54 protein-coding genes and 6 tRNA genes (2 of these 60 running past the window's edge) are annotated in these 57,671 nt (G+C 63.3%); 29 read left to right on the top strand and 31 right to left on the bottom strand.

All coding sequences use genetic code 11. The annotated features are described in order from the left end of the window. The 7 genes from ABX74_RS05475 to ABX74_RS05505 all read right to left on the bottom strand — a co-directional run. A protein-coding gene (locus ABX74_RS05475) for a glycosyltransferase family 4 protein (RefSeq protein ID WP_003943332.1) crosses the window boundary here: on the bottom strand, positions 1–867 show its 5' portion. The gene continues 261 nt to the left of window position 1, outside the view; the window shows 867 of its 1,128 coding nt (coding positions 1–867); its start codon is at positions 865–867; its stop codon lies beyond the left edge, outside the window. Further along, positions 864–1,766 (bottom strand): phosphatidylinositol mannoside acyltransferase, encoded by a 903-nt coding sequence (locus tag ABX74_RS05480; protein ID WP_019748286.1) that lies wholly within the window; start codon positions 1,764–1,766, stop codon positions 864–866. Before ABX74_RS05480 ends, ABX74_RS05475 begins: the two co-directional genes overlap by 4 nt. After that, the gene (pgsA, locus tag ABX74_RS05485; RefSeq protein ID WP_020907628.1) at positions 1,763–2,458 is read right to left on the bottom strand and encodes a phosphatidylinositol phosphate synthase; all 696 of its coding nucleotides are present in this window, start codon (positions 2,456–2,458) and stop codon (positions 1,763–1,765) included. The genes ABX74_RS05480 and pgsA overlap by 4 nt, the downstream gene beginning before the upstream one ends. Before the next feature lie 81 nt (positions 2,459–2,539). Beyond that, complete coding sequence (locus ABX74_RS05490; protein ID WP_019748284.1) at positions 2,540–3,094, bottom strand: HIT family protein; 555 nt, start codon at positions 3,092–3,094, stop codon at positions 2,540–2,542. After that, positions 3,091–5,148, bottom strand: a complete 2,058-nt coding sequence (gene thrS, locus ABX74_RS05495; RefSeq protein WP_047888389.1) for a threonine--tRNA ligase — start codon at positions 5,146–5,148, stop codon at positions 3,091–3,093. Before thrS ends, ABX74_RS05490 begins: the two co-directional genes overlap by 4 nt. 133 nt (positions 5,149–5,281) lie before the next feature. Next, positions 5,282–5,734 carry a TIGR02611 family protein gene (locus ABX74_RS05500; protein WP_029255280.1) on the bottom strand — a complete coding sequence of 151 codons (453 nt, stop codon included), beginning with the start codon at positions 5,732–5,734 and terminating at the stop codon, positions 5,282–5,284. A 203-nt stretch (positions 5,735–5,937) separates the two neighbouring features. Next, positions 5,938–6,009, bottom strand: a tRNA-Val gene (locus ABX74_RS05505). Positions 6,010–6,302: 293 nt separating this feature from the next. Here ABX74_RS05505 and ABX74_RS05510 point away from each other — a divergent pair. The 5 genes from ABX74_RS05510 to ABX74_RS05530 all read left to right on the top strand — a co-directional run bounded on the left by ABX74_RS05510 (position 6,303) and on the right by ABX74_RS05530 (position 6,806). Then, positions 6,303–6,375: transfer RNA gene (locus ABX74_RS05510), tRNA-Gly, on the top strand. 25 nt (positions 6,376–6,400) lie between these two features. After that, a tRNA-Cys gene (locus tag ABX74_RS05515) sits at positions 6,401–6,471 on the top strand. A 1-nt stretch (position 6,472) separates the two neighbouring features. Continuing rightward, positions 6,473–6,547, top strand: a tRNA-Val gene (locus ABX74_RS05520). Positions 6,548–6,639: 92 nt separating this feature from the next. Next, positions 6,640–6,715 (top strand) — tRNA-Gly (locus ABX74_RS05525). A gap of 16 nt (positions 6,716–6,731) precedes the next feature. Next, positions 6,732–6,806: transfer RNA gene (locus ABX74_RS05530), tRNA-Val, on the top strand. Between the two features lie 146 nt (positions 6,807–6,952). Here the strand turns inward: ABX74_RS05530 and ABX74_RS05535 are convergent. Both ABX74_RS05535 and ABX74_RS05540 read right to left on the bottom strand, forming a co-directional pair. Beyond that, complete coding sequence (locus ABX74_RS05535; RefSeq protein WP_020907588.1) at positions 6,953–7,450, bottom strand: alpha-isopropylmalate synthase regulatory domain-containing protein; 498 nt, start codon at positions 7,448–7,450, stop codon at positions 6,953–6,955. Positions 7,451–7,624: 174 nt separating this feature from the next. Continuing rightward, positions 7,625–9,010 (bottom strand): GH1 family beta-glucosidase, encoded by a 1,386-nt coding sequence (locus ABX74_RS05540; protein WP_047888390.1) that lies wholly within the window; start codon positions 9,008–9,010, stop codon positions 7,625–7,627. Positions 9,011–9,126: 116 nt separating this feature from the next. On the opposite strand from ABX74_RS05540, the gene ABX74_RS05545 reads away from it, so the two are divergent. After that, on the top strand, positions 9,127–10,323 hold the full coding sequence (locus tag ABX74_RS05545) for an MFS transporter (RefSeq protein ID WP_047888391.1): 1,197 nt from the start codon (positions 9,127–9,129) through the stop codon (positions 10,321–10,323). A 67-nt stretch (positions 10,324–10,390) separates the two neighbouring features. Then, positions 10,391–10,924 carry a GNAT family N-acetyltransferase gene (locus ABX74_RS05550; protein WP_003942603.1) on the top strand — a complete coding sequence of 178 codons (534 nt, stop codon included), beginning with the start codon at positions 10,391–10,393 and terminating at the stop codon, positions 10,922–10,924. 12 nt (positions 10,925–10,936) lie between these two features. Here the strand turns inward: ABX74_RS05550 and zapE are convergent, their stop codons facing one another. Next, positions 10,937–11,953: a cell division protein ZapE gene (gene zapE, locus ABX74_RS05555; RefSeq protein ID WP_019748277.1), complete on the bottom strand. Its 1,017-nt coding sequence runs from the start codon at positions 11,951–11,953 to the stop codon at positions 10,937–10,939. A 43-nt stretch (positions 11,954–11,996) separates the two neighbouring features. Here zapE and ABX74_RS05560 point away from each other — a divergent pair, with 43 nt between their 5' ends. Genes ABX74_RS05560 through msrB form a run of 4 tightly spaced genes read left to right on the top strand, consistent with a single transcriptional unit; the run spans position 11,997 to position 16,104 of the window. Then, a complete protein-coding gene (locus tag ABX74_RS05560) occupies positions 11,997–12,746 on the top strand; it encodes a pyrimidine reductase family protein (RefSeq protein WP_047888392.1) in 750 nt (249 codons plus the stop codon). Between the two features lie 19 nt (positions 12,747–12,765). After that, positions 12,766–14,319 carry an alpha/beta fold hydrolase gene (locus ABX74_RS05565; RefSeq protein WP_047888393.1) on the top strand — a complete coding sequence of 518 codons (1,554 nt, stop codon included), beginning with the start codon at positions 12,766–12,768 and terminating at the stop codon, positions 14,317–14,319. Between the two features lie 60 nt (positions 14,320–14,379). After that, entirely contained in the window at positions 14,380–15,663 is a 1,284-nt protein-coding gene (locus ABX74_RS05570; RefSeq protein ID WP_019748274.1) for a glycosyltransferase family 87 protein, read from the top strand. Between the two features lie 9 nt (positions 15,664–15,672). Beyond that, a complete protein-coding gene (gene msrB, locus ABX74_RS05575) occupies positions 15,673–16,104 on the top strand; it encodes a peptide-methionine (R)-S-oxide reductase MsrB (protein ID WP_003942631.1) in 432 nt (143 codons plus the stop codon). A gap of 152 nt (positions 16,105–16,256) precedes the next feature. Here the strand turns inward: msrB and ABX74_RS05580 are convergent, their stop codons facing one another. The 7 genes from ABX74_RS05580 to hemE all read right to left on the bottom strand — a co-directional run bounded on the left by ABX74_RS05580 (position 16,257) and on the right by hemE (position 23,523). Then, positions 16,257–17,177: a hypothetical protein gene (locus tag ABX74_RS05580; protein ID WP_019748273.1), complete on the bottom strand. Its 921-nt coding sequence runs from the start codon at positions 17,175–17,177 to the stop codon at positions 16,257–16,259. Then, positions 17,177–17,488 (bottom strand): hypothetical protein, encoded by a 312-nt coding sequence (locus ABX74_RS05585; protein ID WP_029255275.1) that lies wholly within the window; start codon positions 17,486–17,488, stop codon positions 17,177–17,179. The genes ABX74_RS05580 and ABX74_RS05585 overlap by 1 nt, the downstream gene beginning before the upstream one ends. Further along, entirely contained in the window at positions 17,481–17,954 is a 474-nt protein-coding gene (locus ABX74_RS05590; protein ID WP_223257840.1) for a YbaB/EbfC family nucleoid-associated protein, read from the bottom strand. The genes ABX74_RS05585 and ABX74_RS05590 overlap by 8 nt, the downstream gene beginning before the upstream one ends. 82 nt (positions 17,955–18,036) lie before the next feature. Beyond that, a complete protein-coding gene (locus ABX74_RS05595; RefSeq protein ID WP_047888394.1) occupies positions 18,037–20,313 on the bottom strand; it encodes a molybdopterin guanine dinucleotide-containing S/N-oxide reductase in 2,277 nt (758 codons plus the stop codon). Between the two features lie 54 nt (positions 20,314–20,367). Beyond that, positions 20,368–21,063 (bottom strand): hydrogen peroxide-dependent heme synthase, encoded by a 696-nt coding sequence (gene hemQ, locus ABX74_RS05600; protein ID WP_019748269.1) that lies wholly within the window; start codon positions 21,061–21,063, stop codon positions 20,368–20,370. 4 nt (positions 21,064–21,067) lie between these two features. Continuing rightward, positions 21,068–22,429 (bottom strand): protoporphyrinogen oxidase, encoded by a 1,362-nt coding sequence (locus ABX74_RS05605; protein WP_047888395.1) that lies wholly within the window; start codon positions 22,427–22,429, stop codon positions 21,068–21,070. Then, a complete protein-coding gene (gene hemE / locus ABX74_RS05610; RefSeq protein ID WP_021334677.1) occupies positions 22,426–23,523 on the bottom strand; it encodes a uroporphyrinogen decarboxylase in 1,098 nt (365 codons plus the stop codon). Before hemE ends, ABX74_RS05605 begins: the two co-directional genes overlap by 4 nt. Positions 23,524–23,691: 168 nt before the next feature. Here hemE and ABX74_RS05615 point away from each other — a divergent pair, with 168 nt between their 5' ends. From ABX74_RS05615 to ABX74_RS05635, 5 genes are all read left to right on the top strand, one after another. Beyond that, entirely contained in the window at positions 23,692–24,282 is a 591-nt protein-coding gene (locus tag ABX74_RS05615; protein WP_019748266.1) for a DUF3000 domain-containing protein, read from the top strand. Positions 24,283–24,342: 60 nt separating this feature from the next. Then, positions 24,343–25,749 carry a WS/DGAT/MGAT family O-acyltransferase gene (locus tag ABX74_RS05620; protein WP_019748265.1) on the top strand — a complete coding sequence of 469 codons (1,407 nt, stop codon included), beginning with the start codon at positions 24,343–24,345 and terminating at the stop codon, positions 25,747–25,749. Between the two features lie 11 nt (positions 25,750–25,760). Continuing rightward, the gene (locus ABX74_RS05625; RefSeq protein WP_019748264.1) at positions 25,761–27,050 is read left to right on the top strand and encodes a ribonuclease D; all 1,290 of its coding nucleotides are present in this window, start codon (positions 25,761–25,763) and stop codon (positions 27,048–27,050) included. A 161-nt stretch (positions 27,051–27,211) separates the two neighbouring features. Then, complete coding sequence (locus ABX74_RS05630) at positions 27,212–28,432, top strand: thiolase family protein (RefSeq protein ID WP_003942598.1); 1,221 nt, start codon at positions 27,212–27,214, stop codon at positions 28,430–28,432. Beyond that, the gene (locus ABX74_RS05635) at positions 28,433–30,538 is read left to right on the top strand and encodes a 3-hydroxyacyl-CoA dehydrogenase NAD-binding domain-containing protein (RefSeq protein WP_047888396.1); all 2,106 of its coding nucleotides are present in this window, start codon (positions 28,433–28,435) and stop codon (positions 30,536–30,538) included. A 66-nt stretch (positions 30,539–30,604) separates the two neighbouring features. Here the strand turns inward: ABX74_RS05635 and ABX74_RS05640 are convergent, their stop codons facing one another. Beyond that, the gene (locus tag ABX74_RS05640; protein WP_082148458.1) at positions 30,605–32,176 is read right to left on the bottom strand and encodes a GMC oxidoreductase; all 1,572 of its coding nucleotides are present in this window, start codon (positions 32,174–32,176) and stop codon (positions 30,605–30,607) included. A gap of 102 nt (positions 32,177–32,278) precedes the next feature. Beyond that, positions 32,279–32,830 carry a TetR/AcrR family transcriptional regulator gene (locus tag ABX74_RS05645; RefSeq protein WP_029255269.1) on the bottom strand — a complete coding sequence of 184 codons (552 nt, stop codon included), beginning with the start codon at positions 32,828–32,830 and terminating at the stop codon, positions 32,279–32,281. Between the two features lie 124 nt (positions 32,831–32,954). Here ABX74_RS05645 and ABX74_RS05650 point away from each other — a divergent pair, with 124 nt between their 5' ends. From ABX74_RS05650 to ABX74_RS05660, 3 genes are all read left to right on the top strand, one after another. Next, a complete protein-coding gene (locus tag ABX74_RS05650) occupies positions 32,955–33,971 on the top strand; it encodes an iron-siderophore ABC transporter substrate-binding protein (protein ID WP_020969505.1) in 1,017 nt (338 codons plus the stop codon). 42 nt (positions 33,972–34,013) lie between these two features. Beyond that, positions 34,014–34,223, top strand: coding sequence for a hypothetical protein (locus tag ABX74_RS05655; protein ID WP_189637309.1), 210 nt, complete (start codon positions 34,014–34,016; stop codon positions 34,221–34,223). A 213-nt stretch (positions 34,224–34,436) separates the two neighbouring features. Then, on the top strand, positions 34,437–35,879 hold the full coding sequence (locus ABX74_RS05660) for a sugar porter family MFS transporter (protein WP_020907569.1): 1,443 nt from the start codon (positions 34,437–34,439) through the stop codon (positions 35,877–35,879). Positions 35,880–35,967: 88 nt separating this feature from the next. Here the strand turns inward: ABX74_RS05660 and dxs are convergent, their stop codons facing one another. After that, on the bottom strand, positions 35,968–37,914 hold the full coding sequence (gene dxs, locus ABX74_RS05665; RefSeq protein ID WP_019748259.1) for a 1-deoxy-D-xylulose-5-phosphate synthase: 1,947 nt from the start codon (positions 37,912–37,914) through the stop codon (positions 35,968–35,970). 252 nt (positions 37,915–38,166) lie between these two features. Here dxs and glsA point away from each other — a divergent pair, with 252 nt between their 5' ends. Both glsA and ABX74_RS05675 read left to right on the top strand, forming a co-directional pair. Continuing rightward, positions 38,167–39,993, top strand: a complete 1,827-nt coding sequence (gene glsA, locus ABX74_RS05670; protein ID WP_047888397.1) for a glutaminase A — start codon at positions 38,167–38,169, stop codon at positions 39,991–39,993. A 9-nt stretch (positions 39,994–40,002) separates the two neighbouring features. Then, positions 40,003–40,668, top strand: coding sequence for an SIMPL domain-containing protein (locus ABX74_RS05675; RefSeq protein ID WP_019748257.1), 666 nt, complete (start codon positions 40,003–40,005; stop codon positions 40,666–40,668). A 50-nt stretch (positions 40,669–40,718) separates the two neighbouring features. Here ABX74_RS05675 and ABX74_RS05680 read toward each other — a convergent pair whose 3' ends face one another. The 4 genes from ABX74_RS05680 to ABX74_RS05695 form a co-directional block, all read right to left on the bottom strand. Then, positions 40,719–42,365, bottom strand: a complete 1,647-nt coding sequence (locus tag ABX74_RS05680; RefSeq protein ID WP_019748256.1) for an MDR family MFS transporter — start codon at positions 42,363–42,365, stop codon at positions 40,719–40,721. 5 nt (positions 42,366–42,370) lie between these two features. Next, positions 42,371–42,859: a MarR family winged helix-turn-helix transcriptional regulator gene (locus ABX74_RS05685; RefSeq protein WP_003942624.1), complete on the bottom strand. Its 489-nt coding sequence runs from the start codon at positions 42,857–42,859 to the stop codon at positions 42,371–42,373. A gap of 154 nt (positions 42,860–43,013) precedes the next feature. Further along, entirely contained in the window at positions 43,014–44,282 is a 1,269-nt protein-coding gene (locus tag ABX74_RS05690; RefSeq protein ID WP_047888398.1) for a class I SAM-dependent RNA methyltransferase, read from the bottom strand. A 48-nt stretch (positions 44,283–44,330) separates the two neighbouring features. After that, on the bottom strand, positions 44,331–46,325 hold the full coding sequence (locus ABX74_RS05695; RefSeq protein WP_007732857.1) for an APC family permease: 1,995 nt from the start codon (positions 46,323–46,325) through the stop codon (positions 44,331–44,333). Between the two features lie 171 nt (positions 46,326–46,496). On the opposite strand from ABX74_RS05695, the gene ABX74_RS05700 reads away from it, so the two are divergent. The 3 genes from ABX74_RS05700 (at position 46,497) to ABX74_RS05710 (ending at position 48,238) form a co-directional block, all read left to right on the top strand. Further along, the gene (locus ABX74_RS05700; protein ID WP_019748254.1) at positions 46,497–47,162 is read left to right on the top strand and encodes a potassium channel family protein; all 666 of its coding nucleotides are present in this window, start codon (positions 46,497–46,499) and stop codon (positions 47,160–47,162) included. A gap of 86 nt (positions 47,163–47,248) precedes the next feature. Next, entirely contained in the window at positions 47,249–47,911 is a 663-nt protein-coding gene (locus ABX74_RS05705; RefSeq protein ID WP_003942632.1) for a potassium channel family protein, read from the top strand. A 33-nt stretch (positions 47,912–47,944) separates the two neighbouring features. Then, the gene (locus ABX74_RS05710) at positions 47,945–48,238 is read left to right on the top strand and encodes a GNAT family N-acetyltransferase (protein WP_047888399.1); all 294 of its coding nucleotides are present in this window, start codon (positions 47,945–47,947) and stop codon (positions 48,236–48,238) included. Here ABX74_RS05710 and ABX74_RS05715 read toward each other — a convergent pair. Both ABX74_RS05715 and ABX74_RS05720 read right to left on the bottom strand, forming a co-directional pair. After that, on the bottom strand, positions 48,231–48,944 hold the full coding sequence (locus ABX74_RS05715) for a DUF3159 domain-containing protein (RefSeq protein WP_019748252.1): 714 nt from the start codon (positions 48,942–48,944) through the stop codon (positions 48,231–48,233). The two genes, ABX74_RS05710 and ABX74_RS05715, sit on opposite strands and share 8 nt — an antisense overlap. A gap of 52 nt (positions 48,945–48,996) precedes the next feature. Further along, positions 48,997–49,371: an OB-fold nucleic acid binding domain-containing protein gene (locus ABX74_RS05720; RefSeq protein WP_003942613.1), complete on the bottom strand. Its 375-nt coding sequence runs from the start codon at positions 49,369–49,371 to the stop codon at positions 48,997–48,999. Between the two features lie 138 nt (positions 49,372–49,509). On the opposite strand from ABX74_RS05720, the gene ABX74_RS05725 reads away from it, so the two are divergent. Continuing rightward, positions 49,510–50,235: an alpha/beta fold hydrolase gene (locus ABX74_RS05725; RefSeq protein ID WP_047888400.1), complete on the top strand. Its 726-nt coding sequence runs from the start codon at positions 49,510–49,512 to the stop codon at positions 50,233–50,235. A gap of 11 nt (positions 50,236–50,246) precedes the next feature. Here the strand turns inward: ABX74_RS05725 and ABX74_RS05730 are convergent, their stop codons facing one another. Together ABX74_RS05730 and dut are read right to left on the bottom strand one after the other, a co-directional pair. Beyond that, on the bottom strand, positions 50,247–51,089 hold the full coding sequence (locus ABX74_RS05730; protein ID WP_047888401.1) for a DUF3710 domain-containing protein: 843 nt from the start codon (positions 51,087–51,089) through the stop codon (positions 50,247–50,249). A gap of 3 nt (positions 51,090–51,092) precedes the next feature. After that, a complete protein-coding gene (dut, locus tag ABX74_RS05735; protein WP_003942635.1) occupies positions 51,093–51,587 on the bottom strand; it encodes a dUTP diphosphatase in 495 nt (164 codons plus the stop codon). Positions 51,588–51,628: 41 nt separating this feature from the next. On the opposite strand from dut, the gene ABX74_RS05740 reads away from it, so the two are divergent. Then, on the top strand, positions 51,629–52,126 hold the full coding sequence (locus ABX74_RS05740; protein WP_019748248.1) for a DUF3093 domain-containing protein: 498 nt from the start codon (positions 51,629–51,631) through the stop codon (positions 52,124–52,126). Positions 52,127–52,206: 80 nt separating this feature from the next. Here ABX74_RS05740 and ABX74_RS05745 read toward each other — a convergent pair whose 3' ends face one another. Continuing rightward, the gene (locus ABX74_RS05745; RefSeq protein WP_003942593.1) at positions 52,207–52,509 is read right to left on the bottom strand and encodes a DUF4193 domain-containing protein; all 303 of its coding nucleotides are present in this window, start codon (positions 52,507–52,509) and stop codon (positions 52,207–52,209) included. A 533-nt stretch (positions 52,510–53,042) separates the two neighbouring features. Here ABX74_RS05745 and cei point away from each other — a divergent pair. Next, complete coding sequence (gene cei, locus ABX74_RS05750) at positions 53,043–53,726, top strand: envelope integrity protein Cei (protein ID WP_003942618.1); 684 nt, start codon at positions 53,043–53,045, stop codon at positions 53,724–53,726. Positions 53,727–53,742: 16 nt separating this feature from the next. Here the strand turns inward: cei and ABX74_RS05755 are convergent, their stop codons facing one another. Next, positions 53,743–54,621 (bottom strand): inositol monophosphatase family protein, encoded by an 879-nt coding sequence (locus ABX74_RS05755; protein WP_021344118.1) that lies wholly within the window; start codon positions 54,619–54,621, stop codon positions 53,743–53,745. Between the two features lie 156 nt (positions 54,622–54,777). On the opposite strand from ABX74_RS05755, the gene ppgK reads away from it, so the two are divergent. After that, positions 54,778–55,545, top strand: coding sequence for a polyphosphate--glucose phosphotransferase (gene ppgK, locus ABX74_RS05760; RefSeq protein WP_037120333.1), 768 nt, complete (start codon positions 54,778–54,780; stop codon positions 55,543–55,545). A 112-nt stretch (positions 55,546–55,657) separates the two neighbouring features. Continuing rightward, the gene (locus tag ABX74_RS05765; protein WP_370333980.1) at positions 55,658–57,082 is read left to right on the top strand and encodes an RNA polymerase sigma factor; all 1,425 of its coding nucleotides are present in this window, start codon (positions 55,658–55,660) and stop codon (positions 57,080–57,082) included. Between the two features lie 69 nt (positions 57,083–57,151). Here the strand turns inward: ABX74_RS05765 and ABX74_RS05770 are convergent, their stop codons facing one another. Then, positions 57,152–57,671, bottom strand: partial view of a tyrosine-protein phosphatase gene (locus ABX74_RS05770; RefSeq protein WP_047888402.1) — the 3' portion only. 290 nt of this gene lie beyond the right edge of the window; 520 of the gene's 810 nt are visible here — the last part of the coding sequence; its start codon lies beyond the right edge, outside the window; its stop codon occupies positions 57,152–57,154.

A 57,671-nucleotide genomic window follows, 5' to 3' on the forward strand; every position in this document is an offset into this window, starting at 1 on the left:
GGCAGTGCCAGCCGCCATCGCCTCGACCAGCACGATCCCGAAGCTCTCACCGCCGAGATTGGGCGCGCAGTAGACGTCCGCACTGCGAAGCGCCGACGCTTTCTCCTCGTCACTGACCTGCCCGAGCAGGCGGAGATGCTTGAAGTACTTGCCCGCCTCTTTGCGGAGTTTCTCCTCGTCGCCGCGTCCGACCACGATCACTTCGAGATCCGGGTGACGCTCGACCAACTCCGGCAACGCACCGAGTAGTACGGCCATCCCCTTGCGCGGTTCGTCGTAGCGACCGAGGAACAGAATGGTTCCACCTTCGCGCGGGTAGCCGGGCAACAGATCGGCCTCGGCAAACGCTGCGACATCGACGCCGTTGGGAATTTCGACCGCATCGGATCCGAGGGACTCGACCTGCCAACGACGCGCCAACTCCGAGACTGCGATCCGGCCACTGATCTTCTCGAGATACGGAGCCAAGACACCCTGAAAAGTGCTCAGCACCAACGACTTCGTGGTTGACGTGTGGAAGGTGGCGACGATCGGGCCTTCCGCGATACGCAACGCGAGCATGGACAGACTCGGCGCATTGGGTTCGTGGATATGTAGAACGTCGAAGTCACCTTCCGCGATGAACTTGCGGAGGCGGTTGTTCGCCGTCGGGCCGAAAGACAACCGCGCAACAGAACCGTTGTAGGGAATCGCGACGGCTTTACCTGCGGAAACCACAAAATCCGGCAACTCGTCGTCATCGGACGACGGCGCAAGCACACTCACTTTGTGACCACGTTCGATCAGCACCTCGGCCAGATCCACCACGTGCGCCTGCACACCACCGGGGACGTCGAAGGAGTACGGGCAGATCATGCCGATCTTCATTCACCCTCCATGCGGGCGAGCCTCGATTCGGAGAGGTCGGAGCGCCACAGCGGCTGAAGCATGTGCCAGTCAGCGGGGTGCGCTGCGATGTTGACCGCGAAACGGTCGGCAAGTGCCTGCGTGGCCGGGCCGACTCCGCCGGATACGTCGATCGGCGGGTCGATCTTGAAACCCCAACCGTCGGGAGTGAACCAGCAGTGGACCGGAAGTAGCGGCGCGCCGGTATCGATCGCGAGCTTCGCCGGGCCGGCGGGCATGCGAGTGGGTTCTCCGAAGAATGTGACGGGCACACCCTTCTTCGCCAGATCGCGCTCCCCCAGCAGGCACACGATCTTGTTCTCGCGCAGATGCTTGGAGAGTTCGACGAACGGTGGATGCTCCCCGCCGCTGAGCGGAAAGATCTCGAAACCGAGACTCTCGCGGTATTCGACAAACCGTTCGTACAGGGATTCGGGCTTGAGCCGCTCGGCAACGGAGGTCAACCCACCCCATTGCTGAACACACCACACGCCGGCCATGTCCCAATTACCGCTGTGGGGCAGCGCCAATACCGCGCCATGACCTGCTGCCATTGCCTTTTCCAGATGTTCCTGGCCCTCGACCAGCGCATGCAGCGCTTTACCGGTCGCGACCAGATCCATCGACGGAAGACGGAACGCCTCACGCCAATACCGGGCGTACGAGCGCATCGAATCCTTGATCAACTGATCCGGAACTTCCGCCGGCGTCGTGCCCAGAACTCTCGCGAGGTTCTTCCTGAGTTGTTCGGGTCCGCCCTTGCGTACCGCGAAATCCGCTCCGGCGTCGAACAGCTTGACCGCCACCGATTCCGGCAGGCTTCTCACCAACCGCCAACCCGCGGCATATCCCAGATCGGTTGCGCGCTCGGAAAAACTCACTGCTCTGCCTCACCTTCAGGCTTGGGATCGCCCTCGGTGCCCGCCGCGCCTTCGACCGTCGATGCCGCCGGGGCGATCGGCAGAAGTTCCCGGGCGCCAGGCGAATTGCGCACCGCGAGCACTCGTTGGAAGACCGTCACGATACTTCCGGCGGCAAGTACCCACATCGCGATGTGAATCGCCCACGGTAGACCCATACCTGTCAGGCCAGATCCGACCAACACGATGATCAGTCGGTCCGGGCGCTCGATCCACCCGCCGTCCGCAGTCAGCCCGCTCGCCTCCGCGCGCGCCTTCGCGTACGAGATGACCTGCGAGGTGACGAGGCAGATGAGCGTCGCGACGAGCAGCCACTTGCTGTTCTCGTGGTAGACCGCCCACCAGGCCAGGCCGGCAAAAATCGCGCCGTCGGCCACGCGGTCGCAGGTCGCGTCCAGTACCGCCCCGTACCGCGTTCCGCCGCCGCGAGCACGAGCCATTGCGCCGTCGAGCATGTCGAACATGACGAAGAACCAGATGAACAAGGTTCCCCAGAACAGATGTCCGGACGGAAACAGCGTCACCGCACCGGCGACGCTTGCCACCGTGCCGATCACCGTCACCGAGTCCGGCGTCAGACCGGTCTTGACCAGCGCCTTCCCCATAGGTGCCGTCACCTTGGACACCGATGCGCGCCCGAAGAAGCTCAACACCGCAGGAACCCTCCCCGTCGTGAGTTCCGGTTCGGAACTCGTTGCAGCAATGCATCCTGCCATGAAGCCGGATGCATCAACCTATTGTTGCCAGGCACCGGCGAGTAGTCCCCTGGTCTCCCGCAGCAATTGCGGCATCACCTTGACCCCACCGAGCACGGTGATGAAGTTGGCGTCGCCGCCCCAACGTGGCACTACGTGTTGGTGAAGGTGCTCGGACAGCGAACCGCCCGCGGCAGCACCGAGATTCAGACCGACGTTGAATCCGTGCGGATTCGACACGCTCTTGATCACCCGCAACGCACGCTGGGTGAACGCCATCAACTCGGCGCTCTCCTCCGGCGTGAGGTCTTCGAGGGCCGCGACCTTGCGGTACGGCACCACCATCAGGTGACCCGGGTTGTACGGGTACAAGTTCAAGACCGCGTAGACGTGTTCACCGCGGGCGACGATCAACCCTTCCTCGTCCGACATTTTCGGAATGTCGATGAACGGTTCACCCGTCGTACCCGGGGTGTTGGGCGCCTCGGTGATGTACGACATCCGATGTGGCGACCAAATACGCTGCAAATGATCAGGATCGCCGACGCCGTGGTCGATCAGCGAACCCGGACCATCGTCACCGGGGGCGCTCACTGCGCCACGCTTGGCTGCACCAGTTCGGCTGTCGGCGAGGCATTCTCGCGGCGGCCGATCCACTCGGTGACGATCCGGACGGCGTCGTCGACGGGAATTCCGTTGATCTGGGTGCCGTCACGGAAACGGAAGCTGACCGCGCCGGCTTCCACGTCACGCTCGCCCGCGAGGAGCATGAACGGGACCTTTTGCGTGGTGTGGTTACGGATCTTCTTCTGCATCCGGTCATCACTGAAATCGACCTCGGCGCGAACACCGGCTGCCTTGAGCTTCTTCGTGACGTCGAACAGGTGATCGGCGAAGGCCTCGGCCACCGGAATTCCGACGACCTGTACCGGCGCCAGCCACGCCGGGAACGCGCCCGCGTAGTGCTCGGTCAGGACACCGAAGAACCGCTCGATCGAGCCGAACAGCGCGCGGTGGATCATGACCGGACGAGTCTTGACGCCGTCGTTGCCGGTGTATTCGAGTTCGAACCGCTCGGGCAGGTTGAAGTCGAGCTGAATGGTCGACATCTGCCAGGTGCGGCCGAGTGCGTCCTTGACCTGAACGGAGATCTTGGGACCGTAGAACGCGGCTCCACCCGGATCCGGCACCAGAGTCAGGCCAGAAGCTTCGCCGACCTCGGCGAGCGTTGCGGTCGCCTCTTCCCAGACGTCGTCGCTACCGACGAACTTGTCCGGGTTCTTGGTGGACAGTTCGAGGTAGAAGTCGTCGAGGCCGTAGTCCTTGAGCAGGTTCAGAACGAACTGCAGGGTGGTGGTCAGCTCGTCGCGCATCTGCTCACGGGTGCAGTAGATGTGAGCGTCGTCCTGGGTCATGCCGCGCACACGGGTCAGGCCGTGGATGACGCCGGACTTCTCGTAGCGGTAGACCGAGCCGAATTCGAAGAGCCGCAACGGCAATTCACGGTACGAGCGTCCGCGAGCACGGAAGATCAGGTTGTGCATCGGGCAGTTCATCGGCTTGAGGTAGTAGTCCTGACCCGGCTTGCGCACGGTGCCGTCCTCGTTCAGTTCCTCGTCGACGTGCATCGCCGGGAACATTCCGTCGCGGTACCAGTCGAGGTGACCGGAAACCTCGTACAGATGCCCCTTGGTGATGTGCGGAGTGTTGACGAACTCGTAGCCCGCCTCGATGTGGCGGCTGCGCGAGTAGTTCTCCATCTCGGTGCGGATGATGCCGCCCTTGGGATGGAACACCGGCAGACCCGAACCGAGCTCGTCGGGGAAGCTGAAGAGGTCCAGTTCGGTACCGAGCTTGCGGTGATCACGACGCTCGGCCTCGGCGAGCAGTTCGAGGTACTCGTCCTGAGCCTCGGTGGACTCCCACGCGGTGCCGTAGACACGCTGAAGATCGGCGTTGTCCTGGTTGCCACGCCAGTAGGCGGCGGAGCTTCGGGTCAACTTGAAGGCCGGAATGTGCTTCGTGGTCGGAATATGCGGGCCGCGGCACAGATCGGACCAGATCTTGTCGCCAGTGCGCGGATCGAGATTGTCGTAGATGGTCAGCTCGTTGCCGCCCACCTCCATGATCTCGGGATCGTCGATACCGGACTTGTCGTCGATCAGTTCGAGCTTGAAAGGCTCGTCGGCCAACTCGACCCGAGCGTCCTCGATCGAATCGACCACTCGACGCGAGAAACGCTGCGATCCCTTGATGATCTGCTTCATACGCTTTTCGAGCTTGGCCAGATCCTCCGGAGTGAACGGGCGGTCCACCGCGAAGTCGTAGTAGAAGCCATCCTTGATCGGCGGACCGATGCCGAGCTTCGCGTCGGGGAATTCCTTCTGGACCGCCTGCGCGAGGACGTGGGCAGCGGAGTGCCGGATGACGCTGCGGCCGTCCTCGGTGGATGCTGCCACCGGCTCGACGTCGACATCGACCTCAGGTGTCCACGACAGATCCTTGAGCGTTCCCTCGCCATCGCGGACAACGACGATCACGTCTGGCCCCTTCGTGGGGTATCCGGCTTCGCGCACTGCAGTCCCGGCGGTCGTCCCCGCGGGCACCCGAAGTGGGGCGGCTGAGTGCTCTGGCGCGGGACTGGTCACGGCGATGTGCTCCTAAAGGTATTGCGACAAGTTAGACAGGCGTCGTACCCACTGCGAGCACGCGCACGATCATGTTATCGGCCCTACCGACATGGTGAGACAACCGAGTGAAGGAAACCGGGCCGCGTTCAGCTCACAGTGGCGACTCGAGCCACGAGTAGTCCAGGCCCACCCATGTCCCGATCAGGCCGAAGGTGCCGAGCACCCACAAAGTCGCCAGGACGATCACTGTGGTGAACAGAACGCCCAACCCCTTGACGAACAGCGACTGCTTGCCGAACCATTCCATGAACCTGTCGTATCGAGCCTTCGCGAAATGAAGGAGTCGATGTGCCCACGCGAACTCCGACGCCAGTATGCCGAGGCCGGCGAAGACGATGAGCCAACCGGGCCCGGGGTACGGAATAGCCACGATGCCTGCTGCGAACACGATCGTGCCCACGACTCCGACGCCGATGCGGTACGCAAGATTGAGGGTGGGCCGCGCGGCGATTCCAGCGCGCCACCGCTCCCAGCGGGACTCTGCGTCTTGGAAGACGGACAGGTCTGAATCGTCGACGGGAGAATCGACCTTTTCGGTACTCAAGTCGGTCACCTTTTCGGTCGCGAAATGTCTCTTCGACCAGGCTACCGAAATCATCGGCAGGCGACCTGCGACGACGGTCTGCATGCCGAAACAACCGTGCCCTCGAACAGCTGTGCTCTCAAACGACTGTGCTCTCAAACAGCTGTGCTCTCAAACGACTGAAGGCGTCCCCGATGATCGGGAACGCCTTCAGTGTTTTTCTGTGGTCCCGGCTGGGATCGAACCAGCGACCTTCCGCGTGTGAAGCGGACGCTCTCCCACTGAGCCACGGGACCGTAAGTCATCCGAACGCATGCGCTCGAACGAGTTGGAACATTAACACGGCTGCGCGATGAATACGAATCACCAGGTTGGCATTCGTTTTGCCCCAGGCGACCCCGAAATCTCCGAATTCGAGCTGATTTCAGACCGTATTCATCGCCAAGACGGGCAGTTGCAACGCGCGCGACGGGCCGATTCGACTCCGAACACGCCACTGAGCTGGTGATTTGTGTGTATCCGACACGGTCGGCTAATGTTTCCAACGCACCGAGGAGAGCGAGCAGCTCCCCAAGCAACACGGTGCGATGCGGACGTGGCGCAGCTGGTAGCGCACAACCTTGCCAAGGTTGGGGTCGCGGGTTCGAATCCCGTCGTCCGCTCGAGAGGTGTGACTCAACCTTTTACGGTGGAGTGGCCGAGTGGTGAGGCAACGGCCTGCAAAGCCGTGCACACGGGTTCGATTCCCGTCTCCACCTCGCGCGATTAGCTCAGCGGGAGAGCGCTTCCCTGACACGGAAGAGGTCACTGGTTCAATCCCAGTATCGCGCACCACGTCAGGCCCTCGGGCCTGATGGTCAAGACCTGCTTGCAGGTCTGATAAGTTAGAAAAGTACTGAGTTCCGGTAACGGAGTTCATTGCTCATGCGGACGTGGCGCAGCTGGTAGCGCACAACCTTGCCAAGGTTGGGGTCGCGGGTTCGAATCCCGTCGTCCGCTCCATTTTTCTCCAGAACCCGCGCGATTAGCTCAGCGGGAGAGCGCTTCCCTGACACGGAAGAGGTCACTGGTTCAATCCCAGTATCGCGCACCATTTGAGAATGCAAGAAGCCGGAACCTCGAGGTTCCGGCTTTTTGCGTTCGAGCGCCGAACACATCAACCGCAGTACAGACGCAAGCCCTCTCGGGAATCCACGTCAGTACTGCGGTTGATGTAGCTGATCAGATTGTTGTAACTGATCAGTGAGAGAAGCGGTTCGCTGCCGAAGTCATCGCGCGCAGCGAGGACTCAGTCGACGACTCCGCAATCCCCATCGCCCAGCTCCGACGGCCGTCGCACTCGGTAAAGATGAACGTCGCCGTGCGGTGGCCGATCTGGTGCTGATGGAAAGACAGGATCTCGAGCGAGATTCCCGCGTCGTGCAGCATCGACGTCATGGCCGAGATCGCGCCAGTCGAGGTGGCGGAAGCCTTCTGGATGCGCTCCCCCAGACCGAGAGTCGCTTCGAAAGTCCAACGACCCGGCGCAATCTTCTCGGAGGACCACGCGCCCAAACGGATCGGGCCGCTCATAGCCGCATACGTGGACTCGAACTCGGTCCAAGACATCGCTGAGCATTCGGCACGCAGGCCGGCTGGCAGAGATTTTCCGTGACGCGCCGCGAAAGGATCAGCAGCGGTAGAAGAAGAATCAGAAGCGAAGGCAGAATCAGAAGCGAAGGCGAAGTTGTAAGTCATGATCGTGGTCTTCCTGGAATGAAGTGGAGGACCAACTGGTAGCAAGACGACCCGCAGCGAGGGGTCGGTCCGATTCAGACCCCGCTACGGCGGCTTACTACGAGAATTCGCTTCATGAGAGACGAGGCTAGGCGGCCCGGTTCGAGAATGCAACCCAGACCGCCTCCGCACAGGTCAGAGCTGAGCCGATTTATGCTCGGCGATCAGGGCGCGATACCACTCGAACGAGGTCTTCGGTGTGCGCTTCTGGGTGTCGAAATCGACGTGTACCAGGCCGAATCGCTCTTTGTATCCCGCAGCCCATTCGAAGTTGTCGAGGAGTGACCACACAAAATAGCCACGGACGTCGACACCGTCGTCCATAGCCGATTGGAGGGCGCGAAGGTGCGCGTCGTGGTAGTTGATTCGCGCTTCGTCCTCGACGACGCCTGCGGCATCCGGTGCGTCGTGGAATGAACATCCGCTTTCCGTGATGTAGATCGGCGGCAGTGCGTCACCGAACCGAGTCTGGAACGTCCGCAGGATCTCACCCAGCCCTTCGGGAACGATCGGCCATCCGAAATCGGTTGTGGGATAACCGGTAATCGCGACAGGCGCAAAGGGCAGGCCCGGCGGTAGGTCGACCTCGAGCACACCTTCGGTCCCCTGGCCTTCCACCGGAGCGGCAATCATCGTCGGCTCGTAGTAGTTGATCCCGTACCAGTCCAGCGGCGCCCCGATGATTTTCAAGTCCTCGTCGACGGGACCGCTGAGCAGCTGAGCGAATTCGTCGGCGGGGTACTTACCGACCAATATCGGGTCGGCGAACATCCAATTGACGACGTGGTCGTAGATGTCGGCAGCCATCACGTCTTCCGGGGAATCGGAAGCGGCCCGCACCGGTGCATGGTTCGAGGCGATTCCGATGTTCGTGCATCCGGTTGCCCGAAGCGCTTCGACAGCGAGGCCGTGCCCGAGCAGCTGGTGATGTGCGGCTTGGAAAGCCTCGAACCCCAAGGCCAGGCCGGGGGCATGAACTCCCAGGGCATGACCGTAGAGCGTGTGCACTACCGGTTCGTTGAGCGGCATCCACATTCCGACGCGATCGGACAACCGTTCGCCGACGACCTGGGCGTACTCCCCCAGCCGGTACGAGGTGTCTCGGTTCATCCAGCCGCCCTGCTCTTGCAGTGCGAGGGGCAGATCCCAGTGAAAGAGAGTGACGGCAGGAGTAATTCCCACCGAACACAGTCGATCGATCAGGCGGTCGTAGAAGTCGAGCCCTTTCGCATTCACGGCCCCCGATCCGGTGGGCAGAATTCGCGACCACGACAGGGACAGCCGATAAGCGTCGAGCCCGAGGTCTTTCATCAACTCGATATCCGATTCCCAGCGGTGATAATGATCGGCAGCAACCGCTCCGGTGTCGCCCCCGACGACTACACCGGGGCGGTCACAGAACTCGTCCCAAATCGACGGTCCGCGACCGTCTTCGGCCACAGCTCCTTCGATTTGGTAAGCCGCGGTGGCGGTTCCCCAGACGAAGGAAGACGGAAATTCTGGTGTCGGCTGCCGAGTCATGTCGGTCAGTTAATCAAAGAACCGTGCAAAACACGCAGCTTTGTTGGACACTCGACCAGTATCAAGATCCAGTACCGTTCGGCCTAACCGAACGAACGAGACAAAGGCCCTGCTTGATGACGGATAACACCCGCACCCTGACGAGGGCTCGGATCGCCACTTCGGTGGCCTTCGGACTTCAAGGATTTCTGCTCGCCGCCATTCTGACGCAGCTGCCGCAGTACAAGGATTTGTTCGATCTGAGCGAGACACTGGTTGTGGTTGCGGTTGTCACCGTGTCCGTCATCGCCGGGCTCGGCAGCGTGCTCGCCGAGATTCTGGCCGTGAGAACGTCGAGCAAGATGACTCTGCGAACCGGACTCGCCGTCATCGCAGTCTTCGGCGGGGCAACCGGAATCGCGCCCAACGCGGCGATGTTCTTCGTCTTCCTGGCGATCTACGGCATCGGACTCGGCATGGTCGACGCCGCCGCCAACATGCAGGCAGTCTCGATCCAACACGCCAAGGGCCGCTTCATCCTCTCCTCGTTCCATGCTTCCTGGAGCGTCGGAGCGATTGTCGGCGCTCTGTTCATCTCTGCTACCGCAAGCCTCGACATCTCGATCCGCATAACGCAGGTGATCGCGGGAGTTGTTGTCGGACTGATGCTTCTGGCCTTCGGCCCGCAACTGCTCGATCGCTCCGAGTCTCCGGTTGCCGATGCAAACATCACGAGCACCGCGAAATTCACCGTACCCACCCGCGCCTTCGTCCTGCTCGGCGTCGCGATGGCATTGTTCTATGCGGTCGACTTCAGCGTCGGAAACTGGTCGACGCTGTACGTCAAGGACGAACTGCTCGCCGACGCCGGGACGGCCGCCCTTTCCGTGGCGGCGTACCAAATCGCGGCACTGGTCGCACGACTGACCGGCGACTACTGGGTCGGCAAGTTCGGTGAGACCACCGTCGTGCGGATCGGCTCTCTCATCGGCGTGGTCGGCATGACGATCGTTGTCCTCGCGCAATCTCCCGCCGTTGCCATCGCCGGCTTCCTGATCGTCGGCCTCGGCGTACCGGTAATCGCCCCGATCTGCTTCAGCGCCGCCGGACGGATGGCTCCCCCGGATCAGGTCGACGCGGTGATCGCACGCATCAACCTCTTCAACTACGTCGGCACGGTGGTCGGCGGCGGCATCGTCGGCGCGGTCGCTGCCTTCAGTGACCTTCGAATCGGGTTCCTGATTCCGCTGGCGTTCTGCGCGATCTTGATAGTCCTTGCTCCCGCGTTCGCACCGAAACGAGCCACGACGCCGGTCGCCGAGAACGCCGCTTGAGCATCACGCTCGACGAAGGTGGTGTACTTGATCAACCGAATCATGTGCGCGAGAGGTAGAAACTGACGTGACGATCACCGTTGACCGGGCCGGAATCTGGGATTCCGAAGCAATCGCCGACGTGGCAGCGGTGACGTTTCCGCTGGCTTGTCCGCCGGACGCATCCGACGACGACATCAGTGCCTTCATCGACAACGTTCTCTCGGTCGACAAGTTCTCCGAGTATCTGACGGACCCGACACGAACCGTTCTCAAGGTCATTCGCGACGGCTCGATCGTCGGCTACGCGATGCTCGTCGACGACGAGCCCGCCGATCCGGACGTCAAAGCTGCTGTGACACTTCGCCCGACGACGGAACTGAGCAAGTTGTACGTGCTTCCGGGAAACCACGGAACCGGCGCGGCAGCATCCCTGATGGACGCGGTTGTCGACCATGCACGACGCAGCGGAAGTGCCGGGATCTGGCTGGGTGTCAATCAGGAAAATCTGCGCGCCCAGAAGTTCTACGCCAAACACGGCTTCACCCAGGTCGGCACGAAGACGTTTCTCGTGGGGGCACAACTCCACCACGATTTCGTGATGGAGCGCCCCGTCAGCTGACAGGCCTGCAGATCAGCCGGCCGCGACCTCGAAACGAGAAAGTGCGAGCAGACGCGAGGTCGCGCGCAGGTACTTCTTCTTGTACCCACCGGCAAGCATCTCGGGAGTGAAGATCTCGTCGAGGCGTGCGCCGGAAACGGTGACCGGGATGCTCGCGTCGTACAAGCGGTCGGCGAGAACCACGATGCGCAGTGCAACAGACTGATCCGTGGCCGGGTGAACGCCGTCGATGAAGACCGCCTTCACCCCCTCGACCAACTTGTTGTAGCGCGACGGATGCAGTGTGCTGAGGTGCTTGCACAGCTCGTCGAAGTTGTCGAGCGTGGCGCCGTCGATCGCCTCGGCCCGAGAGACCAATTCCTCCGAGGAGATGGGCTCCGGTGCGGGCGGGAGATCGCGGTGACGGTAGTCGGGGCCGTCGACGCGAATCGTCTCGAAGATCGAGCCGAGCTTCTTGATCTCACGCAGGAAGTCCTGAGCCGCGAAGCGACCCTCACCGAGCTGGCCGGGAAGGGTGTTCGACGTCGCGACGATGGACACGCCGCGCGCGGAAAGCTCCGAAAGGAGGCGAGAGACGAGCATGGTGTCGCCCGGATCGTCGAGCTCGAACTCGTCGATGCAGAGAACGCTGTGGTCGGCGAGCGCTTCGACCGCTTTGTTGAAGCCGAGAGCGCCGACGACGTGTGTCAGCTCGACGAAGGTTCCGAAAGCCTTCGGCGACGGGACGCTGTGGAAGATCGACGCCAGCAAGTGAGTCTTACCGACACCGAACCCGCCGTCGAGGTACAGGCCGGCGCCGGTCGCCTGGGTCTTCTTGCCGAACAGTCCGCGGCGTCCACCACTACGGATCTTGGTTACGCGCTTGGAGAATTCCTCGGCCTTGGCGACAGCAGCTGCCTGGCTCGGTTCCTTCGGATCAGGAATGTAGGAGGCAAAACTCACCTCGTCGAACATTGCGGGAGGCACCATTTGAGCTACCAGTTGATCGGCGGGTACCACCGGGCTGCGATCGACAAGACGTTCATGCATCCGTCAAGGGTATCTACGTGATGTGATCTCTCATGTGCACCGTATGGATATTGCGACCTACTTCACACCAGGCCACGAAGACGAACTCCGCGGCTTGTACGCCTATCCGGAGAACCTCTCCCAACCCTGGATGCGCGTGAACTTCGTTTCCAGCATCGACGGGTGCGTCTCCGTCGACGGAGTGAGCCATGGACTGGGCACACCTGCAGACAAGTCGGTATTCGGGATCTTGCGCGAACTTTGTGACGTCGTCGTGGTCGGCGCAGGCACAGCGCGAGCCGAGAACTACGGGGGTGTGCAGATCTCGGACGCAGCCCGGGCGCGACGAAAGGCGGGCGGCCTCGCTCCGGTCCCACCGATCCTCGTCGTCTCGGCGCACGCGTCGATCGACCCCGAAAGCCGGCTCCTACGAGATACCGAAATTCCGCCGATTCTTGTTGTCGGTAGCGCCGCGGACAGCGCAGCGATTTCAGCGCTGAGATCGGCCGGAGCGCAGGTGGAGGTGACGGACTCACCGAATGTCAGCAGCGGCGACATCGACAGGGTCTTGTCGGCTCGCAAGCTCCGTCGCGTGCTGTGTGAGGGAGGGCCGTCACTTTTCGGGCAGTTGATCGAGGACAATGCCGTCGACGAACTTTGCATCACCACTTCACCTCAACTGGTGGGGAGCAAAGTCGGCCGAATCTCGCTCTCCCCCAATGCAATGCCCACGTCGATGCGTCCCGCTCACATTCTCGGCGATTCGGACGGCACGATCCTCACTCGATGGGTTCGTCAGCAGCCACGTCGGTGAACCTGGCACTCTGGTCGGCATGCGCAGAGTTGCTTTGATGGCCGTCGTCCTCGCGACGTGTTGTGCGTGCGGCGCCGGGCCGTCGCTTCGGCCCGCCGTCGCGGTCGAAGGCCGCACCGACGGCAGCCCTGCCCAGAGCGAGGGACCGTCACCCGATGCGCCGCCGGTCGACCCCGGCGTCCCGACCGACGACATACCGTGGCGAGACTGCACCGGCACGTCACTCGCCGACCAGGCTCTCGCAGCGTCGAGCGCCGGCGTCATCCTCGAATGCGCGGAATTCAGTGCCCCCATCGACGTGACCGGCGCCATCGACGGCAACTTCACTGCCGGCTTGACCCGCGCTCGGACATCCTCGACGCCTGCCAACGCGTATCCGATCGTGTTCACGTCCGGCACCGACCGTTCGTCGGGAAACTCTCTGGCCATGCTCGCTACGTCCGGCTTGACGACGGTGCTCGCGGACCACCCCGTCGTTGCCCTGGATCGACGCGGAATCGACAGGTCCACCGCAATCGACTGCATGACGCCGGAGATTCGGCGCGGCCTTCACGATCTGGGCCAGTTCGACGCGGACTCCACCGGCGACGCCGCCGACGCGGTCGCCGCTCTCGGTCACGATGCAACCATCGCCTGTACCGACTATCTCGATCCTCAAGAACTGAAGTTCGGCGCGGACTCCGCGGCCGAGGACATCGACGCTCTACGTACGCGGTGGGGCGTCGAGGCCATCGCTCTGTGGTCGGCAGGGTCCGGCTCGGACATCGCGCTGAGCTACGCGGCAGCCCACCCCGACAACCTCGCGAGGTTGATCCTCGATTCTCCCGCTCCGGTGGCCACCGACGCTGCCACCGAGGCGGAGAGCCGCGTGCAGGGCGAGGAAGCGGCGTTGACCGCATTCGCTCAGCGATGTGTGGCGCTGGGGTGCTCTCTCGGACCTGATCCGAAGAAAGCGGTCACGGACCTGATGGAGCGCGCTCGGGCCGATGAATTCCAGCCGCTGTCCGCCGCTGCGGTGTCGAACGCGATTTCGGCGAGCCTGTGGACTGCCGGAACCAACCGTGAGCAAGAGACCCGCTCGCTCTCAGACGCTCTGTCCGCGCTCGGTACCGGCAACGCTTCGCCGATTCGAGAGCGCGCCGCCCGGGCAGAGAACGAGGTGGACGGTGACGGCCAGTTCATCGGACGATGCACCGACGGCATGCAGTGGCCGGGGATCGGGCGCGTCCGCGAACTGGCGGACACCTGGGGCACCAACTATCCGGTATTCGGTCGAGAAGCCGCGCTCGGTTTGCTCGCGTGCGCCAGCTGGCCGTCGACCGCCAACTCTCCCCTGCCGAATCAGTTGAAGCCCGCCGTCCTCGTGCTGAGCGGTCAGGGCGACCCGGCCGTCGGGAACTCCGGACTCTCGACCGTCACCGGCGTCGTGACCAACGCGGGGTCGCGCTTCGCAACCCTGGACTGGCAGGGTGCAGGTCACCCCGCGGCACAATCCACCTGCGCGCAGCAGGCGATGAGGGCATACCTCACCGATGCCTCCCTGCCCAGCAACGGAAGCGTGTGCCCGGCCTGACTCGGGCGCTTGTCCACCACGACCGAAAAGGGGTGCATCCCCCGATCACACCCTGCTCCGGTGTACCGTGCCGAAGTGTTCCTTCGACAGCTCGAGCCGCGTACCGGGCGGACAACCCAACAAGTCGTCAACTTCGTTTTGTGGCCGATCGCCGTGATGACCGTACTCAATCGTGTCATCGTCACAGCAGTCAACGGCGCCATCACCGATGACTTCCGACCGGTCTACAACGCCGCGCTGGCGTTCTGGAACGGGCGCGACGTCTACACCGCAGATTTCAACTCCGTAGACCCCCATTATCTGTACCCACCATCGGGTTCCTTGTTGATGGCACCCCTGGCGATCCTCGATCCCGAGCGCTCGCGGTGGCTGTTCATCGGTGTCAATGCCGTCGCCATTCTCGTGGCTCTCTACCTGCTGTTGCGCTTGTTCGACCTGACGATCAGTTCCATCGCGGCGCCGATTCTGGTGCTCGGCGCTTTCATGTCGGAGACGGTCACCAACACGTTGGTGTTCACCAACATCAACGGCCTCGTACTACTCGGCGAAGTTGCCTTCCTCCTGCTGCTGATGCGCAAGAAGGATCTGTGGGCCGGCGCCGCGATCGGTCTCACCATCGCAGTGAAACCCACTCTCGCGCCACTGCTCCTGCTGCCGCTCGTTCGCGGTCAGTGGAAGGTGCTCGTCACCGCCCTGGGCATCCCGTTCATTCTCACGGTCGTGGCATGGCCGCTTGCGTCGGATCCGATGGACTTCGTCCGCCGCACCGTGCCGTACCTGCTCGAATCTCGTGACTACTTCAACAGTTCGATTGTCGGAAACGGCGCTTACTTCGGTCTGCCCGAATGGTTGATCCTGCTGTTGCGCGTCGTGTTGGCCGCCATGGTCGTCGTCTCTCTGTGGCTTCTGTACCGCTATTACCGCAACGACGAACTCTTCTTCCTCACCACCGCGACCGGTGTGATCATGACCGCGTCGTTCCTGCTGCCATCGCTCGGCCAGATGTACTACTCGATGATGCTGTTGCCGCTGTTGATGTCCGTGGTGCTCAAGAACTCGGTCATGCGGAACTGGCCGGCGTGGCTCGCCGTCTACGGCTTCATGACGTTCGACAGCTGGTGGTCGAACCGCTGGCCGACCTTCGGCCGGGCAGCCGAATACACCAAGAGCACCCTCGGCTGGAGCCTTCTGCTGATCGTGATCTTCTGTGTCCTCGGATACCGGTATCTGGTCGCGCGTCGCGAGGGCCGCTTGGATCGCGGAATCGATCCCGCCTACCTCCTCGATCCCCCACTCGATACCGTCTCACCTGCCGACGAAGCCGAAACGGCGACAAAGCATTAGCGTGGAGGCATGAGTTCTTCACACGATGGCATCGACAGCACACCTGAGGTCACGTACACCGAGAGCGAGTGGCGCGAAAAGCTGACGCCGGAGGAGTTCGCCGTCCTGCGCCAAGCCGGCACCGAACGCCCCTTCGTCGGCGAGTACACCGACACCACCACGGAAGGCGTTTACTCCTGCCGTGCGTGCGGAGCCGAACTGTTCCGCAGCACCGAGAAGTTCGAATCGCACTGCGGGTGGCCGTCCTTCTTCGATCCGGCGGATTCGGATGCCGTGATCCTGAAGGAAGACAGCTCACTCGGGATGCGCCGTGTCGAGGTCATCTGCAAGAAGTGCCACAGCCACCTCGGTCACGTCTTCGAGGGCGAGGGATACCCGACGCCGACCGATCAGCGGTACTGCATCAACTCGATCTCGCTGGTTCTCAAGCCCGCTCAGTAGCCAGGTCGTGGGCTGCCCCGTGTCGCTCAGTAGCCAGGTCGTGGGCTACCCCGTGTCGCTCAGTAGCCAGGTCGTGGGCTACCCCGTGTCGCTCAGTAGCCAGGTCGTGGGCTACCCCGTGTCACTGGTAGCCCACGATTCGAGACTTCAACTCAGAAGTCCCAGTTCAGCGCAGTCGGGCTCAGACCAGCCGCGTTCAGGTCCTCGTTTCGAGCGACAAGACCGTCCTTGACTGACCCGATCCCACCACCGATCGCGCCGGACGTGATGTCCGTCAACGAGGCATCGCCGCCCGTGACTTCCTTCGTCACGATCGCAGCGGACGCTCCCGATACCGCATCGTCGAAAGCCCCCCGCGCGATCTGCTGCAATCTCGAACCGGTCGGGAGCGGGTTCGGGTCGGGGCCGACACGATCCGGCGTCGTCTTCAACCCTCCGTTCGCAAGTCCCTTGATGAAACCGTCGCGCCCCTCGGTCACGACCTTGCCACCGTCGATCGACTGGCGATGATCCATCGTCATCTGCCCGAGTTGAATGGCGAGGCCGGAGAAGACGGCAGCGGCAGCTTCCACTGCTGCAGCCTCGATCACTCGTATCAACAATTGCTGCAACAGCATTCGGACCGTGAGTGTTGTTGCCACCTCCGCCGCCACGATTCCGGCGGTACTCGCACCCAGTGTCGGGACAGCGGCCGCCACCATGGCGGCAATCTCGAGCGCCAGTGCGCCCAGCGCCGCGAGGATCGACAGTTTGGTGTACTCGATGTCCGTGCCGGTATCGGTGCATGACTGACCCAGTTCGGCCGCGGCAGAGGACAACCGCTCGAAGACCTCCGCAACTCCCCCGGCCTCCGACCAATACCGAGACAACGAGTCGCCGGCTCGACCGTCGATCGATGCCAGTACTGTTTGCAATCCGTAACCACCGGCAGCGGCCGAAGCCTCGATCCGATCAGCCGCGCCTGACCAGGCATCACCCAACCTCCACAGTGCCGTTTCGTCTCCTTGCGGCCAGTCACTGCCCACCGCAACCGACGCAACCGCCTGTAACCAGCCTGGAATCTCGAGTCCCATCAGAGCCCACCCGCCATGTCGTCGGCAAGCGAGGTGTCGATCGATTCGAAACGATCGGCGATCTCGATCAGCGTGGCAGTCAATTCGCGGAGCGCGCCCGCGACCAGTGTCATCCCGCCGACTGCTGACTCCGCACCGGGAACATACGCGTCCGAGAATGCGGTTCCGAACTGGTCAGCGCCCCAGCACCCCTCTTCGGCGCCGGCCACTGTTTCCAGAGCACTCCGTGCCTCGTCGAGATCGGCAGCGACCACCTCGAATGCTGGTGCAGCACTTCCCATCGCGGCCACGTCCACGTCCAGTTCAGACATTGCCGGAGCTCCTCAGAACGGTGCGGTCCCAGTGCTCGTCGCCGCCGACCGGCACCGACGCCGGACGAGGCGCGAGAATCTCACGCAATCCGAGCACACCGGGAACGAGGTCGGGCAAATCGATCCTGGCCGCTTCGGTGAACGGCCTCGACATCTCGGCAATCTGTCGGCGCATGTCCTCCGCCGCAGATGTGGCCGTGGCCAGGATCAGATTTCCCAACGCTACCGGCGAATGCTTGCCGTAAGCGCTCCCGGAGAGGGTGACTCCCACGGTCGCCCCCGAAGCGTCTACGACGACTTCCACACTGCCATCACTCGAGCGCGCGCTCGCCGTCGCTCGTGCGATCTTCTCCTGCATATCCGCCAGCGATCGCGTTCGCTCCAACAGATCAACCTGCATCGAATCGATCTGAGCCCGAAGAACTTCGACCTGTCCCCTCATCGAACCAACATCCGCCCCACTCACGATGGCCCCCACCTTCGATAGATCGTGACACCTGATTCAGGCGCTCACGAGGTTCGACGCGGGAGGTGGCCGATCGGTTCCGTCAGCGCGAACGAAGCACGGGCGGATCGAACGCCTTGACCGGCGGCAGAACCCCTTCGAATTTCTCGATCTGCACCAGAACGTGCTGGCCGGTGCACCCGTGCGAAAGCGAAGACGTGCCGACGTCCGGCGTAAGAACGTTGGGATTTCCGTGAACACACAGCGAATCGGGCTCGGCAGGATCGAGCGGGTCGTACCACGCCCCGGTCGACAACTGGACGACGTCGCTCCGCAAATCCGAATCGACGATCACACCAGCCAGGCACGCCCCGCGATCGTTGAATACGCGCACCACGTCCCCAGCCGACACGCCGCGCTGGGCCGCTGCATCGGGGTGCATACGAATCGGCTCGCGTCCCTGAATCTTCGATGCCTGGCTCGCAGCGCCGTGATCGAGTTGGCTGTGCAGCCGCGTCTTGGGCTGGTTGGCGATCAAGTGAAGCGGGAATTGCGTGGCCCGTGGTCCACCCAGCCACTCGTCGGGCTCGTACCAGCGCGGATGGCCGGCGCAGTCGTCGTAGCCGAAAGACTCGATGGTCTCGGAGAAGATCTCGATCTTCCCACTCGGAGTCGAGAGCGGATACTTCTCGGGGTCCTCGCGGAAGTCACCGAAGAGCACGAGGTTGTCTTCGGTTCGCATCCGGTAGTGCCCGTCCGACCAGAAATCCTCGAACGTCGGTGTGTTGCCGCCGTCTGCATCGACGAACGGCCGCCATTGACCGTAGAGATGCTCGATCCACTCCTGTGAGGATCTCCCCTCGGTGAACTGCTCCCCGAATCCGAGCGCAGAAGCCAGAGCGGCAAACGTGTCGTAGTCGTCTCGCGAGTTCGCGAAAGGTGGAACTACTTGCTGCATCGCGACCAGAAGTGGATCATTTCGTGTGCAGCTCAGGTCATTTCGTTCGAGCGACGTTGTCGACGGGACAACGATGTCGGCATTGCGGGCCATCGGCGTCCAGTAGGGATCGTGAACGACGATCGTGTCCGGACGCGCAAATGCCCGTCGCAGCCTCGGGAGATCCTGGTGGTGGTGAAACGGATTGCCACCGGCCCAGTAGACCAACCGAATATCCGGATAGGTCAGGCGCCTGCCGTCGTAGTCGAACTCCTCGCCGGGCGAGAGCAAGAGATCGGAGATCGCGGCCACCGGAATGAAATCGGGCACCGGATTCACACCTTGTGAGAAGGTCGGCAACGGATACGGCACCGGAGCCAGACCCGGCTCGTTCATCGAACCGTAGCCGTGGCCGAAACCGCCACCCGCAAGCCCGAATTGGCCGAGCATCGCGGCGAGTGTCACGCCCATCCACGGTGCCTGTTCACCGTGTTTGATGCGTTGCAACGACCACGTGACGGTCACCAGCGTCCGGCCGGACGCCATTCTCCGAGCCAGGTCGGTGATGAACTCCGCCGGCACCCCGGAGATCTTCTGCGCCCAGCGCGGATCCTTCGGTACACCGTCGGCACGTCCGAGCAGGTAATCCTCGAAGCGTTCGTAGCCGACGCAGAAGCGGTTCAGGAAATCGCGATCGTGCAGGTCCTCCGACGCCAGGACAAACGCCAGGGCAAGCATGATTGCCACGTCGGTTCCCGGAATGGGTGCGATCCACTCGCAGTCGCCATCGACGTCGTCGCGCAACGGACTGAAGGAGACGATCTTTCCGCCGCGGGCACGAAATGCGTCGAGCGCCCCGCTCGTCGGATGATCGCTCGTACCACCGGCATTGACGCCGGTGTTCTTGATCGGTACTCCCCCGAACGAGACGAGAAGATCGGAGTGCTTGGCGATGACGTCCCACGACGTGGAGCGCGCGAACAACTTCCAGTGAGTTCCGACCACACGCGGCATGATGACACCGGTGGCACCGAGCGAGTAGCTGTGGACCGACTTGGTGTATCCACCCAGCTGATTCAGAAATCGGTGAACTTGGCTCTGCGCGTGATGGAATCGACCGGCGCTGGCCCAGCCGTACGAGCCACCGAAGATCGCGTTGTTCCCGTGCGTGTCGACCACGCGACGCAACTCGCGGGAGAGGAGTTCGGTCAGTTCGTCCCACGAGACCGAGACGAACTCGTCCGCTCCACGTCGGTCGCTGGGAGCAGGCCCGTTCTCGAGCCAACCGCGGCGTACCGCCGGGCCCGAAACGCGAGCCCGACTGCGCACCGAACCGGCGAGGTTCCCGAGCATCGGCGAGGGATTCGAATCACCCTCGTACGGATGCACGGCGGTCACCTCGCCGGCGACCGATTCGGCGGTGAACATTCCCCAATGGGACATGTGTTGACGACGCCGGTTCGGTGCAGTTGTCACAGAAACTACTTTCGAAGTAGATCAGGGTAGGGAAAGGACCAGCTTCTCGATGTCCACGCGCGGCCCGGTGAAGAACGGCACCTCTTCGCGAACGTGCAAGCGAGCTTCGGTGGCACGCAGATCGCGCATCAGATCGACGATACGGATGAGCTCAGGCGCTTCGAACGCGAGAATCCACTCGTAGTCCCCCAGAGCGAAGGCCGGGACCGTGTTGGCGCGAACGTCCTTGTACGAACGAGCAGCCATACCGTGATCGGCGAGCATCTTGCGACGCTCCTCGTCGGGGAGCAGGTACCACTCGTACGAGCGGACGAACGGGTAAACGCAGATGTAGTCGCCCGGATCCTCACCCGCGATGAACGAGGGCACGTGGCTCTTGTTGAACTCCGCGGGGCGGTGCACCGCCGAGTTGCTCCAGATGGGAGCACTGGCCTGTCCGAGGACGGTGGTGCGGCGGAAATCCGCGTACGCGGCCTGAAGTTCCTCGATGCTGGCCGCGTGGGTCCAGATCATGAAGTCCGCGTCGGCGCGCAAGCCGGCGACGTCGTAGATGCCGCGAACCACGACGCCCTTGTCTTCGAGACCCTCGAAGAACAAGCGGGCGTCCTTGACCGCAGCTTCCCGATCATCGCCCAGCACACCGGGTTCCACCTGGAACACGGAGAACATGAGGTAACGGATTTCAGAGTTCAGTTTGTCGAAATCAAGGCGTGCCATGGGTCTATCGTGCCACTCGCTCGAATATCCGTGTAGCCGCCGTCGTGCCGACTGCGACACACGCCGGAACCCCGACGCCGTGCAGCCACGACCCGGCCACTTCGAGGCCGTCGAACTGCGTCATCCCGGACTCGATTTCAGCCACGATTTCCGTGTGACCTGGGGAGTACTGGGGAAGACCGCCGTGCCACCGCTGTACGAAGCTCGCTCCTGGCTCCTCGGTGATTCCGGTCACGGTCTCGAGATCGGTGCGCGCAAGTTCGATCAGTTCACCATCCGGCCGGTCAACGATCTCCGATGCGCCGAATCGACCGAACGACACCCGAACGAGATGCTCGCCGCGATCAGCGAGGTGCGTCCACTTTCGGCTCGACAGCGTGAACGCCTTGGCGGTCAGGTCGGCGTCGGTGGCAACCAGGATCCCCGAATTCTGCGGAAGGTCGACCTGACCGGGCAAGCGGAGCGCCACCACCGCGGACGACGCCAGTTCGATCCGCGACGCGATACGCGCAATATCCGCATCGACGCCGGCCAACAGCACCGCTGCGCGCGGCGCCGGAACAGCCAGAATCACCGCGTCGACGCTGCCGAGCGGATCGACGTTCCAACCTCTCCCGTCCCTGCGTAACTCGGAAGCCTCGCCGCGGACGAACGTCGCGTCGGCGGCCTGCCGCAGGGCATCGAGCAAGATGCCGTAACCGTCCCTGAGCGCTCCGAACACTGGTCCGGGTGCAGGTGTCGGCACTGCGGCTGCAACTGCATCCGTGAGGCTCTGAGCGCCCGCATCGAGCGCCGCAGCGAGTGTCGGCAAAGCTGCACGCACTCCGATGGTCTCCGCCAGGCCCGAGTACACCCCGCCGAGAAGGGGATCCACCGATCGGCTGACCACCTGATCACCGAATCGCCCTGAAACCAGTTCGGCAACACTGCAATCGGAACCGCGGGTCCACTCGAACGGAACGCCTGGTTCGGCAGCTATGCGCGACAGTGTCTGCTCGTCGACTAGATCTCTCACCGACTCGGACGATGCCGGGATTCCCATCAGGGTTCCGGCAGGAAGTCGATTCAGTGAGCCCTGGGACCAGATCAACGGGCTCAACCCCGCTGGGTAAACGATCTGATCGGTCAGTCCCAGCTCGGCGAGAAGCGCAGGGACTTCGGGCCGACGGGCGATGAACGCCTCGGCGCCGATGTCGATCGGGCCACCGCCAAGATCAATCGTTCGCAGCTTCCCGCCCAGTCGCGGAGAGTCGTCGACGACCGTGATGTCGGCAACGGAGCCCAGACTGCGCCGAAGCCGGTACGCGGCAACCAGACCGGAGATTCCGCCTCCGATCACCGCGACCGACGGCCGAGTGGTTGTCACAGCGAGTGCACCAGCTCCACCGCCGAGGTGATCGCCGTGGGATCGGTGTCGGGAAGAACTCCATGGCCGAGGTTGAAGATGTGGCCGATGGCACCGGCTTCGATCGCGCGGTCACCTTCAGCGGCGATCCGGCGCACCTCACGATCGATCACCTCGGGGCCCGCGAACAGTACAGCGGGATCGAGATTGCCTTGCAGCGCCTTGCCCGGACCGACACGACCGGCCGCGACGTCGAGCGGAATCCGCCAGTCGACACCCACGACGTCGGCACCTGCCTCCCCCATCGCGCCGAGAAGTTCACCGGTTCCGACACCGAAGTGGATACGCGGAACGCCGGCAGCGGCAACCTCGGCAAACACCCGTTCGGAATGCGGGAGAACAAATTCCCGGTAATCGGCCAGCGAGAGCGCGCCGGCCCACGAGTCGAACAGCTGAACCGCGTCGACACCCGCCTTGAGCTGCGTCTGCAGGAAGCAGATCGTGGTGTCTGCCAGGCTTCCGAGCAACGCGTGCCAGGTCTTCGGATCGGAGTGCATGAGCGCCTTGGTCTTCTCGTGGTTCCGGCTCGGACCACCCTCGACCAGATACGACGCCAAGGTGAACGGTGCTCCGGCAAAGCCGATCAGCGGAGTCGAGCCCAACTCGGTGGTGAGAAGTCGAACGGCCTGCGCGATTGCCCCGACCTCTTCGGGGACCAACCGCGGGAGGGCTGCGACGTCGGCGATGGAGCGAATCGGATTGGCAACCACCGGTCCGACGCCGGCAACGATGTCGAGATCGATTCCCGCAGCCTTGAGCGGAACAACGATGTCCGAGAACAGGATTGCCGCGTCCACATCGTGACGGCGCACCGGCTGCATCGTGATCTCACAGACCAGCGCCGGATCGAAACACGACTCCAACATGCCGATCCCCGCGCGGATCTCGCGATACTCCGGCAACGAACGTCCGGCCTGGCGCATGAACCACACCGGCCGTCGACTCGGAGTGCGTCCGGTCGCCGCGGCGAGCAACGGTGCGTCGGGCAAAACTCGCCGAGCGCTGTATTCCGCCGACCCGGTCATGCCTGAATTCATGTTGTCCAACCCGCTCATCAGTCCTCGCGCTCTCCGCCAACGTGTGTCTTCGATCGACTCAATGCTGCCATGTCCCACACTCGGGATCGGACACCCGAGCGGTTCGTGAGCGGCCACACACCCGAACCACACTCGGTCGGCGCGCCTCCACCTACCCGCCCTTATCCCCGACTAACGTCCTGACCTGTGACGACATCCGGATCGACAGCCGACCCGGCCGAGTTCCGTGCCGCCGTGGAGGCGATGACCGCTGCGCGGGTTCGGCCCGAGATAGAGGTCGGTCCCATCCGTCCGCCGCAGCGTCTCGCTCCGTACAGCCACGCAGTGGGAGCCGAGGTTCTGCACCCGGACTCCGACGTCGTGGCCGAGCAGTCCGAAGGCGACGCTTTCGGCCGCCTGATCCTGTTGTTCGATCCGGACGGCGACGAGGCGTGGAACGGCACCATGCGGTTGGTGGCCTACATACAGGCCGACCTCGACGAAGCCGTCGCCGCGGATCCACTACTTCCCGAAGTAGCCTGGAGTTGGCTGGTGGACGCACTCGAAGCCGGACCGGAACCTTTTGTGGCCCTGGGCGGTACGGTCACAGCCACAACTTCCGTGCGATACGGCGACATCGCGGGCCCGCCGCGAGCCCACCAACTCGAGTTACGTGCATCCTGGACTGCAACGTCATCGGAATTGGCTCACCATGTCGAGGCTTTCTGTGAAGTTCTCGCGTACGCGGCAGGACTTCCGCCTGCCGGGATAACCACGCTGTCGCGGCAGGGCGACTAACTCCACTACTCGTTTACGCATTCCCCCGGAAAAATACTAGAACCTGTTCTAAAATGAGTCATGCAACGTCTCAGCGGACTCGACGCGACCTTCCTCTACTTGGAAACACCGACCCAGCTATTGCACGTTTGTGGACTCGTACTGCTCGACCCCTCGACCATTCCGGGCGGTTACGACTACCGGAAGCTGCTTCGCGAGTTGGACTCGCGGATGGCCACGATGCCGACCTTCCGGCGCAAACTCAAAGATTCCCGCCTCAATCTCGACTACCCCGTGTGGGTCGACGATCACGATTTCGACATCGAGCGGCACTGCCACCGGACCGCGGTACCTGCTCCGGGCACACACGCGGAACTGGCAGAACTCGCCGGACACATCGCGAGCCAACCGCTGGATCGTTCCCGCCCACTATGGGAGATGTGGGTCATCGAGGGACTTGCCGACGGACAGATCGCCGTCATGTCGAAGATTCATCACAGCGCTGCCGACGGCGTCACCGGCGCGAACATCCTCGCTCAGCTGTGCAGTCTCGAACCGGATTCACCGGCGCTCGTGGATCCCACCGCACAGGGTGCGGGCGACGCGGGAACGCTGGACATCGCGATCGGCGGACTCATGGCCGTCATCGCCCGACCCGCAAGAATTGCCCGTCTGGTCCCCGGCGGAATCGCGATGCTCCCCAAGTGGGTGACGCGTGCACGCAAGGGTGAAGCGATGCCTGCTCCGTTCACCGCGCCGCGGACCTCGTTCAACGGCGCTATCACCGGTCACCGCAACGTCGCCTTCAGCCAGCTCGATCTCGCGAAGGTCAAAGCCGTCAAAGACCGTCACGGCGTGAAGGTCAACGATGTGGTTCTCGCGCTGTGCGCGGGTGCTTTGCGGACCTACCTCGAGGACCGCGACGAACTGCCGGAGGACTCACTCGTCGCGATGGTCCCCGTATCGGTCCACGGTAAATCCGATCGGCCGGGCACAAACCAGATCTCGGGCATGTTCACGCAGCTGGGCACCCAGATCGGCGATCCGGTCGAGCGTCTGCACGCGATCAGCGATTACAACGCCACCTCGAAGAACCACAACGAGGCTCTGGGTGCGAACATGCTCCAGGACTGGTCCCAGTTCGCATCACCAGCGGTGTTCGGCGCCGCCATGCGGGTGTACTCGTCGCTCAAACTCGCCGAGCGTCACCCGGTCGTGTCCAACCTGGTCGTCTCGAACGTGCCCGGGCCGCCGGTCCCGCTCTACTTCCTCGGCGCCCAGATCAAGGGAATGTTCCCGCTCGGCCCGATCTTTCACGGGGCAGGACTCAACGTGACGGTGATGTCACTCGACGGAAAACTCGACGTCGGCATCGTCAGTTGCTCCGATCTGGCACCCGAATTGGACCAGCTCGCGCAAGGTTTCGGAGCCGCACTCGACGAACTGTTCGACGCTGAGGTGACAACCCCGGCCCCGACTGCGACGTAGAGTCAGTGACCATGTCCGAAGTCACCGATGATGCAACCGAGCCCACCTCCGACGTAGTTCCGCTGCTCGTTCCGCGTGACGGAGTTCCGGACGTCATCACCACTGCCGCCGGTGTCGCCGACGCCGCGGCCGCGCTGGCCTCCGGCCACGGCCCGCTCGCCGTGGACGCCGAGCGGGCATCCGGATTCCGTTATTCGGCACGGGCGTACCTGATCCAGCTCCGACGCGAAGGAGCGGGATCGTTCCTGCTCGACCCGATCCCGACAGCGCAGGACCTGCAGCCGTTGGCCGAGGCGATCAACCCGTTGCAATGGGTGCTGCACTCGGCCGATCAGGATCTCCCCGGTCTCGCCGAACTGGGCCTGACACCGGCCGAGCTGTTCGACACCGAACTGGCCGGTCGACTGGCCGGGTTCGAACGAGTCGGACTCGCCGCGATAGTGGAACGAACCCTGCGGGTGGAACTTCGCAAGGGTCACGGGGCCGCGGACTGGTCGACACGTCCGCTGCCGGACGCCTGGTTGAACTACGCCGCCCTCGACGTCGAAGTGCTTCTCGAACTGCGCGACGCCATGGAAGCTGAACTCGAATCCCAGGGCAAGCTCGAGTGGGCGAAGGAGGAGTTCGAGTACATCCGTCTGGCCGGCCCGCCCAAGCCCAAGCCCGACCGTTGGCGTCGTACATCGCACATCACCTCGCTCAAGACCACTCGGCAGTTGGCGGCAGTACGGGCGCTGTGGCAGGCGCGTGAGGATCTCGCGCGCAAGCGCGACGTGTCGCCGAGCCGGGTTCTCCCTGACTCCGCCATCATCGACGCCGCTCTCAAAGATCCTCAGTCGCTGGATGCGCTCCGTTCGCTTCCCGTGTTCGGCGGACCACGTCAACGCCGGTATTCGCGTGTGTGGATGGACGCGCTGGAAGCTGCGCGCAGGCTCCCGGACAGCGAGCTTCCGCCGAAGACCCCGCCGATCGTCGGACCCCCTGCCGCCGGCCGGTGGGCTCGCCAGGACCCGGCGGCGGCCGATCGACTGACGGCGGCTCGGGCCGCACTGTCGGACCTGAGCAAGGAAGTGTCGGTGCCCGTGGAGAATCTGCTCCAACCCGACCTGGTCAGGCGCCTGTGCTGGGACTGGAAGTTGGAACCCGACTCCGACATCACCGAAGTCGAGAGCGCAATCGAGACCAAGCTCACTTCCGGTGGCGCACGTGGCTGGCAACGCACTTTGACGGTTCCCGTCCTCGCCGAGGCACTGAACTCCGTGGTCCCGGCCGAGCCCGAAGTAGAAGAGCCTGAATCCTGACCTGACCCCGGTGTGAGGTTGGAGCAATTCGGCACGTTAAGTTACCGGTCAGTAATGGGCAGTAGTACGCTCGATACGAGGCCGGACGCCTGGCCGTGATCGCCGAACCAACGTCTCACCGCACTTCGGAGTGGTGGGCAGCTCCATCAGGAGGAATTCGCGTGGCTCCATCCACAAACAACCAACGCAACGTCGTCTTCGTCGACGGCATTCGCACCCCGTTCGGCAAGGCCGGCCCGAAAGGCATGTACGCCGACACGCGCGCAGACGATCTCGTCGTCAAGGCGATTCGTGAGCTGCTTCGCCGTAACCCGCAGCTCGATCCCGCACGGATCGACGAAGTGGCTGTCGCAGCCACCACGCAGACCGGTGACCAGGGCCTGACCATCGGCCGCACCGCTGCGATCCTCGCCGGTCTCCCCGAAACCGTTCCAGGATTCGCCATCGACCGCATGTGTGCCGGCGCGATGACCGCCGTCACCACCACCGCGTCGGGCATCGGCTTCGGCCAGTACGACGTCGTGATCGCCGGTGGCGTCGAGCACATGGGCCACCACCCGATGGGTGAGGGCGCAGACCCCAACCCGCGCTTCCTCGCCGACCGCCTGGTCGACCCGAGCGCCCTCGTGATGGGTAACACCGCCGAGAACCTGCACGACCGGTTCCCGACCATCACCAAGGACCGCACGGACGCCTACGCCGTCAACAGCCAGAACAAGTACGACGCTGCCAAGAAGGCCGGCTTCATCGCCGACACCCTGGTCCCCGTCGCCACCCGCAGTTCCGCGGGCTGGGGTCTGGCCACCGAAGACGAGCCGCCGCGCCCCGGAACCACCGTCGAAGATCTCGCGAAGCTCAAGACGCCGTTCCGCCCGGCCGGACGAATCACCGCCGGTAACGCCGCCGGACTCAACGACGGCGCCACCGCAGCACTGCTCGCCGGTGAGGACACCGCAGCCGAGCTCGGCCTGCCGGTCGGCATGCGCATGGTGGGCTTCGCCTACCAGGGCGTCGACCCCGCCGTCATGGGCATCGGCCCGGTTCCCGCCACCGAGAAGCTCCTGGCACGCACCGGCCTGAAGATCGAGGACATCGGACTCTTCGAGATCAACGAGGCGTTCGCCGTTCAGGTCCTCGCGTTCCTCGAGCACTACGGAATCGCCGACGACGACCCGCGCGTCAACCAGTGGGGCGGCGCCATCGCGTGTGGCCACCCCCTCGCTTCCTCGGGCGTTCGCCTGATGACGCAGCTCTCCCGCCAGTTCGCGACGCGTCCCGACGTGCGCTACGGCTTGACCACCATGTGCATCGGACTCGGCATGGGCGGCACCGTCATCTGGGAGAACCCGAACCACGCTGACTACCAGGCAGGGGTTAACTAAATGTCTGATATTGCAACAGCATTCGCCGACGAGGTCGTGACGAACGCCTACACGAAGATCATCTCGGTCCCCGGCATCGAGGGCCCGTTTGCACTGATCACCCTCGACAACGGCTTCGACCACACCAAGCCGTCGTCCTTCGGTCCCGGCGGACTCGCAGCATTCGACGCCGCCCTCGACGAAGCCTTCGCAGCCAACCCGGTTGCCATCGCCGTCACCGGCAAGCCGTTCATCTTCGCCGCCGGCGCGGACCTCAAGGGTGTTCCCGCGATCACCTCTCGCGAGCAGGGACTCGAGCTGGGCCGCTTGGGTCACAAGGTGTTCCGACGCCTGCGTGAGTCGTCCGTTCCCACGTTCGCCTTCATCAACGGTGTCGCTCTGGGCGGCGGCCTCGAGGTCGGCCTGCACAGCCACTACCGCACGGTTGCCGCCAATGCGGGCGCACTGGGTCTTCCGGAAGCATTCCTCGGTCTGGTCCCCGGTTGGGGCGGAACGCAGTTGCTCCCCAACCTCGTCGGCCCGTCGAACGCCGTCACCGTGGTGATCGAGAACTCGCTGAACCAGAACAAGGTTCTCTCCCCCAAGAAGGCACTCGAACTCGGCGTCGTCGACGTCGTTCTCGATTCTGCCGACTTCATCGAGCAGTCCCTCGCCTGGGCGTCGCAGGTCCTCGCCGGCACAGTGACCCCCGCTCGCCCCGAGATCGATCGTGGCCAGGGCTGGGACGACGCGATCGCTCGTGCGAAGGCGATCGTCGACGGCAAGACCAAGGGCAACGCTCCCGGCGCCGTCAAGGCCGTCGAGCTGCTCGAACTGGCTCGCAGTACCGACATCACCGATGCCGCTTCGCTCGACAAGGGCTTCGCGGCCGAGGACGAGGCTCTTGCCGACCTCCTCCTGACCGACGAACTCCGTGCAGGTCTGTACGCCTTCGATCTGGTGAACAAGCGCGCCAAGCGCCCCGCCGGAGCACCCGACCGCTCGCTCGCCCGCAAGGTCAGCGGCGTCGGCATCGTCGGTGCCGGTCTCATGGCCAGCCAGCTCGCGCTGCTCTTCGTCCGCCAACTCAAGGTGCCGGTCATCCTGACCGACATCGACCAAGAGCGCATCGACAAGGGTGTCGGTTACGTCCACACCGAAATCGAGAAGCTCCAGGGCAAGGGGCGCCTGTCCCCCGACGCTGCGAACCGCCTCAAGGCGCTCGTCTCCGGTTCCCTCGACAAGGCCGCGTTCGCCAAGACCGACTTCGTCATCGAAGCCGTCTTCGAGAACATGGACGTCAAGAAGAAGGTCTTCGCGGAACTCGAGCAGTTCATCGCTCCCGAAACCATCCTCGCGACCAACACCTCGTCGCTCTCCATCACGGAGATGGCGTCCGAGCTGAAGCATCCCGAGCGCGTGGTGGGCTTCCACTTCTTCAACCCGGTTGCCGTTCTCCCACTCCTCGAGATCATCAAGGGCAGCAAGACCGACGACGCTACGCTCGCAACGGCTTTCGCCACCGCGAAGTCACTGAAGAAGTCTGCTGTCCTGTGCGGCGACAAGGCCGGCTTCGTCTTCAACCGCCTCGTCACCCGCACCTTGGGTGAGGTCATGTCCGCCGTCGACGAAGGCACCCCCTTTGACGTCGCGGACAACGCCATCGCCGAACTCGGCATGCCCATGTCGCCGTTCACCTTGCTGGCCCTCGTCGGACCCGCAGTGGCTCTGCACACCGGTGAGACCCTGCAGGAGTCGTACCCGGACCGGTTCAAGAGCTCACCTGGACTCGAAGCACTCGTCGAGGCTCGCAAGCCCGGCGTGTGGACCTGGGGCGAGAACGGTCAGGCCGTCGATCCCGAGGTTGCCGCACTGTGGCCGCAGGGTGACAAGGTGTCCACTTCGGAAGAGGTCCTCGAGCGCACACGTCGTGCGTTTGCCGAAGAAATTCAGATCATGCTCGACGAGGGCGTCGTAGCGGCAGCCGAGGACATCGACCTCTGCCTGCTGCTCGGCGGCGGGTTCGGATTCTGGAACGGCGGCATCACGCCGTACCTGGACCGGACCGGTACCTCCGAGGCTGTCAACGGCAAGCGCTTCCTCGCGCCTGGTGTTGCCAGCGTCTGAGTCAGTCGATCGACCCGTCACGGACGGCGTGCCTTCGGGTACGCCGTCCGTGGCGTTTGCGCAGGTTCAGAATAGGGTTCCCACATCGTCTTTCACGATGTTCTCGAGCGCACGCTCCGCGACGGCGGCGATAGTCATCGACGGATTGCACGCAGCGGAGTTCCCCGGCAACAGAGCGCCGTCGAGCACGTACAACCCCCGCTGGCCCAGAACCCGACCATCAAGATCGCACACCGAGTTCATGCAGGCACCGCCAAGGGGATGCCAGGTGGACGGCAGTAACGCGTTGGTGTCGGTGAGCAGTCCTCCTGCCGCGATCCGCTGGGCCGCAGGTCCGATGTGGCCTTGCTGGATCGCAGAGTCGCCATCCCTCGGCCAACGGAGCACCGCCTCGCCTCGCGCTGAGTCGTACACGAACCGACCTCGGTCGCTGCTGACCCCGAATCCGACCATCACCGTGCTGTGAGCGTCGAACGCCACCGGCGGGAACGACGCCTGAATGACGGTGAACGCGTTATGCGGGTCGTCCCAGTTCCGGCTGCCGTAGACGACCGGCCCGCCCTGTGTCGCACCGAAATTCTCCGCGAGATCCGACCAGATGTAGATCCGGTCGGCATTGGTCCCCCATCCCGCGCCGAGTTCGTCGGGCAAATCCGTGATCCGCCCCGTTGCTGCGGCGCGGACCAGGAGTTTGGTGGTGTTCATGCTGCCGGCAGCCATCACGAGCGCATCCGTCGTCAAAATCTTGTTCTCGAGAATCTTGCCGGAAATGTCGGTCCGGTCCACGTACACACGCCACCGTCCGTCGGCCGCCCGCTCGACATCGGTGACCTGGTGCAGAGTCTCCACATTCACCAATCCGGTCGCTTCCGCTGCCGCAATGTAGGTGACATCCACCGAATGCTTGCCCCCGTTGTTGACACCGAGCGCGCCGTCACCGTTGGTGTACGACGGCTTCATCTCACCCCTCAGTTCGGCCAACGCGTAGTTCCAGTCGATCGGCATCGGAATCTTCGACACGGGTAGACCGGAACGCGTTGCGTTACGCGCGAATACACGTGCCGCCTCGTAGTTCGGGCTGGAAATCAGTTCGTCGGGTGCAGTTTCCACTTGCAACATCCGCGCCACCCGCGGGTAATGGACGCGGTCCATTCGTGCGTAATCGAGCTCCTCCGGAAAGTGCGTGTTGAAGACCGCTTCTTCCGGTTGCAGCGTCATCCCTTGGTACACAAGCGATCCGCCGCCCACCCCGGCTGCGCAGATCGCGGTCATGTTCTCACCGGTCACCGTCTCCAACAAACCCGCGTACGGCTCGAAGATCGCCGGCCTGCCGAACAGAGTCGGGTTGGACTGATGCCAGAGGATACGCTTGTCCGGACTGGCGGGATGCGGAAAAGTTTCGGCATTCGGCCCGGCCTGCCACCGAATCCCTCTCTCCAGCAGGGTGACCGGAACCCCGGCCTCGGCCAAGCGAAGTGCCGTCACCCCTCCGCCGAACCCCGAACCGATAACCACGACACGGTGCACTTCACGTGTCAGCGGAATCCCTATTGCAGCCTTGGCAGTGCGTGGCGCCATCATCGCGACTCCCACGGCGGCCGTACCGGCCAAGAACGATCTACGTTTCACTCCGGACATGACTGGTGCTCCTTCGAAGAATGTCGCCAGAGAATTCCGGGCACGCCAAAACTAGACACTCTGACGCTCGAGTGTCAAGGTTTTGGCGGAGCAGGCGAGGAACTACGAGGTCGACCGGATTGCGGGCCCGAGCCACCTCGAGAGAAAGGCCCGCAAGGAGTCATCGGAATGGACCAGGTCACTGTCGAATGCAACAACCGAAAGCCCCAGTCGCACGGCAATTTCCACTATCTCATCCAACTCCGCCTCCGTGGCGAGGCCACGTTCGACCATAGGGGCGAGCATCTGACCAGCGAAAGGTATTGCTCGACTCATCATTTCGAGATCGAAGACAGGGTTTCCCCGCTCGGCGAGGAGCAGAGTCGCGAGCACCGGGTGAGCACGCACGGCAGTTCGCGCGGCAACGATGAATTCGACGACATAGTCGCACGCCGTGTCGACCGACTCCACCTGTGCCGTGATCTCCCCGAGAACCTCGACAGCGAGACCGCCCATCGCCTGGGAGACGACCTCTTCACGTGTACCGAAAATCGAGTACACCGTCTGGCGCGAGACACCGGCCGCGGTGGCAACTGCGGCAATGTTCACAGCCTCGAATCCGCCACCTTCGATCAGTCCGAGGGCGGCGCCGAGAATCTTCTGCTGTGATCGCACGAGGAAAGTATCGCCCACCGAAACGGCGCCCTGAGAAACGCGGTCCAGATCCGACTCCCACCTGCATAAACGGCACAATCGGTTTCGTTTGGCTGCCGAAATTCAGTAGGTTAGGCTGCCCTTCATGAAAACTTCTGTTCGGGGCTTCACTGCCCTCGGTGCGGCTGCAATCGCGGTCACCGCACTTGTCTCGTGCTCCTCGGATTCAGGCACATCCACGACATCCCAAGGTACGGACGGATTCCCCGTCAGCATCGAGAACACCTTCGGCACCACGACCATCGACTCGAAGCCCGAGCGCCTCGTCACCCTCGGATGGAACGCGCAGGACATCCTGTACGCACTCGATCTGACTCCGGTCGGACAGCCCAAGTACACCTACGGTGCGGACGACAACGGCGTCATGCCCTGGGCCCAGGACTACTTCGACGCGGACAAGACAACGCTCTTCGACATGCCGGCCAGCGGAGAACCGCCGATCGAGTCCATCGCGTCGTTGACCCCCGACGTCATCCTGGCGCCGTACGAGGGCTTCGAGGAATCCGTCTACAACCAACTGAGCAAGATCGCACCGACGGCCGCTTATCCCGGCGCAGCGTGGCAGACGTCCTGGCAGGACCAGACCCGCATCGTCGGCAAGGCAGTCGGCAAGAGCGAAGAGGCCGAGAAGCTCGTCGACGGCCTCGACGCGACTCTCGCCGATACCGCCGCAGCCCACCCGGAGTTCGCCGGAAAGACATTGGCAGTGGTCAACTTCGACACCGATTCGAGCAACATCAACGTCTATCTGCCCACCGACCCGCGGGTCCAGGTGCTGACGGAACTCGGATTCGTCAACGCGCCGGGCGTAGAGAAGCTCGCCGCGGACAATGCAGGTGGATCGTTCTTCAAGACGATCTCCTACGAGAACATCGCCGACATCGACGCCGACGTGATCGTCGGCTTCACCGACGGCTCCGGTGATCCGTCCGGCATACCCGCAGTCGGTGGACTCGACGCGGTCAAACGCGGATCCACCGCATTCCTCAGCGACACCCGCGTCATCGGCGGACTGAGCAACGTCAACGTCCTGAGCACGCCTTGGGTCCTCGGCCAGATCACACCGACGTTGAGTGAAGCCGCAAAGCGCGCGACCGCCTAGAGACGGGATTTTCACGACACCCTCAAAGCCAACTCCCACGGCATGAAGTACGCGAGTGGGTTCACTCTGAAGCCTGACGCCGCAGGCACGATCCTCGAGATGTACTTCTCCTGGGAATCCGAATCCACTTCACGTATCTCGAAGATCTTCACAGCGGTATTCGGTCGATTGGGCGCGCGAGTGACCCGGAAATTCATGGCGAAGGATCTCGAGGACATCGCAGCCAAAGCCGAGAGTCTCGCGGGTAAGTAAACCGCCCTCACCTGCACCGACATTATTGTTTGCATAATCACTGCAATCAATACCTTGCCTCTGCGTCCGGTTGTTTCGACCTGCGAATGGACTCAGCTGGATAACGGCGCGTGAGTCCCCGCCAAATCTCGTCCGGTGGGCGTAGCGTGCAGAGTGCTCGCGGATGGATCGACGCATCGGGGTGTCGACCGTAGGGCCTTTGAGGGGGCAGGAATGGCATTCAGCGGAACCGCCTCCGGCGGTGGATCCGGCGCTACTCGCGCCGACGTCGGACATGCAGTGCTCTTCGCCGGCGCCGCCGCGCTCGGCGGTTTTCTGTTCGGATACGACACCGCTGTCATCAACGGGGCAGTCGGTGCGATCCGAGACAAGTACGACATCGGCGCCTCGGGCACCGGGCTCACGGTCTCACTGACTCTGCTCGGCGCAGCACTCGGCGCCTGGATCGCAGGCACCCTCGCAGATCGCCTCGGCCGCATCCGCGTCATGCAAATAGCCGCGGTGTTGTTCATAATCGGCGCCGTCGGTTCCGCAGTTCCGTTCAGCGTCTACGACCTCACGTTCTGGCGCGTGGTCGGTGGCCTGGCCGTCGGTTTCGCATCGGTCATCGCTCCGGCGTATATCGCGGAAATCTCTCCCGCTGCGATTCGCGGCCGTCTCGGTTCGATGTACCAATTGGCGATCGTTCTCGGAATCGCTGTGTCGCAGTTGGTCAACTACGCACTCCAGGCCGCGGCCGGCGGTGATCGCAATCAGATCGCGGGCCTCGAGGCCTGGCAGTGGATGTTGATGCTCGAAGCCGTTCCCGCGGTTCTGTATCTGATCATGACGACCACGATTCCCGAGTCGCCGCGATTCCTCGTAGCGCAGGGCAAGGACGATCGCGCTCGCAAGATCATCTCCGACCTGGAAGGCGGCGATCACGACGCCGTCACCGAGCGGATGAACGAGATCCGCGACTCGCTCAGCGAGAAGCAAGCCAAAACAACGGTCCGCCAACTCTTCTCGAAGCGGCTCGGCGTCTCCCACCTGGTGTGGGTCGGCATCGCACTCGCCGCATTGCAGCAGCTGGTCGGTATCAACGTGATCTTCTACTATTCCAGCACCCTCTGGCAGGCAGTGGGATTCGGCGCCGACCGCTCCCTTCTGATCAGCGTCGTGAGCGCCTTGGTCAACATCGTCGGCACGTTTGTCGCCATCGCCGTCATCGACCGGGTCGGTCGAAAGCCGCTGTTGTTGGTCGGTTCCGCCGGTATGGCCATCTCACTGGGCACCGCGGCATTCTGTTTCCATTCGGCAACAGTGACCAAGAACGAGATCGGCGAATCTGTGGCCACGCTGACCGGAGCCAATGCGACTATCGCACTTATCGGTGCGAACGCATTCGTGTTCTTCTTCGCGCTGTCCTGGGGCCCGGTGGTCTGGGTGTTGATCTCCGAGATGTTCCCCAACCGCGTGCGTGCTGCAGCAGTAGGAATTGCGACCGCCACCAACTGGGTCGCGAACTTCCTGGTGTCCTGGACGTTCCCGGCACTGGCCGATTGGAATCTGTCGTACACCTACGCCGGCTACGCCGTCATGGCAGCGTTGTCACTGTTCGTCGTCCTGCGATTCGTGAAGGAAACGCGAGGCAGCACACTCGAATCCGTCCAGTAGCGAGATCTCACGGTTTCACACCGAAATGCGGTGGCCCTCGGATTGATCCGAGGGCCACCGCTTTTCGAGATTATCGTGAGACGAGCCGTCAGCCTTGCGCGACTTCGCCCTGAGCCGAAGCCGAGGACGCGTCTTCCTGGACGTGGACGCCGACGCTGCCCATCCCCGCCACCCAGCCGGTGATCTTGCGGGAGAGGTCCTGAGCCGTGAGTCCGAGTTCCTTGTGGATGGCTTCGCGGCTGGCGTGATCGAGGAACTGCTGGGGAACGCCCATGTCGCGGCACGACGTGTGCACTCCGGCGGCACGCATTGCGGCCGAGACCGTCGAACCGATGCCGCCGTGCAGACCGCCGTCTTCGATGGTGACCACAAGGGCGTACTTGTCCGCCATCTTCACCAGCGAATCCGCGACCGGCAGAACCCATCGCGGATCAACGACGGCAACCGAGATGCCCTGCTTGTCGAGCCGCTCGGCAATCTCGAGTGCCAAGGATGCAAACGGGCCCACCGCGACGAGGAGCACGTCGCCGCGCTCACCCTCGCTGGCCTTGAGAACGTCGACCATTCCGTCGAGTCGCTTCACTGCCGGAATCGCTTCGGGTACAGCACCCTTCGGGAACCGTACGACCGTTGGGCCGTCGTCGACGAGAAGCGCCTCGTCCAGTTCTTCCCGCAGTGTGTCTGCATCACGCGGTGCCGCGACGCGAATCCCCGGGATGATTCCGAGCAGCGAAAGATCCCAGACGCCGTTGTGGCTGGCGCCGTCGACTCCGGTGACCCCGGCGCGGTCGAGCACGACTGTCACCGGTTGTTTGAGCAGTGCGACGTCCATCAACAACTGGTCGAAAGCCCGATTGAGGAAGGTCGAGTAGATAGCAACGACGGGGTGAAGTCCGCCAAGTGCAAGACCGGCGGCCGAGGTCATCGCATGCTGCTCGGCGATACCGACGTCGAAAATCCGATCGGGGAACTTCTCCCCGAAGGCCGCGAGGCCGGTGGGCCCGGCCATCGCCGCGGTGATGGCGACGATGTCCTCACGACGCGAAGCCTGCTCGATCAATGCGGCCGAGAAGACCGACGTCCAGTCCGGCGCGGACGACTTGGTGCCGCGACCGGTGACGGGATCGATGACGCCGGTGGCATGCATCTGGTCGGCCACGTCGTTCTCGGCGTGTGCGTAACCGTTGCCCTTACGAGTGACGGCATGAACGATGACCGGTCCGCCGTAGGCCTTCGCCCGGCGCAACGCCGATTCCATGGCGGCTTCGTCGTGACCGTCGACCGGTCCGAGGTACTTGATACCCAGATCGGTGAACATGACCTGAGGGCTGACAGCGTCCTTGAGACCCGCCTTCATTCCGTGCAGGACGGAGTACGCGGTGCGCCCCACCCAGGGCAGTCTCTTGACCATGCGTCGGCCACTGTCGAGGGCGCGCTCGTAACTCGGCGCGGTGCGCAGTGCCGAAAGATGGTCGGCGAGGCCGCCGATGGTCGGCGCGTACGAGCGGCCGTTGTCGTTGACGACGATCACCACCGAACGGTCTTTTCCGGCTGCGATGTTGTTGAGGGCTTCCCAACACATTCCGCCGGTCAGGGCGCCGTCACCGACGACGGCGACAACGTGGCGATTCTGGCCCGTGAGCGCGAAGGCCTTCGCGAGGCCGTCGGCATAGGACAACGCGGCGGAAGCGTGAGAGGACTCGACCCAGTCGTGTTCGCTCTCGGCGCGGCACGGATACCCGGACAGTCCGCCCTGCTTACGCAGAGTGTCGAACTGATCCTGACGACCGGTGAGGATCTTGTGCACGTAGGCCTGATGGCCCGTGTCGAAGATGATCGCGTCCTGCGGCGAGTCGAAAATTCGGTGCAGTGCGAGGGTCAACTCCACGACGCCCAAGTTGGGCCCGAGGTGACCACCGGTCGCAGCGACCTTCAGCACGAGGAACTCACGAATCTCGTCGGCCAACTCCGTCATCTCGGCGTGGCTCAACTGACGTAGATCGTCAGGACCCTGAATGCGGGCAAGAACACCCAACGAGATCGCTCCCTCCGTGCTTCACAGCTGCACCGGTGCGCGCCGCGGCTGTCTTCGCGACAGTGCTGCCAGTCTACGGAGCGTTCCGGCGAACCGACACGCGGACTCGGCCCGAATCCGGTGTGACTTCGCGTAACAGCGAAATCCCACGGATCGCTCGTGATCGCAATCACAGACAAATGGGATCCGTCGCAATCGACTCGACAACTCTTGTTCCACAAAACGACCGCCATGTCGGCTTAAGGTCGACATATGGGAACTGTGGTCGACGACCTGATAACGCGAGTGTTCGACGAAGTCCGATCACTCGACGAGGGCGAGTTGGCCGACTACATCCCCGAACTCGCGGCGGTCGCCCCCGATTCGTTCGGAATCTGCATCGCCACCGTCGACGGTTACGTCTACGAGATCGGCGACTCGCGAATCCCGTTCACCATTCAGTCGATCTCGAAACCCTTCACCTACGCCTTGGCTCTCGCCGATCGGGGAAGCGAAGCGGTTGCCGCGAAAATCGACGTCGAACCATCCGGCGAGCCGTTCAACGAAATCAGCCTCGACCCGCTCACCGAACGGCCACGAAACCCCATGATCAATGCCGGGGCGATCACCGCTGCATCACTGGTCGCCGGCCCGAATCCCGAGGCCCGCTTCGAGCGCATCCGCTCGGCGTACTCGAGGTACGCGGGCCGCGAACTGGCATTCAACGAGTCGGTCTACACCTCCGAGGCGCGCACCGGTCACCGCAACCGCGCGATCGGACACATGCTGCGATCCTTCGACGTCATCACCGGCAATCCCGACGAGGCCGTCGACCTGTATTTCCGTCAATGCTCGATCGACGTGACCTGCCGCGACCTGAGTCTGATGGCTGCGACGATGGCGAACAACGGTGTCAATCCGCTCACCCACGAGCGCGCGCTGGCCCCCGCGGGCGTCGAACAGGTCCTCAGCGTCATGGCTACGTGCGGAATGTACGACGGCGCCGGCAAGTGGCTGGTAGAGGTCGGATTGCCGGCCAAGAGCGGCGTCGGCGGCGGAGTCCTGGCGGTTCTGCCTGGCCAGATCGGCATCGCGGTGTACTCCCCCCGGCTCGACGTTCACGGAAACAGCGTTCGCGGAGTTGCGTCTGCCCGTGCACTGTCGAAGGAACTCGAACTGCACTTCCTCCACGTGACGCGGGCGTCACGCTCGTCGATCCGGGCCAGATACAGCGTCATCGAAGCACCGTCGCGAGTACGACGCACCCCGACCGAACAAGCTGTGCTCGACGACGTCGGCAAGCGCAGCCGGGTCTACGAACTGCACGGCGATCTCCTCTTCACCGGTGCCGAATCGGCGGTCCGCGAAATCGGCTCGGTGGACGAGGGCCTCGAAGTTGTCGTCATCGACGTCCGCCGTGTCGACGACGCCAGCGACGTCGCAGTACGCATGATCACCGCGCTGCAGGTTCAACTGGCCGAGCAGGCTTGTGCGGTAGCCGTCGTCGATCCGCAAGGACTGCTGGGACAACGAAGTTCGAGCATCGACCCCGCCAGAAGAAGTGGTCGGGTTTTTGCGGATCTCGATTCCGCCATGCAGTGGTGCGAAGACACGTTGCTTGCGGTGCATTGTGAGGCCGAACGGCAGGCGTCGACGATCTCGATCGAGGACCACCCAGTTCTCGATGCTCTGTCAGCGGCACAGATCGAGGGATTCTCGGCAGAGTTGGAGACTCGTACCTATGCCCGCGGCGAGAAGATCGCCCGCCGAGGTGAATCGGCGTCTGGCTTCTACCTGATTCTCAGTGGCCAGGTCAGCACCATGTTCACCGACGCACACGGGGTCGAGCACCGCATCACGACGCTCTCCGCCGGAATGACGTTCGGCGAGATGACGATGTTCCTCGACACTCCGTTCCTCAACGACATCCGCGCCGATTCCACGGTCACCGTGGCCGTGCTGACTCCGGAGCGATATGCAGAACTGACCGCGCAGGCACCCGAGTTGAAACTTGCGCTGCTCGAACGACTGGCTGCGGGAGCCTACGAGCAATTGGACCTGATGTTGCGGAGTGTCATATCCGCCGGACGAATCGGATAGGAAGTACACATGCCGACCACCGCCCTCACCTCGGAACCGTCCACTGTCACGGTGACCGGAACTGCCACTGCAACAGCTGTTCCCGACATCGTGCGGCTGACGATCGGAGTATCGGTGACACAGACGGCCGTTTCCGACGCATTCGACGCCGTCGCGCGTCTGTCCACTGCTCTGACCGAGACCCTGCACGCGCGCGGTGTGCGCGGAGCGGACCTCACCACCGCCGGGCTGAGCGTCCATCCGCAGACTCACTGGAGTGACGGAGGCCGCCAGGAGACAACAGGATTCACCGCATCGACAACTTTCCGAGTCGTACTGCGAGAGCTGGAGCCGGAAGCGGCGAACTCCCCCGCCGCCGTCATCGCGGCGTGTGTATCGGTGGGCGGCGACGCGATTCGGCTCGACGGGCTCGAGTTCGACCTCGACGACCGCAGCGATCTGGCGACAAAAGCACGCGAATTGGCATGGACGGCAGCCGAATCGAAAGCCAGACAGTTCGCAGACCTGGCAGACAAAGATCTGGTCGAAGTTCTCGAGGTGCTCGAGGACTTCGACCAGATCGTGCCGATGCGCGGACGTGTCGCGGCGATGAAAGCGGATTCGGCCCCGATAGCCGTCGAACGCGGAGAGATCGAAGAATCGATCTCTGTCCGCGTTCGATGGGCTATGGCGTGACAGAACTGTTCAGAAGACGCGGCCGGCGGTAGACCAGCCGGGCATGCGGATCAGCGAGTGAGGTTCTTCTCTTCGTTCTTCTCTTCGCGCTCTTCTTCGTACTTCTGCTCGGCGTCAGGAGTCGCGATGTCGATCGTGGTGCGCAGCGGACGGTTCGGGATGAAGATGACCGACACGAGCGTGACCACAGCGACGACGGCTGCGACCAGGAAGATCCGTCCTGTTGCGTCGCCGTAGGCGAACCGAACGATCTGCGAGACGAAGTCAGGCATATTGCTCAGGTCGAGGCCGTCCTGGAGGCTCTTTCCAGCTACTGCCTGCTGCTCGGGCGGCAAGGTGGAGACCGAATCGACTGTCAGTGTCTTGACGCGGGTCGCAAGAATCGAACCGAGCACCGACACGCCGATCGCGCCGCCGAACGTGCGGAAGAACGCCACGATACTGCTGGCCGCACCGATGTTCTCGACGCTGACCGTGTTCTGCACCGCGAGCACGATGTTCTGCATCAACATGCCGGTACCCAGACCGACGATGGCGATGAAGATTCCGATGGTCCAGAGGCTGGTGGCGTGGTCGATCGTCGACAGCAGCCCGAAACCGACCAGCAGCAGAACTGCGCCGGCGACGATGAAGGGCTTCCACTGACCGAACTTGGTGATCAGCTGTCCCGAGCCGACGGAGGCGACGAGCATGCCTGCGACCATCGGAATGGTGAGCAATCCGGCTTCGGTGGGATCGAATCCGCGTGCGGTCTGGAAGTACTGCGTCAGGAAGGTCGTCGCGCCGAAGAGGCCGACACCGACTGCGATCGAGGCGATGATCGCGAGAGCAGTTGTGCGCTCGGTGATGATCTTGATCGGCAGGATCGGATCCTTGACCTTGGATTCGACGAACATCGTCAGGCCGAGCAGGGCCAGACCACCGATGACGAAGAAGGCCGACTCCTTCGAGAACCAGGCGTAGTAGTCGTCCTGACCGGCAAACGAAACCCAGATCAGCAGGACGCTGACACCGGCGGTGAGCAAGGTGGCGCCCATCCAGTCGATGGAGACGTTGTCCTTCTTCACGGTCTCGACGTGCAGTGTGCGCTGAAGCAGGAACAGTGCGATGACTGCCAACGGAACACACACGTAGAAGCACCAGCGCCAGCCGGCAGTGTCCACGAGGACGCCACCGAGGATCGGTCCACCGGACATCGAGACGGCCATTGCCGCACCCATGTATCCGGAGTAGCGACCGCGATCTCGCGGCGGGATGATCGTGCCGATGATGGCTACGACGAGAGCGGTCAGGCCGCCCATGCCGATGCCCTGGATGACACGTGCACCGAGCAGCAACGGAACATTGTGCGCCGCGCCGGCGATGACCGAGCCGATCACGAAGATGACGATCGCGGTCTGGACCAGGACCTTCTTGTTGTAGAGGTCGGCCAGTTTGCCCCAGATCGGCGTCGATGCCGCGGTGGCGAGCAGTGCCGTGGTGATGATCCACGCGTACTGCGTCTGAGTTCCGTGCAGTTCACCGATGATCGTGGGAAGCGCTGTCGAAACGATGGTGCTACTCAGCAGCGCGGTGAACAGCGCTGCGATGAGTCCGGTGAGTGCTTCGAGAATTTCGCGGTGAGTCATCGCGCCCGCTTCGCGAGCCGATCCGTCACCTCCGGTACTTGCCCGGGTTTCTCCTACTGTTGCTGCCATGTGCCTTATCTCCCAATACTTTCTACGCCCGTGTGCGGAACTGCCGGTGAGGCCTGCCGATTCGATGCGCCGAACGTCTCATTGAGACGTTGCAGCGATGTCACTGCGGCCATGGCCTCTTCCTGGCTCCAGTCTTCGAGCATGTTGCGCAAACGCGCCGCACGCCGCTGCGTGGTTCTCCGTAAAACGTCGTGTCCCTCTTCCGATACTCGGATGCGGAACGCCCGCTTGTCAGCCGGATCGGGATTTCTCTCGACATACCCCGCGTCGACCAGATCCGACATTTGCCGGCTGAGCGACGACTGACTGACACATAGATCGACGGCCAATTCGTTCTGTCGGCACTCCCCACGCGCCGCCAGCATGAACAACACACTGACCAGCGCAGGCGGCAGCAGGCTGTCTGCACCGGTGGTGACCGCGGCTCGCAGCGATCTGCCGAACATGAAGATCGTGTCGACGAGCGCTTGGGCCGTCTCCGGCTGTACCGACATTGCCTACCCCTGAATTCGAGTGGCCCGAACGAGCCGTGACTTGAAAACGGAAAACTACTTGCAGAACGAAACTATACGATTAGTTGCGTAATGCAAGCAACTGTTCTGAACGCGAGAAGCGTCACACCGTTTCAGGGAAAGATTTCGGGACGCGTCAGCGTTCGAGGAGCGCGATGCACTCCATGTGGTGTGTCTGAGGGAAGGCGTCGAACGCCCGGAGGCCGCCGATTCTGAAGCCCTGCTCCAGGTAGAGACCGATATCGCGGCCGAACGACGCCGGGTCGCACCCGATGTGCACGATCCGTTCGGCGCCCGTTGCGGCGAGAGCTTCCACGACCGGACGGCCGGCTCCCGCACGTGGCGGGTCGAGCACGACGACGGCAGGCGAACGCTCCAGATCCGCGATGACGTTCTCCACGCGGGCGCTGTGGAAGCGCACCTGACCGAGATCGGACAGAGCTGCCCGCCCGTCCGCGACTGCGCGCGCCGAAGATTCGACGGACTCCACCACGCCGGACGGCCCGACAAGGTCGGCGAGCACGGCTGCGAAAACCCCGACTCCGCCGTAGAGATCCCACGCCGTGTCCGCGGTAGCGGCTCCGGCCCACTCCCCGACCACCTGTGAGTACGCGTTCGCAGCGCCGCGATGTGCCTGCCAGAAACCGGTCGCGGCCAGCGCCCATTCTCGATTGCCGACGCGCTCGATCACTGTGTCCGATCCGATGGCCACTCGGGTCTTTCGCGGGCCGCCGCTCGCCGCTCGGCGTGCCATCGCGCCGCGACGCCCCGGAGTCCGCCGTCCCGTCTTGGACACCGCGGGTGCGGCAATTTCCACGACGTGCCGCTGACCGGCAGCGTCGAGAACGACCTGCAGCTCGCTCCCTGGCGCCCATTGCGCACCGCCGAGACCGTCGTACGCGCTCTGATCGATCTGGGTGCAGCGCAGGTCCGTGACGATCCGGTTGCTCCGGTACGCGTGGTATCCCGCGACCCCGTGCCCGTCCACCGCCAACCGGACTCGCGTGCGCCAACCCGTTCCGTCTCCGGTTCCAGGTAGTTCCTCTACCGCGACGTCCGATTCGACACTAGCGAGTCGCAGAAGCTGCTCACGCACGACCGAGGTCTTCATCTCACGTTGGACACTCAGATCCGCATGCGAGTAGTCGCAGCAGCCCGCCCCGCCCGGGCCGGAGATCGGGCATGTCGGATCGATGCGATGCGGAGATGCGTCGAGAACTGTGATCGCGTCGGCGCGGCAGAACGATCCGCCCTTGTCCTCCGTCACCCGGACCAGCGCCCGCTCCCCCGGCAAACCGTGACGGACGAACACGACCCGTCCCTCGTGCCGGGCGACGACGAACCCGCCGTGACCGGGGTTGCCCAGATCGACCTCGAAGGTCTGCCCGGTCCAATTCTCACTCAACGAACTACGCCTGCCATTTCGATGTTGCCGATCATTTTTCGCCGGTGATCATTTCTCGCCGGTGTCGTAACCGCGACGCGTGGCGCCTGCGGTCTTCTCGATGTCCAGCGGCTTCGCCTTTGCCGACGAACTCAGCTGCCACGGAACGCTGGTCACCATCACGCCGGGCTGGAAGAGCAGACGACTCTTCAGACGAAGCGCGCTCTGATTGTGCAGGATCTGCTCCCACCAGTGTCCGACGACGTACTCGGGAATGAAGACGGTGACGACATCACGCGGAGCATCGCGTCGTACACGCTTGACGTAATCGAGAACCGGCTTGGTGATTTCGCGGTACGGCGACTCGATCACCTTGAGCGGAACCGTCACGTCGCTCTTCTCCCACTCACGCACGAGTGCACGGGTGTCGGGCTCGTCGACGTTGACCGTGATGGCTTCGAGAGTGTCCGGTCGCGTGGCTCGCGCGTAGGCGAGAGCTCGCATGGTCGGCATGTGCAACTTCGAGACGAGCACGATCGAGTGCGTGCGGCTGGGCAGTACGCCGTCCCACTCCTGCTCCTCGAGCTCGGCTGCGACGCTGTCGTAGTGCTTGCGGATCATCTTCATCACGATGAAGATCGCGACCATCGCGACGATGGCGATCCAGGCGCCGGCAGCGAACTTGGTGATCAGAACGATGATCAGGACGGTGGCGGTCATTGCGAGACCGATCGAATTGATCACTCGCGAGCGCTGCATCCGGGCCCGCTGTGCCTTGTCGGTCTCGGACTTCAGATGCCGAGTCCAGTGCTTGATCATGCCCGTCTGGCTGAGCACGAACGAGACGAAGACGCCGACGATGTACAGCTGGATGAGCTTGGTGACCTCGGCGCCGAACACCACGACGAATGCGATCGCAGCACCGGAGAGGAAGAGGATTCCGTTGCTGAATGCCAGTCGGTCGCCGCGCGTGTGCAGCTGACGCGGTAGGTACCGGTCCTGCGCCAGGATCGATCCGAGTACCGGGAATCCGTTGAACGCGGTGTTCGCGGCCAGAACCAAGATCAGTGCCGTGACGATCGCCATGAAGAAGAATCCGATCGGGAAACCACTGAACACGGCTTCGGCGATCTGCGCGATCAAGGTCTTCTGGTGGTAACCCTCCGGCGCACCGACCAGCTGTTCCTGCGGATTGTGTGCGTAGACGATGCCGATCTTCTGAGCCAGGATGATGATGCCCATCAACAGGACGATGGCGATCGACCCGAGCAGCAGCAAGGTCGTGGCCGCGTTGCGCGATTTCGGCTTCTGGAACGCCGGTACGCCGTTACTGATGGCCTCGACGCCGGTCAAGGCAGCACAGCCCGAGGAGAAGGCGCGCGCGATCAGGAACGCGAAGGCAATTCCGTACAGATGCGAATCCTCGGCGTTGAGCGTGAACGACGACGATTCCGCGTGCACGTCCTCGCCGAGAACGTAGATCCGGAAGAACCCCCACCCGAGCATCAGGAACATGCCGACGATGAATGCATAGGTCGGAATAGCGAACGCGGTCCCCGATTCACGGATACCGCGAAGGTTGACCGCGGTCAGCAACACGATCGCCGCAACCGCGAACAACACCTTGTGCTGTGCGACGAACGGCAGAGCCGAGCCGATGTTCGACGCCGCCGACGAGATCGACACGGCGACCGTCAGCACGTAGTCGACCATCAGCGCACTACCGACGGTCAGACCGGCGGTCGGGCCCAGGTTGACCGTCGCGACCTCGTAGTCGCCGCCACCGGACGGGTATGCATGGACGTTCTGGCGGTAGCTCGCCACCACCACAGCCATGACGATGGCGACGGACAATCCGATCCAGGGCGTGTACGCATACGCGGAAATACCCGCGACGGAGAGAACCAGGAAGATTTCTTCGGGGGCATACGCGACGGACGACATCGCGTCGGACGCGAAGACCGGTAGTGCAATTCGCTTGGGTAGCAGCGTGTGCCCGAGTTTGTCGCTTCGGAACGGCCGACCGAGCAGGAGCCGCTTGGTAGCGGTCGAGAGCTTAGACACGTGCAAAGCGTAAGCCGTCTCGCCCGATTCGGAGTCATCAGAGCCCCAACTTCACCTTTTGTCGTGACACCCGGCACGCAGGCGACCGTTGTACTTGCTCTTCCCGTGAGGGGCTGTACCGTTCGATTCGGCGTGCAATCGCGCCATGAGGGTCCATGAACGGAGTAGGGCGTGTATGTCGTCATCATGGGGTGCGGTCGAGTGGGTTCTTCCCTCGCCGCGTCTCTGACCAGGATCGGACATGAGGTCGCCGTCATCGACCGCGATCAGAGTGCGTTTCTGCGTCTCGATCTCGACTTCCCGGGAACCAAGGTTCTGGGAATGGGGTTCGACCGTGACGTGCTGGTCCGGGCGGGCATCGAGCGGGCCGACGCCTTCGCTGCGGTGTCATCGGGAGACAACTCCAACATCATCGCAGCGCGAGTCGCACGCGAGACTTTCGGCGTCGAACGCGTCGTCGCGCGTATTTACGACGCCAAGCGTGCCGCTGTTTACGAGCGCCTCGGCATCCCCACCGTCGCGACCGTGCCGTGGTCGACGGATCGCTTCCTTCACACGCTGACCAAGGAAAGTCAGACCGCGAAGTGGCGCGATCCTTCGGGCACTGTTGCGATTACCGAACTTGCCCTGCACGAGGATTGGGCCGGCAAGCCGATCGCACTACTCGAGAGCGCGACCAGTTCGAGAGTCGCCTTCATCATCCGATTCGGAACCGGCGTGCTCCCCGATCGCAAGACCGTCATCCAGGCCGACGACCAGGTCTACATCGCCGCGGTATCGGGAACTGTCGCCGAAGCGATCGCACTGGCCGGCAACCCGCCGCCGAGTGACGACTGACGGAGGCCGCAGATGACTGATCCGAACGCCGCCCCTCACAACAAGCCTGCGACTGTGTTGCACTACAACGTGATTGGAAGTTCTCGATGAAGGTCGCCATCGCCGGAGCCGGCGCCGTAGGCCGCTCCATTGCGCGAGAGCTGATTCGAAGCTCACACGACGTCATGCTGATCGAGCGCAAACTCGATCACATCGAACCGGAGTCGGTGCCCGAGGCGAAGTGGGTACACGCGGACGCGTGCGAACTCAGCCGCCTCGAGGACGCGTCGATGGAGTCCTACGAGGTCGTGATCGCCGCAACCGGAGACGACAAGGCCAACCTGGTCCTCAGTCTGCTCGCGAAAACCGAGTTCGGCGTTCGCCGAGTTGTCGCCCGCGTCAATGATCCCCGCAACGAATGGCTCTTCGACGAGTCGTGGGGCGTCGACGTCGCCGTCTCGACACCGCGGATGCTCGCTTCGCTCGTCGAAGAAGCCGTCTCCGTCGGTGACCTGGTCAAACTGATGACACTGCGGCAGGGGCAGGCCAATCTCGTCGAGATCACGTTGCCCGACAACACACCTCTTGCCGGAAAAGCCGTCAAGAAGCTCGAACTTCCGCGGGACTGCGCACTGGTCACCATTCTGCGGGGTGGGCGTGTGATCGTCCCGCAGATGGACGATCCCATCGAAGGTGGAGACGAACTCCTGTTCGTCGCGGCCGTCGACGCCGAGGATCAGTTGCGCGTTGCACTCCGCCTGGAGAATTGACCGACGAACACACTGACGACGAAAGGGAATCACATGGCACAAGCACCCGAAAACACCGTAGTCACCGACAATCCAGCCCAGAGCCGGTACGAGATCCATGCAGACGGCGACCCCGCCGGCATCGAGGACTACACCACGTCCGGTGACGTCGTCTCGTTCAACCACACCGAGATCTACCCGGCCTTCGAAGGTTTCGGGCTGGCCGCGATTCTGGTCCGCCAGGCTCTGGACGACCTACGCGCCCGTGGTCTCAAGGTTCACCCGGTCTGCCCGTACGTCGTGAAGTTTCTCGACAAGCACCCCGAGTACCAGGACCTGATCAGCTGAGATCGCGGTCTTCGCGCGGCTTCGTCAGATTCACCGAGCCCACCTCTTCGGACCCTGCGTCCGTTGCGGTGGGCTCGCTGCTTTCGGGCTCCACAACCGGTTCCGGCTCGACGATGCGATCGGCCTTCCGCACAGCCCAGACCGTCACGAGCAGCACCAAACCGGTCAATGGCCAACCCATGCCGATACGCGCGACTGCGAGCCATCCGGTGTGGTCGGTGTCGTAGAGCTGTGACTGAACGAGATACCGTGCACCGAAGACCAGCGCCCACGCCGCCGTCGCGATGTCGTAGAGCCGGACGGCGGAGCTGTGCTTGCGCCACAGATTGCCGTGCCCGTTGAGATAACCCCAGATGATTCCGACGAGGGGCCAGCGCACGAGGATGGAAATCAGGAAGACCGCACCGTAGGCGAGGCTCGTGTAGATACCGAAGAGGAAATATCCTTTGGCATCGCCGGTGCGATAGGCGATGAACGCGGAAACTCCGACTCCGAGAAACCCGGAAATTGCGGGTTGGAGGGAATCCTTGCGGAAAAGGCGCCAGGCCGCGATAGCGACAGCGACGCCCAATGCGGCCCAGATTGCCGCGGTAAGGTTCCAGATGCTGTTGACCGGGACAAAAATCAGAATCGGCAAAGACGAATAGATCAGACCACTCAGCCCGCCGAGTTGGTCGATTACCGATCGCTGTTGTGTTTCAGTCACCTGTCGAGGGTGCCACAGTCACCGAGTTGCACGGTAAATGCGGGAAACGCGCCTATTCGCCGCGCAGTTCGTAGTAGGGGTTGAAGATCGCCTTGCGACCGTCACGCTCGCCCACACGACCGCGGATCAGCAGGGTCTTACCGGTCTCGATTCCCGGGATCCGACGACGCCCGATCCAGACGAGATTGATCACCTCGGTGCCGTCGAAGAACTCAGCCTCGATGCTGGCATTTCCCGACTTGGGACACGCGTCGACGCTACGGAGTCGGCCCACCATCGTGACTTCTTCACCGCGACGACAATCGCAGGCCTTCTGACCTCCGGAAGCCTTGTTGGACTCGGCCATCTCCTGGGCGTCCAACTGGTCGACGTCCTCGGTCAGACGCTGGGTCAGTCGACGAAAATATCCTGCGGCGGCGGGTGCCATTGCGCGCTCCTGCGAACATGTGTGACGCAAGGGTTTCGCGTCACGTGAAGGGCTGTGTGATCGCCACTGTAGACCCATTACGAGCGTGTAACCACACCGGTCAGTCCGCGTCTCGGGGGCACCGGGCAAGATCAAAAGATGCAGAACTCAGAATCGGCGACCGTTGCCGTCGTTCTCCCAGGTACAGGCTCTGACGCCCACTTCGCAGATCGCGCATTCCGGACGCCGCTAGCGGCTCTGGGTGTGCGCATCGTCGCAATTGAACCGGACCCTCGGCGTGTCGTGGACGGCTATCTGGACGCGATGGACCGAGCCGCGGACACGCACGGCCGAATCATCGTCGGAGGCGTCTCGATCGGGGCCGCCGTGGCGCTCCAGTGGGCCGCCGACAACCCCGATCGAACCGTGAGTGTGTTGGCAGCACTTCCGGCCTGGATCGGGTCGGCGGACGACGCACCCGCTGCAGCGAGCGCGAGGTTCACCGCAGCACAACTGCACTCCGAAGGGTTGGAGGCGGTGATCGCAGCGATGCTCGCGTCGAGTCCGACGTGGCTCGGAGCCGAACTCGAGCGCTCCTGGCGCTCTCAATGGCCCGATCTCCCGGCCGCGCTCGACGAGGCGGCGTCGTACCACTCGCTCAGCGAGAGCGCGTTACAGGCGGTGGGCATTCCGGTCGGCATCGCTTCGGCGGTGGACGATCCGGTTCATCCCGCGGCAGTGGCGCAGGCCTGGGCGAATGCACTCCCCCGCGGCGCAGTCGCCACGACGACGCTCGACATGATCGGGCGCGACCCCGCGGTTCTCGGGGCCACCTGCATCAAAGCGCTCGCGGCGATCGAATCCGATACCACCGCGAGCGCCTGAAAGAAACCCTGCTACTGACCCAATTGCTGCATGGCAGAACCGGATTCGCCGCTACGCGGCGGCGGGGTCGGTCGCGCTGGAGGGGCCGGCGGAGCGGGCGGAGCTGACTGCTGTTGCTGCTGCTGGGCGGCGACTTGTTGCTGCTGCGCTGTTGCCAACTGCTGCTCGTGTGCGGCCGCCAACTGCTCAGCGAGTACCTGCGGGAGCACGACGGGCAGCGGTGTCCGCACCGGATGCGGCTCCGATCCTCGGTTGACGACGGTGTCTCGCAGGATGTCGCGCGCGATTGCGACCAAAGGGGTGTTCGCGGCGGTGGATCCGCTCGGACCCGCTACCACGCAGCGCACCATCCACCGCGGACCGTCGACGCCGATGAACCGCAGGTCCATGTTGGCCGTCACGGCAGCCAGTTCCCGGCCCCAAGGGCCGTTCTCGACGCTCACCGCAGAATTGTCGTCGCGAAGCGACTGCGCGAGTTCGGCAACGACCTCACGCCACTGACCGGGTGATTTCGGGGCGGCGTATGCAGCAACCGTGATGCGGCCATGTTCGGTGACCAGGTGCACGGCCTGCGGCGAACCGTTGGGTGCCATCTCGACCTGCAACTGTCCGCCGGTCGGCATCGGCACCAGAACGGAACCGAGATCCAGGCGCTGACCGTCACGGCCTGCCGTCGGATCGTCGGAATCGATCTCCGTGATGTCGTAAGGGCCTTCCGATTCGTCACCGAACTCGTCGCCGGCGACGTCGAGATCGTCTTCGACCTCGTCGATCTCCACCGACTCGTCGTTCTCGTCACCGAAGAAGCTGGTGGTTTCCTCGTCGACGTCTGTCTTCTTCTTGCGTCCGAACATGATTCAGACTCCCTCTCCGACGACCGCGCCAGGCGCATCGGTATCGAGTATCGCGTGACCGCCGCTGGAACCGTAGCCTCCGGTTCCTCTGGTCGTGTCGTCCAGCGACTCGACTTCCTCGAAAACCGGAAGTTCGACTCGTTGAACCACGAGCTGAGCGATTCGGTCACCGCGGCGGATGTCGATGGCTGTGGCCGGATCGAGATTGATCAAGCAGACCTTGAGTTCGCCCCGGTATCCCGCGTCCACGGTTCCGGGCGCATTAACGATCGACAGTCCCGATTTGGCTGCGAGTCCGGAACGCGGATGGATCAACCCGACGGTGCCCACCGGCAACGCGATCGCGATCCCCGTTCCGACCAGTGTTCTATGGCCGGGTTCGATGGTGACGTCGCTGGTGGAGCACAGATCCACACCCGCATCTCCGGGATGCGCACGCTGTGGAACGGGCAGGTCTGGATCCAGTCGCTTCAAGGCGATGGAGAGATGGTCGCTCACGTGGGCCAAGACTACTCGTAGCGACGGACTATCCTTGACAGGTGCCCGAAACATCTCGACCTGACGTCGCCACCACAACGCCCCCGTCCACGACGCTGTTCTCCGAGCGCCTGTGGGTGCCGATCTGGTGGTGGATCGCCGGGCTGGCCGTAGCCGGACTCCTCGCGGCCGAGGTCCACATGGGCCGCCCGGGGCTTCTCTCGTACCTGGCGTACGTCGTGCTGCTCCCCATCCCGATCTGGGCGGCATTCTGGCTCAGCCGGATGCGCGTCGAGGTGGTGGAGACAGCAGGGGTGAAAGAACTGCACGTGGGTCGAGCCCACCTGCCGGTCGAACTGATTTCGCGGGCGGCAGCAGTGCCGGCTTCCGCAAAGAGTGCGGCGATGGGGCGCCAACTCGATCCGTCGGCGTTCGTCCAACATCGCCCATGGGTCAAGACAATGGTGTTGATCGTGCTCGACGACCCGGAGGATCCCACGCCGTACTGGCTGGTGAGCACACGTCGTCCCGCTGATCTGCTGGCTGCGCTGGATCGCTGATCAGCGCGGTCACAGCAAAGCAGTACTTCCCGACCCTTGGTCGACCCGCGAGCTGACGGGTCGACCACCGGGAAGGGAGATCAGGCAGCGCAGTCCATGCATACGAGCTGTCCGTTGGCATCACTGGCCAGGCGGCTGCGGTGATGAACCAGGAAGCAGCTCGAACACGTGAACTCGTCTGCCTGCTTCGGAACAACTCGAACCGAGAGTTCCTCGCCGGAAAGGTCGGCACCCGGCAGCTCGAAGGACTCCGCGGTGTCCGTCTCGTCGATGTCGACGACGGCTGACTGCGCTTCGTTGCGTCGCGCCTTCAGCTCCTCGAGAGAGTCCTCCGAAACCTCGTCGGACTCTGTACGCCTCGGTGCGTCGTAGTCAGTTGCCATCTCGTCTACCCCATCCTCTTCGTGTATCCCGGTCCCGTGTGCGCCGAGAATCCGGTAGATCCTTGATGCGCATGGAAACCGCCGTGGCATCCAGATCATTCCCTGTCGCTGCATAACGCTGCAGGACTGGAATTAGTGCCCGGAAGTTCCTTCCGAGAACGTGATCTGCGCCTCATTTGGTTGTCATTTCGGCGTCCGGCCGATGCCCAGTTGAACGACCTGGGCCGCCAGACAGTAGCCGACGTGAGCACGAAAGTAGTAACCGAATCGGAAATTTCCGAAAAATGACTGCGAATTGTCACCAAGGCAAGAGCAAGCTGTGACCTTTCGGCGACATTTTCAGACCGGATCCGGGTAGAAACTGCCCGCTAGTTGCCCAACTACCGTTGGGCGATCGCCAGCGGCCCGACGCGTCGAGCCGCGCTTCGGCTGTGTCGTCACACAAGCCCTCTAAGGTAGGCACCGAACGTCATGCCGGCGCCGCTCGGCCCGATGGCGAAGTAGAAGTTTCGTCAAGAAAGTCGAGGGATACCGTGGTTTCTCTGATCACCGAAGGCAGCTCTACCGATGACCAGGGACGTCCGTTCCGCCGTCGGCGCGCGTGGCCGGTGATCGCCGTGTTCGCGGTACTCGCATTGATCGGCAGTGTCTTGTGGGTCCGCATCCTGAGCGCCGAGGCAGAAGTCAGTGACACCGTCGCCTGCAACCTCCCGCAGCCTTCCTCCGATCCCTCGGCAGCGGCGCCACTACCGCTGGGAACCGTCGTCGACCGTTCGAAGCTGCTCGACGTGGATCCCGCTCCCCTGGCGGCCACCAAGGTTCGTGTGTTCAACGCCAACGGCGAACACGGTCAGGCCGCCCAGGTGGCAGCGCAACTGAGCGAGTTCGGCTTCTCCAGCGCGCCGGACGTCCAGGTCGGAAACGACCCCGTCTACGTCGACCAGAACATGGAGTGCCAGGGTCAGATCCGCTTCGGAGCGAACGGCCTCGCCGCCGCCAGTTCCGTCTGGCTGGTCGCCCCCTGCGCCGAACTGGTCCAGGACGGCCGCGGCGACGACACCGTCGACCTGGCTCTCGGCACCTACAACAAGGGCGCCCTGACCCCCAACACCGACGCCACCGCGATCCTGCATGCTCTGGCCGAGCAGCCCGCAAACGCCGAAGTCGCTCCGATGGACATCGCACTGCTCAAAGCAGCGCGCACGGCGCGCTGCTGACAAACCCGGTTCGGCCTCAGCTCGGAATCGGCTGATCTGCGCCGATCGAACTGAGCATGTGCGCGAACTGCTCGGCGATCGCCGGAGCCACCGCATAGACGACATCGCCGTCGGCCGACGTGGAATTGGGCGCCGGGACGTTGATCACGGCGCCCGCTTCGGAAGCGATCAGGGAGCCCGCGGCCCAGTCCCACGGACTCAGCCCGTGCTCGAAGTGAGCGTCGACCCGGCCGGTGGCAACCATGCACAGATCCAAAGCAGCCGAACCTATGCGTCGGATGTCGCGAACCTGCGGCAGGATCTGCCCGATCAAGGTGCCCTGCACCTTTCGGCGATCCGCTCCGTAGCCGAAACCGGTGGCCAACAGAGCCATTGACAGTTCGGTCACCTCATTGGCGTGCAGTTCGCTGACGACGCCGTCGGCCGTGGCCATGGTTGCGCCGCCGCCCCGGTGCGCGGAATACGTTGTTTCCAGCGACACGTCGACGACAGCCCCGGCCACTGAGATCCCGTCGATCTGTACGGCCACCGAAATGGCGAATGCGGGGATTCCGTAGAGAAAATTCACCGTGCCGTCGATGGGATCGACAACCCATCGAACTCCCGCGGAATCGTCGGTGTCTCCGCCACCTTCCTCACCCAAGATCGAATCTGCAGGGCGCAATTGCGCCAGAAGGTCGCGAATCACCTGTTCGGTTTCGGTATCGACCACCGTGACGGGATCGGTCGGCGTGCTCTTCGCAGCAACCGAACCACCCTCGGAGGCACCGGAACCCACCAGGCCGAATACCTCGGGCCGACGCACGCGGACGTGTTCGGCTGCGCGTTCGGCGACGGCTACGGCAACTGCCCGCAATTGTGCGGGGTCCAGAGAATCGGCGGAAAAGTCGGGCAACGTTCTTTCTGAAGGGCGCACCGGACCATCGCAACACATCTCTACCGAGGGGCACCACTCGAACGCCTGGAGTCGCACGCGCCCGAGTCCTTGTTCGGGTTAGTGTTTGCAACGGTAGATCGTGACCTCGAATTCGACACTCAGGAGCGCAGGACGATGACAACCACAGGTTTCGGGATCGACGTCGGCGGCAGCGGCGTCAAGGGCGGCACGATCGACCTGAGCACCGGGGAAATGATCGGTGACCGCATCAAGATCCTGACCCCGCAGCCGTCCACTCCCGATGCGATCGCGGGCACTGTGGCCGAGATCGTCGAGCAGGCAAAGTGGACCGGGCCGGTCGGCATCACGTTGCCCGCTGTCGTGACCGGCGGCGTCGCGCGCAGCGCCGCGAACATCGACAAGTCCTGGATCGACACCGACGCGGCCTCGCTCTTCGGCAAGGCCCTGGGCGGGCGCGAAGTCACCGTCCTCAACGACGCCGACGCCGCCGGAATTGCCGAGGACTCGTTCGGCGCGGGCAAGGACACCTCCGGCGTCGTGATCCTCTTGACCTTCGGCACCGGAATCGGATCTGCCGTGTTGCACAACGGAGTTCTGTTGCCCAACACCGAGTTCGGCCACCTCGAGGTCGACGGCAAGGAAGCCGAGCATCGAGCGGCGTCGTCGGTGAAGGAAAAAAAGGACTGGAGCTACAAGGAGTGGGCGGTCGAGGTCTCCCGAGTTCTAACCACCTTCGAGAACCTGCTGTGGCCTGATCTCTTCATCGCCGGAGGCGGAATCAGCCGCAAACACGAGAAGTGGATTCCGCACCTGACCAACCGCACGAAGGTCGTCCCCGCCACCCTCCTCAACACCGCTGGAATCGCCGGAGCTGCGCTCGCGTCGGTCGGACTGACCAGGCCGGCCCCCGTCGCCGGATGAGAAAACCTGCACGTGAAAAGCGGAAAATCTACCTGTTACGGCCCGCCGTGACGTAAGAGTTTCCTGAGAGTCGTTACAATGGTGAAGTCCGGCTGCGCGCCGGCCAACAACCATTGACCTCTCCGCCGGATCACCACTCTGGCGTGACGCCGCACGACACCGTCACGAAAGGGCGTACGTGGCAGCCACCGATACACGTCAGACTGCTGATTCTCCATCAGAGTCAGAGCCACAATCTCCAGCCGTGGAGGCGGCCACCGTCACCGCTCCGGCAGCCAAAAAGGCTCCGGCGAAAAAGGCTCCCGCCAAGAAGGCAGCAGCAAAGAAGGCTCCGGCCAAGAAAGCTCCGGCCAAGAAGGCAGCAGCTAAGAAGGCCAGCCCCAAGAAGGCCGGCGATCCTGATGCCGAAGACGGCGATGTCGAGTTGGAAGACATCGACATCACGGACGGCGACCTTGCCGAGGTCGAGTCCGATGTCGTCGAGGTCGTAGCAGTCGGCGAAGACGAAGAGACCGCTGCAGAGCCGTCCGAGAAGGACAAGGCTTCCGGCGACTTCGTCTGGGACGAGGAAGAGTCCGAGGCTCTTCGCCAGGCACGCAAGGACGCCGAACTGACGGCCTCCGCCGACTCGGTTCGCGCTTACCTCAAGCAGATCGGCAAGGTCGCACTCCTCAACGCCGAAGAGGAAGTCGAACTGGCCAAGCGCATCGAGGCCGGCCTCTACGCCGTGCAGATCATGCAGGATCTTGCTGACAAGGGCGAGAAGTTGCCTGCAGCTCAGCGACGCGACATGAGCTGGATCTGCCGCGACGGCAACCGCGCCAAGAACCACCTCCTCGAGGCCAACCTTCGCCTGGTCGTCTCGCTGGCCAAGCGCTACACGGGCCGCGGCATGGCGTTCCTGGACCTCATCCAGGAAGGCAACCTCGGTCTGATCCGTGCAGTCGAGAAGTTCGACTACACCAAGGGTTACAAGTTCTCGACCTACGCCACGTGGTGGATCCGTCAGGCCATCACCCGCGCAATGGCCGACCAGGCTCGCACCATCCGCATCCCGGTGCACATGGTCGAGGTCATCAACAAGCTCGGCCGTATCCAGCGTGAGCTGCTCCAGGACCTGGGCCGTGAGCCCACGCCGGAAGAGCTTGCCAAGGAAATGGACATCACGCCGGAGAAGGTGCTGGAAATCCAGCAGTACGCGCGTGAGCCGATCTCTCTCGACCAGACCATCGGCGACGAGGGCGACAGCCAACTCGGTGACTTCATCGAGGACTCCGAAGCTGTTGTCGCAGTCGACGCCGTCTCGTTCACTTTGCTGCAGGATCAGCTGCAGTCGGTACTCGAGACGCTGTCCGAGCGCGAAGCCGGCGTGGTTCGCCTCCGCTTCGGCCTCACCGACGGCCAGCCGAGGACTTTAGACGAAATCGGACAGGTCTACGGCGTCACGCGTGAGCGTATCCGTCAGATCGAATCGAAGACGATGTCGAAGCTGCGCCACCCGTCGCGTTCGCAGGTTCTGCGCGACTACCTCGACTAGTCACACCAGCTACGCGAAGAAGAGCCGCTCTCCAGATTTCCGGAGAGCGGCTCTTCTTCGTTTGCCGCCTCAGGCCAAGAGTGTGTCCCGGAGTTGTGCGATGTCCCCGTCGCTCAACTGCAGGCCGTCCCGGACGTAGTTGTCGAAGTTGCCGTACACCCGATCCACCGTGGCGAAAGACGTGTCCAGCCACGACTGTTCGACGCCGTCGATGAACGCACTCCCGGTGCGAGGTCCGGTGAGGTACTGGTTGCTGAGCATGTAGTCGGCGTTCACGTCGGCGCGGCTCACGCCGAGGAGGGTCAGAAGAACCGCAGTCATCCAGCCGGTACGGTCCTTGCCCGCCGAGCAGTGGTAGAGGACTGCACCCTCGGTGTTCGCGACGTTCACCAGAGCATCGTGGAATGCGCGGCTCGCCCCCGGATCGGTCGCCATCAACGCGTACATCGTGGGCATGTCCACCAGGGCCGGGAGGTTGGCGGGGTTGGTTCCGATGACGTCGAACCAGTTGGTTCGTGCCCCGTTCGGAATGCGGTCTTGCGAGAGCGTCCGTTCGACGACCGTGCGGAAGTCGTCCACCGATTCCACT

This window comes from Rhodococcus sp. ARP2 (assembly GCF_001029585.1).
GTDB classification, from domain to species: domain Bacteria; phylum Actinomycetota; class Actinomycetes; order Mycobacteriales; family Mycobacteriaceae; genus Rhodococcus_F; species Rhodococcus_F erythropolis.

Coding starts and splice junctions, on each gene's coding strand:
- ABX74_RS05535 (WP_020907588.1), bottom strand. CDS start 7,450: ATGACTTACAACTTCGCCTTCGCTTCTGATTCTGCCTTCGCTTCTGAT.
- ABX74_RS05540 (WP_047888390.1), bottom strand. CDS start 9,010: ATGACTCGGCAGCCGACACCAGAATTTCCGTCTTCCTTCGTCTGGGGA.
- ABX74_RS05545 (WP_047888391.1), top strand. CDS start 9,127: ATGACGGATAACACCCGCACCCTGACGAGGGCTCGGATCGCCACTTCG.
- zapE (WP_019748277.1), bottom strand. CDS start 11,953: ATGCATGAACGTCTTGTCGATCGCAGCCCGGTGGTACCCGCCGATCAA.
- ABX74_RS05560 (WP_047888392.1), top strand. CDS start 11,997: ATGGATATTGCGACCTACTTCACACCAGGCCACGAAGACGAACTCCGC.
- ABX74_RS05565 (WP_047888393.1), top strand. CDS start 12,766: ATGCGCAGAGTTGCTTTGATGGCCGTCGTCCTCGCGACGTGTTGTGCG.
- msrB (WP_003942631.1), top strand. CDS start 15,673: ATGAGTTCTTCACACGATGGCATCGACAGCACACCTGAGGTCACGTAC.
- ABX74_RS05580 (WP_019748273.1), bottom strand. CDS start 17,177: ATGGGACTCGAGATTCCAGGCTGGTTACAGGCGGTTGCGTCGGTTGCG.
- ABX74_RS05585 (WP_029255275.1), bottom strand. CDS start 17,488: ATGTCTGAACTGGACGTGGACGTGGCCGCGATGGGAAGTGCTGCACCA.
- ABX74_RS05595 (WP_047888394.1), bottom strand. CDS start 20,313: ATGTCCCATTGGGGAATGTTCACCGCCGAATCGGTCGCCGGCGAGGTG.
- hemQ (WP_019748269.1), bottom strand. CDS start 21,063: ATGGCACGCCTTGATTTCGACAAACTGAACTCTGAAATCCGTTACCTC.
- hemE (WP_021334677.1), bottom strand. CDS start 23,523: ATGAGCGGGTTGGACAACATGAATTCAGGCATGACCGGGTCGGCGGAA.
- ABX74_RS05620 (WP_019748265.1), top strand. CDS start 24,343: ATGCAACGTCTCAGCGGACTCGACGCGACCTTCCTCTACTTGGAAACA.
- ABX74_RS05625 (WP_019748264.1), top strand. CDS start 25,761: ATGTCCGAAGTCACCGATGATGCAACCGAGCCCACCTCCGACGTAGTT.
- ABX74_RS05635 (WP_047888396.1), top strand. CDS start 28,433: ATGTCTGATATTGCAACAGCATTCGCCGACGAGGTCGTGACGAACGCC.
- ABX74_RS05640 (WP_082148458.1), bottom strand. CDS start 32,176: ATGTCCGGAGTGAAACGTAGATCGTTCTTGGCCGGTACGGCCGCCGTG.
- ABX74_RS05650 (WP_020969505.1), top strand. CDS start 32,955: ATGAAAACTTCTGTTCGGGGCTTCACTGCCCTCGGTGCGGCTGCAATC.
- ABX74_RS05655 (WP_189637309.1), top strand. CDS start 34,014: ATGAAGTACGCGAGTGGGTTCACTCTGAAGCCTGACGCCGCAGGCACG.
- ABX74_RS05660 (WP_020907569.1), top strand. CDS start 34,437: ATGGCATTCAGCGGAACCGCCTCCGGCGGTGGATCCGGCGCTACTCGC.
- glsA (WP_047888397.1), top strand. CDS start 38,167: ATGGGAACTGTGGTCGACGACCTGATAACGCGAGTGTTCGACGAAGTC.
- ABX74_RS05675 (WP_019748257.1), top strand. CDS start 40,003: ATGCCGACCACCGCCCTCACCTCGGAACCGTCCACTGTCACGGTGACC.
- ABX74_RS05680 (WP_019748256.1), bottom strand. CDS start 42,365: ATGGCAGCAACAGTAGGAGAAACCCGGGCAAGTACCGGAGGTGACGGA.
- ABX74_RS05685 (WP_003942624.1), bottom strand. CDS start 42,859: ATGTCGGTACAGCCGGAGACGGCCCAAGCGCTCGTCGACACGATCTTC.
- ABX74_RS05705 (WP_003942632.1), top strand. CDS start 47,249: ATGAAGGTCGCCATCGCCGGAGCCGGCGCCGTAGGCCGCTCCATTGCG.
- ABX74_RS05710 (WP_047888399.1), top strand. CDS start 47,945: ATGGCACAAGCACCCGAAAACACCGTAGTCACCGACAATCCAGCCCAG.
- ABX74_RS05720 (WP_003942613.1), bottom strand. CDS start 49,371: ATGGCACCCGCCGCCGCAGGATATTTTCGTCGACTGACCCAGCGTCTG.
- ABX74_RS05725 (WP_047888400.1), top strand. CDS start 49,510: ATGCAGAACTCAGAATCGGCGACCGTTGCCGTCGTTCTCCCAGGTACA.
- ABX74_RS05730 (WP_047888401.1), bottom strand. CDS start 51,089: ATGTTCGGACGCAAGAAGAAGACAGACGTCGACGAGGAAACCACCAGC.
- ABX74_RS05745 (WP_003942593.1), bottom strand. CDS start 52,509: ATGGCAACTGACTACGACGCACCGAGGCGTACAGAGTCCGACGAGGTT.
- ppgK (WP_037120333.1), top strand. CDS start 54,778: ATGACAACCACAGGTTTCGGGATCGACGTCGGCGGCAGCGGCGTCAAG.